Source organism: Pseudomonas sp. NPDC089407 (genome assembly GCF_044900445.1).
GTDB lineage: Bacteria > Pseudomonadota > Gammaproteobacteria > Pseudomonadales > Pseudomonadaceae > Aquipseudomonas.
This window is the reverse complement of sequence record NZ_JBJDNB010000003.1, coordinates 173413-229498: the sequence shown is the minus strand read 5'-3', so window position 1 is coordinate 229498 and position 56086 is coordinate 173413. Positions and strand designations below refer to the sequence as shown.

The 56086-nt window shown below is 63.8% G+C and carries 51 protein-coding genes and 1 tRNA gene (2 of these 52 running past the window's edge); 14 read left to right on the top strand and 38 right to left on the bottom strand.

Annotated features, from left to right (window positions below; all coding sequences use genetic code 11):
- From ACI2KG_RS04330 to ACI2KG_RS04300, 7 genes are all read right to left on the bottom strand, one after another.
- Nucleotides 1-240 carry the 5' portion of a GNAT family N-acetyltransferase gene (locus tag ACI2KG_RS04330; RefSeq protein ID WP_404660921.1) on the bottom strand. 189 nt of this gene lie to the left of the window's left edge, so only the first 240 of its 429 coding nucleotides appear in the window; its start codon is at nucleotides 238-240; its stop codon lies beyond the left edge, outside the window.
- On the bottom strand, nucleotides 233-1399 hold the full coding sequence (locus ACI2KG_RS04325; RefSeq protein WP_400620431.1) for a JmjC domain-containing protein: 1167 nt from the start codon (nucleotides 1397-1399) through the stop codon (nucleotides 233-235). Before ACI2KG_RS04325 ends, ACI2KG_RS04330 begins: the two co-directional genes overlap by 8 nt.
- 81 nt (nucleotides 1400-1480) lie before the next feature.
- Nucleotides 1481-2851, bottom strand: a complete 1371-nt coding sequence (gene purB, locus ACI2KG_RS04320) for an adenylosuccinate lyase (RefSeq protein ID WP_400620434.1) — start codon at nucleotides 2849-2851, stop codon at nucleotides 1481-1483.
- Between the two features lie 243 nt (nucleotides 2852-3094).
- Complete coding sequence (gene hflD / locus ACI2KG_RS04315; protein WP_201204149.1) at nucleotides 3095-3721, bottom strand: high frequency lysogenization protein HflD; 627 nt, start codon at nucleotides 3719-3721, stop codon at nucleotides 3095-3097.
- Nucleotides 3718-4842 carry a tRNA 2-thiouridine(34) synthase MnmA gene (gene mnmA, locus ACI2KG_RS04310; protein WP_404660919.1) on the bottom strand — a complete coding sequence of 375 codons (1125 nt, stop codon included), beginning with the start codon at nucleotides 4840-4842 and terminating at the stop codon, nucleotides 3718-3720. The genes hflD and mnmA overlap by 4 nt, the downstream gene beginning before the upstream one ends.
- Nucleotides 4843-4900: 58 nt before the next feature.
- The gene (locus ACI2KG_RS04305) at nucleotides 4901-5341 is read right to left on the bottom strand and encodes an NUDIX hydrolase (protein WP_404660918.1); all 441 of its coding nucleotides are present in this window, start codon (nucleotides 5339-5341) and stop codon (nucleotides 4901-4903) included.
- A 386-nt stretch (nucleotides 5342-5727) separates the two neighbouring features.
- A complete protein-coding gene (locus ACI2KG_RS04300) occupies nucleotides 5728-7953 on the bottom strand; it encodes an NADP-dependent isocitrate dehydrogenase (protein WP_404660917.1) in 2226 nt (741 codons plus the stop codon).
- 518 nt (nucleotides 7954-8471) lie between these two features.
- Between ACI2KG_RS04300 and icd the strand changes: the two genes are divergently transcribed.
- Nucleotides 8472-9728, top strand: a complete 1257-nt coding sequence (gene icd, locus ACI2KG_RS04295) for an NADP-dependent isocitrate dehydrogenase (protein ID WP_404660916.1) — start codon at nucleotides 8472-8474, stop codon at nucleotides 9726-9728.
- 70 nt (nucleotides 9729-9798) lie between these two features.
- Here icd and cspD read toward each other — a convergent pair whose 3' ends face one another.
- Nucleotides 9799-10053, bottom strand: a complete 255-nt coding sequence (gene cspD / locus ACI2KG_RS04290; RefSeq protein WP_133979070.1) for a cold shock domain-containing protein CspD — start codon at nucleotides 10051-10053, stop codon at nucleotides 9799-9801.
- A 230-nt stretch (nucleotides 10054-10283) separates the two neighbouring features.
- Here cspD and clpS point away from each other — a divergent pair, with 230 nt between their 5' ends.
- Both clpS and clpA read left to right on the top strand, forming a co-directional pair.
- Nucleotides 10284-10646, top strand: a complete 363-nt coding sequence (clpS, locus tag ACI2KG_RS04285) for an ATP-dependent Clp protease adapter ClpS (RefSeq protein ID WP_009683116.1) — start codon at nucleotides 10284-10286, stop codon at nucleotides 10644-10646.
- A 30-nt stretch (nucleotides 10647-10676) separates the two neighbouring features.
- Nucleotides 10677-12947 carry an ATP-dependent Clp protease ATP-binding subunit ClpA gene (gene clpA / locus ACI2KG_RS04280; protein ID WP_404660915.1) on the top strand — a complete coding sequence of 757 codons (2271 nt, stop codon included), beginning with the start codon at nucleotides 10677-10679 and terminating at the stop codon, nucleotides 12945-12947.
- A gap of 168 nt (nucleotides 12948-13115) precedes the next feature.
- Here clpA and infA read toward each other — a convergent pair whose 3' ends face one another.
- The 3 genes from infA to aat form a co-directional block, all read right to left on the bottom strand.
- A complete protein-coding gene (gene infA, locus ACI2KG_RS04275) occupies nucleotides 13116-13334 on the bottom strand; it encodes a translation initiation factor IF-1 (RefSeq protein ID WP_002553999.1) in 219 nt (72 codons plus the stop codon).
- Between the two features lie 102 nt (nucleotides 13335-13436).
- Nucleotides 13437-14144 (bottom strand): arginyltransferase, encoded by a 708-nt coding sequence (locus ACI2KG_RS04270; protein ID WP_404660914.1) that lies wholly within the window; start codon nucleotides 14142-14144, stop codon nucleotides 13437-13439.
- Nucleotides 14145-14201: 57 nt separating this feature from the next.
- Nucleotides 14202-14885 (bottom strand): leucyl/phenylalanyl-tRNA--protein transferase, encoded by a 684-nt coding sequence (gene aat / locus ACI2KG_RS04265; RefSeq protein ID WP_404660913.1) that lies wholly within the window; start codon nucleotides 14883-14885, stop codon nucleotides 14202-14204.
- A 314-nt stretch (nucleotides 14886-15199) separates the two neighbouring features.
- Between aat and ACI2KG_RS04260 the strand changes: the two genes are divergently transcribed.
- The 6 genes from ACI2KG_RS04260 to cysG all read left to right on the top strand — a co-directional run bounded on the left by ACI2KG_RS04260 (nucleotide 15200) and on the right by cysG (nucleotide 22865).
- The gene (locus ACI2KG_RS04260; protein ID WP_404660912.1) at nucleotides 15200-17767 is read left to right on the top strand and encodes a DNA translocase FtsK 4TM domain-containing protein; all 2568 of its coding nucleotides are present in this window, start codon (nucleotides 15200-15202) and stop codon (nucleotides 17765-17767) included.
- 62 nt (nucleotides 17768-17829) lie between these two features.
- On the top strand, nucleotides 17830-18453 hold the full coding sequence (gene lolA / locus ACI2KG_RS04255; protein ID WP_003251209.1) for an outer membrane lipoprotein chaperone LolA: 624 nt from the start codon (nucleotides 17830-17832) through the stop codon (nucleotides 18451-18453).
- A 12-nt stretch (nucleotides 18454-18465) separates the two neighbouring features.
- Nucleotides 18466-19791: a replication-associated recombination protein A gene (locus ACI2KG_RS04250; RefSeq protein WP_201204176.1), complete on the top strand. Its 1326-nt coding sequence runs from the start codon at nucleotides 18466-18468 to the stop codon at nucleotides 19789-19791.
- On the top strand, nucleotides 19788-20162 hold the full coding sequence (gene crcB, locus ACI2KG_RS04245; RefSeq protein WP_016711494.1) for a fluoride efflux transporter CrcB: 375 nt from the start codon (nucleotides 19788-19790) through the stop codon (nucleotides 20160-20162). Before ACI2KG_RS04250 ends, crcB begins: the two co-directional genes overlap by 4 nt.
- A 30-nt stretch (nucleotides 20163-20192) precedes the next feature.
- Entirely contained in the window at nucleotides 20193-21473 is a 1281-nt protein-coding gene (serS, locus tag ACI2KG_RS04240; protein WP_404660911.1) for a serine--tRNA ligase, read from the top strand.
- A complete protein-coding gene (gene cysG, locus ACI2KG_RS04235) occupies nucleotides 21474-22865 on the top strand; it encodes a siroheme synthase CysG (protein WP_404660910.1) in 1392 nt (463 codons plus the stop codon).
- 152 nt (nucleotides 22866-23017) lie between these two features.
- On the opposite strand, the gene ACI2KG_RS04230 is transcribed toward cysG, so the two are convergent.
- The 8 genes from ACI2KG_RS04230 to ACI2KG_RS04195 form a co-directional block, all read right to left on the bottom strand.
- Nucleotides 23018-23977, bottom strand: a complete 960-nt coding sequence (locus ACI2KG_RS04230) for a glutathione S-transferase family protein (protein WP_404660909.1) — start codon at nucleotides 23975-23977, stop codon at nucleotides 23018-23020.
- A gap of 94 nt (nucleotides 23978-24071) precedes the next feature.
- Nucleotides 24072-25073 carry a glycosyl transferase family protein gene (locus ACI2KG_RS04225; protein WP_404660959.1) on the bottom strand — a complete coding sequence of 334 codons (1002 nt, stop codon included), beginning with the start codon at nucleotides 25071-25073 and terminating at the stop codon, nucleotides 24072-24074.
- A gap of 11 nt (nucleotides 25074-25084) precedes the next feature.
- The gene (locus tag ACI2KG_RS04220; protein WP_404660908.1) at nucleotides 25085-25420 is read right to left on the bottom strand and encodes a TusE/DsrC/DsvC family sulfur relay protein; all 336 of its coding nucleotides are present in this window, start codon (nucleotides 25418-25420) and stop codon (nucleotides 25085-25087) included.
- On the bottom strand, nucleotides 25417-25713 hold the full coding sequence (gene tusB / locus ACI2KG_RS04215; RefSeq protein ID WP_201204185.1) for a sulfurtransferase complex subunit TusB: 297 nt from the start codon (nucleotides 25711-25713) through the stop codon (nucleotides 25417-25419). Before tusB ends, ACI2KG_RS04220 begins: the two co-directional genes overlap by 4 nt.
- Nucleotides 25713-26072, bottom strand: a complete 360-nt coding sequence (gene tusC / locus ACI2KG_RS04210; protein ID WP_404660907.1) for a sulfurtransferase complex subunit TusC — start codon at nucleotides 26070-26072, stop codon at nucleotides 25713-25715. The genes tusB and tusC overlap by 1 nt, the downstream gene beginning before the upstream one ends.
- Before the next feature lies 1 nt (nucleotide 26073).
- Nucleotides 26074-26466: a sulfurtransferase complex subunit TusD gene (gene tusD / locus ACI2KG_RS04205; RefSeq protein ID WP_110676046.1), complete on the bottom strand. Its 393-nt coding sequence runs from the start codon at nucleotides 26464-26466 to the stop codon at nucleotides 26074-26076.
- A 326-nt stretch (nucleotides 26467-26792) separates the two neighbouring features.
- Complete coding sequence (locus tag ACI2KG_RS04200) at nucleotides 26793-28172, bottom strand: nucleobase:cation symporter-2 family protein (RefSeq protein ID WP_404660906.1); 1380 nt, start codon at nucleotides 28170-28172, stop codon at nucleotides 26793-26795.
- Between the two features lie 337 nt (nucleotides 28173-28509).
- Nucleotides 28510-29181: a Bax inhibitor-1/YccA family protein gene (locus tag ACI2KG_RS04195; RefSeq protein WP_003251184.1), complete on the bottom strand. Its 672-nt coding sequence runs from the start codon at nucleotides 29179-29181 to the stop codon at nucleotides 28510-28512.
- A 134-nt stretch (nucleotides 29182-29315) separates the two neighbouring features.
- Here ACI2KG_RS04195 and ACI2KG_RS04190 point away from each other — a divergent pair.
- Nucleotides 29316-29403: transfer RNA gene (locus tag ACI2KG_RS04190), tRNA-Ser, on the top strand.
- Between the two features lie 330 nt (nucleotides 29404-29733).
- On the opposite strand, the gene gspD is transcribed toward ACI2KG_RS04190, so the two are convergent.
- The 11 genes from gspD to gspE are packed head-to-tail and all read right to left on the bottom strand — an operon-like array spanning nucleotide 29734 to nucleotide 39548.
- Complete coding sequence (gene gspD / locus ACI2KG_RS04185) at nucleotides 29734-31962, bottom strand: type II secretion system secretin GspD (RefSeq protein ID WP_404660905.1); 2229 nt, start codon at nucleotides 31960-31962, stop codon at nucleotides 29734-29736.
- Nucleotides 31963-31964: 2 nt separating this feature from the next.
- A complete protein-coding gene (locus tag ACI2KG_RS04180; RefSeq protein WP_404660904.1) occupies nucleotides 31965-32477 on the bottom strand; it encodes a hypothetical protein in 513 nt (170 codons plus the stop codon).
- Nucleotides 32474-33088 (bottom strand): type II secretion system protein GspM, encoded by a 615-nt coding sequence (gene gspM, locus ACI2KG_RS04175; protein WP_404660903.1) that lies wholly within the window; start codon nucleotides 33086-33088, stop codon nucleotides 32474-32476. The genes ACI2KG_RS04180 and gspM overlap by 4 nt, the downstream gene beginning before the upstream one ends.
- The gene (locus ACI2KG_RS04170) at nucleotides 33069-34112 is read right to left on the bottom strand and encodes a PilN domain-containing protein (protein ID WP_404660902.1); all 1044 of its coding nucleotides are present in this window, start codon (nucleotides 34110-34112) and stop codon (nucleotides 33069-33071) included. Before ACI2KG_RS04170 ends, gspM begins: the two co-directional genes overlap by 20 nt.
- Nucleotides 34109-34822 (bottom strand): type II secretion system minor pseudopilin GspK, encoded by a 714-nt coding sequence (locus tag ACI2KG_RS04165; RefSeq protein ID WP_404660901.1) that lies wholly within the window; start codon nucleotides 34820-34822, stop codon nucleotides 34109-34111. The genes ACI2KG_RS04170 and ACI2KG_RS04165 overlap by 4 nt, the downstream gene beginning before the upstream one ends.
- Entirely contained in the window at nucleotides 34819-35427 is a 609-nt protein-coding gene (locus ACI2KG_RS04160; RefSeq protein ID WP_404660900.1) for a type II secretion system protein GspJ, read from the bottom strand. The genes ACI2KG_RS04165 and ACI2KG_RS04160 overlap by 4 nt, the downstream gene beginning before the upstream one ends.
- Entirely contained in the window at nucleotides 35424-35786 is a 363-nt protein-coding gene (locus ACI2KG_RS04155; protein ID WP_404660899.1) for a prepilin-type N-terminal cleavage/methylation domain-containing protein, read from the bottom strand. Before ACI2KG_RS04155 ends, ACI2KG_RS04160 begins: the two co-directional genes overlap by 4 nt.
- The gene (locus tag ACI2KG_RS04150) at nucleotides 35783-36223 is read right to left on the bottom strand and encodes a Tfp pilus assembly protein FimT/FimU (RefSeq protein ID WP_404660898.1); all 441 of its coding nucleotides are present in this window, start codon (nucleotides 36221-36223) and stop codon (nucleotides 35783-35785) included. Before ACI2KG_RS04150 ends, ACI2KG_RS04155 begins: the two co-directional genes overlap by 4 nt.
- 2 nt (nucleotides 36224-36225) lie before the next feature.
- Nucleotides 36226-36648: a type II secretion system major pseudopilin GspG gene (gspG, locus tag ACI2KG_RS04145; protein WP_404660897.1), complete on the bottom strand. Its 423-nt coding sequence runs from the start codon at nucleotides 36646-36648 to the stop codon at nucleotides 36226-36228.
- Between the two features lie 10 nt (nucleotides 36649-36658).
- Nucleotides 36659-37858 (bottom strand): type II secretion system F family protein, encoded by a 1200-nt coding sequence (locus ACI2KG_RS04140; RefSeq protein WP_404660896.1) that lies wholly within the window; start codon nucleotides 37856-37858, stop codon nucleotides 36659-36661.
- A gap of 1 nt (nucleotide 37859) precedes the next feature.
- Nucleotides 37860-39548 (bottom strand): type II secretion system ATPase GspE, encoded by a 1689-nt coding sequence (gene gspE / locus ACI2KG_RS04135; RefSeq protein WP_404660895.1) that lies wholly within the window; start codon nucleotides 39546-39548, stop codon nucleotides 37860-37862.
- A 490-nt stretch (nucleotides 39549-40038) separates the two neighbouring features.
- Between gspE and ACI2KG_RS04130 the strand changes: the two genes are divergently transcribed.
- On the top strand, nucleotides 40039-40281 hold the full coding sequence (locus tag ACI2KG_RS04130) for a hypothetical protein (protein WP_404660894.1): 243 nt from the start codon (nucleotides 40039-40041) through the stop codon (nucleotides 40279-40281).
- Nucleotides 40278-42992 (top strand): glycoside hydrolase family 3 C-terminal domain-containing protein, encoded by a 2715-nt coding sequence (locus tag ACI2KG_RS04125; protein WP_404660893.1) that lies wholly within the window; start codon nucleotides 40278-40280, stop codon nucleotides 42990-42992. Before ACI2KG_RS04130 ends, ACI2KG_RS04125 begins: the two co-directional genes overlap by 4 nt.
- A 34-nt stretch (nucleotides 42993-43026) precedes the next feature.
- On the opposite strand, the gene ACI2KG_RS04120 is transcribed toward ACI2KG_RS04125, so the two are convergent.
- From ACI2KG_RS04120 to ACI2KG_RS04105, 4 genes are all read right to left on the bottom strand, one after another.
- Nucleotides 43027-43668, bottom strand: coding sequence for a TetR/AcrR family transcriptional regulator (locus ACI2KG_RS04120; protein WP_404660892.1), 642 nt, complete (start codon nucleotides 43666-43668; stop codon nucleotides 43027-43029).
- Nucleotides 43669-43722: 54 nt separating this feature from the next.
- Entirely contained in the window at nucleotides 43723-45066 is a 1344-nt protein-coding gene (locus tag ACI2KG_RS04115; protein WP_404660891.1) for an MATE family efflux transporter, read from the bottom strand.
- 352 nt (nucleotides 45067-45418) lie between these two features.
- Nucleotides 45419-46060 carry a 3-oxoacid CoA-transferase subunit B gene (locus ACI2KG_RS04110; RefSeq protein ID WP_400620538.1) on the bottom strand — a complete coding sequence of 214 codons (642 nt, stop codon included), beginning with the start codon at nucleotides 46058-46060 and terminating at the stop codon, nucleotides 45419-45421.
- An 8-nt stretch (nucleotides 46061-46068) separates the two neighbouring features.
- Nucleotides 46069-46764, bottom strand: coding sequence for a 3-oxoacid CoA-transferase subunit A (locus tag ACI2KG_RS04105; protein WP_400620541.1), 696 nt, complete (start codon nucleotides 46762-46764; stop codon nucleotides 46069-46071).
- Between the two features lie 297 nt (nucleotides 46765-47061).
- Here ACI2KG_RS04105 and ACI2KG_RS04100 point away from each other — a divergent pair, with 297 nt between their 5' ends.
- Nucleotides 47062-47940 carry a LysR substrate-binding domain-containing protein gene (locus ACI2KG_RS04100; RefSeq protein WP_404660890.1) on the top strand — a complete coding sequence of 293 codons (879 nt, stop codon included), beginning with the start codon at nucleotides 47062-47064 and terminating at the stop codon, nucleotides 47938-47940.
- A 756-nt stretch (nucleotides 47941-48696) separates the two neighbouring features.
- Here ACI2KG_RS04100 and ACI2KG_RS04095 read toward each other — a convergent pair.
- Both ACI2KG_RS04095 and ACI2KG_RS04090 read right to left on the bottom strand, forming a co-directional pair.
- Entirely contained in the window at nucleotides 48697-49914 is a 1218-nt protein-coding gene (locus ACI2KG_RS04095; RefSeq protein ID WP_404660889.1) for an amidohydrolase family protein, read from the bottom strand.
- Between the two features lie 547 nt (nucleotides 49915-50461).
- The gene (locus tag ACI2KG_RS04090) at nucleotides 50462-51424 is read right to left on the bottom strand and encodes an XdhC family protein (protein WP_404660888.1); all 963 of its coding nucleotides are present in this window, start codon (nucleotides 51422-51424) and stop codon (nucleotides 50462-50464) included.
- Between the two features lie 105 nt (nucleotides 51425-51529).
- On the opposite strand from ACI2KG_RS04090, the gene ACI2KG_RS04085 reads away from it, so the two are divergent.
- Nucleotides 51530-52168: a TetR/AcrR family transcriptional regulator gene (locus tag ACI2KG_RS04085; protein ID WP_400620556.1), complete on the top strand. Its 639-nt coding sequence runs from the start codon at nucleotides 51530-51532 to the stop codon at nucleotides 52166-52168.
- A 2-nt stretch (nucleotides 52169-52170) separates the two neighbouring features.
- Here the strand turns inward: ACI2KG_RS04085 and ACI2KG_RS04080 are convergent, their stop codons facing one another.
- Together ACI2KG_RS04080 and ACI2KG_RS04075 are read right to left on the bottom strand one after the other, a co-directional pair.
- Nucleotides 52171-55734, bottom strand: coding sequence for a molybdopterin cofactor-binding domain-containing protein (locus ACI2KG_RS04080; RefSeq protein WP_404660887.1), 3564 nt, complete (start codon nucleotides 55732-55734; stop codon nucleotides 52171-52173).
- A protein-coding gene (locus tag ACI2KG_RS04075) for a (2Fe-2S)-binding protein (RefSeq protein WP_404660886.1) crosses the window boundary here: on the bottom strand, nucleotides 55731-56086 show its 3' portion. 118 nt of this gene lie beyond the right edge of the window; 356 of the gene's 474 nt are visible here — the last part of the coding sequence; its start codon lies off the right edge, out of view — the gene reads right to left on this strand; it ends in the stop codon at nucleotides 55731-55733. Before ACI2KG_RS04075 ends, ACI2KG_RS04080 begins: the two co-directional genes overlap by 4 nt.

Here is a 56086-nt window from a genome sequence, read left to right as displayed (position 1 = left end):
CAGCCCGCGCCAGTCCTTCAGTACCGAGATGCGCCCGATGGTGCCGTCGGCCAGCAGGCGCGCGGTGCCGATCGGGTAGTCGCCTTCCAGGGCCAGGAAGTGCTGGGCTTCGTGGTCTTCCGAGTCGAACTCCAGTTCTGGCGGAATGTGCTGCTCGGCAACGAACACCGCTTCACGAATACGGCGGATGTCGGCGTTGTCCTTGTGCCAGTCGGCGAGGCGAACGCTGATCTTATTCATTGGCAAATCCCAGGCTTCCTTGTTTGACCAGCTGCTGTACCAGCATAAGGCCATCTTCGTCTTGCAGCCAGTCTGCCAGGTTTTCGATGTGCAGGGCGTCGGCCGCGCACACCAGCTTCAGCAGTTCGCGCAGTTTGCCCGGCAGCGGGCAGCTGCGGCCGCTGGCGAACAGCAGCAGGTCGTCTTCGAATTCCGACCAGGCCAGGCGGGCAGCCGGGTTGCGGATCAGGATGGCGCCTTGTTCAAGGGCGTCGATCAGCTCTTCTTCGCTCAGTTCCTCGCCAGCGATCTGCTCCGGGTAGCGCGGCTCGGTCATGAACTGGCCGAACCAGGTCAGCAGCAGGTCCTTGTCGCCCATGTGCTTGTCGAGCAGCGCCTTGAGGCGGTCGAGGGCGTCGTGCTGGATCTGGTGCGGGTCGCTGACCGGCTGGGCGTCGGCGTCGCTGTAGCGCTCTTCGTCGGGCAGGAACTGGCCGAGGAAGTCGGTGAAGTGGGTCAGCACTTCGGCGGCGCTCGGGGCACGGAAGCCGATCGAGTAGGTCAGGCAGTTATCCACGGCCACGCCGTAGTGGGCCAGGCGCGGTGGCAGGTAGAGCATGTCGCCCGGTTCCAGGGTCCATTCTTCGCTCTGCTCGAACTCGGCCAGGATGCGCAGGTCGGCGTGCTCCAGCAGCGGGCTGTCGCTGCTGCACATCTGGCCGACTTTCCAGTTGCGCTGGCCGTCGCCTTGCAGCAGGAACACGTCGTAGTTGTCGAAGTGCGGGCCAACGCTGCCACCCGGGGCGGCAAAGCTGATCATCACATCATCGATGCGCCAGCTTGGCAGGAAGCGGAAGTTTTCCAGCAGCTCGGCCACTTCCGGGACGAACTGGTCGACGGCCTGCACCAGCAGGGTCCAGTCCTTTTCCGGCAATTCGGCGAAGGTGTCTTCGTTGAACGGGCCACGGCGCAGTTCCCACGGGTGGGCGCCGTGCTCCAGCACGATACGCGACTCGACTTCTTCTTCCAGGGCCAGGCCGGCCAGTTCGTCGGGGTCGATCGGGCTGATGAAGTCCGGGAAGGCCTGGCGCACCAGCAGCGGCTTCTTCTGCCAGTAGTCACGCATGAATTCGCGGGCCGAGATGCCGCCGAGCAGCTGCAGTGGAGTATCAGGATTCATGGTCAACCTATTGAAAAAACGTAATTTTCGTCCGGGAATAAAAACGCCCGGCCAGGCCGGGCGTTGTGCGCGACGGTCAGCTTAGATGCGTTTGGCCTGGGCTGCCGCGTTACCGATGTAGGTAGCGGGTGTCAGCAGCTTGAGTTCGGCCTTGGCGTCGGCAGGCATGTCCAGCCCGTCGATGAAGGTCAGCAGCGCTTCAGGGGTGATGCCCTTGCCACGGGTCAGCTCTTTAAGCTTCTCGTAGGGGTTTTCGATGTTGAAGCGGCGCATCACGGTCTGGATCGGCTCGGCCAACACTTCCCAGCAGGCGTCCAGGTCGGCGGCAATGCGGGCCTGGTTGACTTCCAGCTTGCCGATGCCTTTCAGGCTGGCTTCATAGGCGATGACACTGTGGGCAAAGCCCACGCCCAGGTTGCGCAGCACGGTGGAGTCGGTCAGGTCGCGCTGCCAGCGCGAGATCGGCAGCTTGCTGGCCAGGTGCTGGAACAGCGCGTTGGCGATACCCAGGTTGCCTTCGGAGTTTTCGAAGTCGATCGGGTTGACCTTGTGCGGCATGGTCGACGAGCCGATTTCGCCGGCAACGGTCTTCTGCTTGAAGTAGCCCAGCGAGATGTAGCCCCACACATCACGGTCGAAGTCGATCAGGATGGTGTTGAAGCGGGCGATGGCATCGAACAGCTCGGCGATGTAGTCGTGCGGCTCGATCTGGGTGGTGTACGGGTTGAACTGCAGGCCCAGTTCGTCCTCGATGAAGGCGCGGGCGTTTTCTTCCCAGTCGATCTGCGAGTAGGCCGACAGGTGGGCATTGTAGTTGCCCACGGCGCCGTTGATCTTGCCCAGCAGCGGTACGGCAGCAACCTGGGCGATCTGGCGCTCCAGGCGGTACACGACGTTGGCCAGTTCTTTGCCCAGGGTGGTCGGCGAAGCCGGCTGGCCGTGGGTGCGCGACAGCATTGGCACGTCGGCGTGGGCGTGGGCCAGGGCGCGGATGGCGTCGGCGATCTGGCGCATCAGCGGCAGCAGCACGTCGTCACGGCCAGCGCGCAGCATCAGGGCGTGGGACAGGTTGTTGATGTCCTCGCTGGTGCAGGCGAAGTGGATGAATTCGCTGACCTTGGCCAGCTCAGGCAGCTGGGCGGCCTGCTCCTTGAGGAGGTATTCGATCGCCTTGACGTCGTGGTTGGTGGTGCGCTCGATTTCCTTGACGCGCTCGGCGTGCTCCACCTTGAAATCGGTGGCCAGGTTGTCCAGCAGGGCGGTGGCTTCGGCGGAGAACGCCGGCACTTCGCCGATCTGCGGGTGGGCGGCCAGGCGCTGCAGCCAGCGTACTTCGACCAGGGCGCGGAAACGGATCAGGCCGAATTCGCTGAAGATGGGGCGCAAGGCCTGGGTTTTGCCGGCATAACGGCCGTCTACAGGGGAAACCGCAGTGAGCGAAGAAAGCTGCATGGGGTGTTCTCGGACAGTCAGGCTTTTGGAAGGGCGCATATCATACATGAAATTTGCGCCCGGGTCGGGTGGCTGACCAAAGGTCGGGCCTAAAAAGCATGTCGCGGTGCCTGTGTAGGAGCGGCCTTGTGTCGCGAAAGGGCTGCGCAGCAGCCCCAAAATCTCAGTCACAGCACCAATTGCCGGGGCCGCTTTGCGGCCCATCGCGACGCAAGGCCGCTCCTACACGGGGTGGCGTCGTCTTCAGGAAGGCGAACGCATCATGTCGTACAGTTCGTTAAGCAACTTGCGGCGGCTGAATACCAGCTGCCAGCGGTGCCCGCCCAGCTGGCGCCACAGGCGCGCGGCGCGGATGCCGGCCAGTAGCAGGGCGCGGATCTTCGAGGCGTTGCTAGCCTGCTGCAGGAAACGCATGTCGCCGTGCACCTGGATGCGCTGGCGCAAGGTGCTGAGGGTGTCCTGGTACAAGGCTCCACTGGAAGCGATGACGTTTTCATGAACCAGGCCGAAATGCTCGGCCTGCGACTGGATCTGCGGCAAACGGTTGCCGATGGTGTCGAGCAGGTCGCCGCGCTTGTTCAGCTGGCGTTCCAGGCCCAGCATCGACAGGGCATAGCGCAGCGGCTCGCGCTGCAGGCTGCTGGGGTCGCGCTCCAGCGCGCCCGCCAGCGCGCGGTAGCCGTCACGCAGGTTCAGGTCGTCACCGCCGAACACCTCCAGGGTGTCCTTGGGGTCGCGCACCAGCAGGCTGCCGAGCATGCAGCCGATGTCGGCCTCGCCGGCCTGGCCGGTACGGGCGATGCGGTCGACCAGTACGGCGGCCTGAAATACGCCGCCCAGGGCAATCAATTGCTCCTGCAGGTTGCTCATGCGCGCGGGCTCCACGGCTCGGCGGCTTCGATCACACCGCCGCCCAGGCACACCTCGCCGTCATAGAACACCACCGACTGGCCCGGGGTAACGGCGCGCTGCGGCTCGTCGAACACGGCGCGGTAGCCGCTTTCGGTCCGCTCCAGGGTGCACTGCTGGTCGCTCTGGCGGTAGCGCACCTTGGCGGTGAGCTGGCGCGGGCTGCTGAGGTCGACCGGGTTGACCCAGAAGATGTCCGAAGCCAGCAGGGCGCGGGAGAACAGCCACGGGTGTTCGTTGCCCTGGCCAACCACCAGCACGTTGCGGGTCAGGTCCTTGTGCAGCACGTACCACGGCTCGTCGCCGGCGTCTTTCAGGCCGCCAATACCCAGGCCCTGGCGCTGGCCGATGGTGTGGTACATCAAGCCGTGGTGGCGGCCGATCACTTCACCTTCGGTGGTTTCGATGTTGCCTGGCTGGGCAGGCAGGTATTGCTTGAGGAAGTCGCTGAAGCGGCGTTCACCAATGAAGCAGATACCGGTGGAATCCTTTTTCTTGGCGGTGGCCAGGCCGTGCTTTTCGGCGATGGCGCGGACTTCGGGCTTTTCCAGTTCGCCAACCGGGAACAGTGTACGGGCGATTTCCTTGCCGCCGACGGCGTGCAGGAAGTAGCTCTGGTCCTTGTTCGGGTCCAGGCCCTTGAGCAGTTCGGTGAGCGCGCCGGTGTCACGACGGCGCACATAATGGCCGGTGGCGATCAGGTCGGCACCCAGCGACAGGGCGTAGTCGAGGAACGCCTTGAACTTGATTTCGCGGTTGCAGAGGATGTCCGGGTTGGGCGTGCGACCGGCCTTGTACTCTTCCAGGAAGTGCTCGAACACGTTGTCCCAGTATTCGGCGGCGAAGTTGGCGGTGTGCAGCTTGATGCCGATGCGGTCGCACACGGCCTGGGCGTCGGCCAGGTCTTCACGGGCGGTGCAGTATTCGGTGCCGTCGTCTTCTTCCCAGTTCTTCATGAACAGCCCTTCCACCTGGTAGCCCTGCTCGATAAGCAGAAGGGCGGAGACGGAAGAGTCCACGCCGCCGGACATGCCGACGATGACGCGGGTCTTGGCGGGGTCTTTGAGTGCTGGGCTGGTCATGGGTACCGGTGTGTATCAAGGGGAAAAACGCCAATTCTATCAAACCCGCAGCGCCGCGTCAGTCGCGCAGCAGGTCAAGGCTGTGCAGCGGGCCTTGCAGGTAGTCGTCGAGGCAGCGGGGCACCAGCTCGCTGCGCCAGCGGGTGGGGTCGGCCAGCAGTTCTTCGCGGGTGAGCCACACGGCGCGGACGATGTCGCTGTCCAGGGCCAGGTCGGCATGGTGGCGCACGGGGCGGGCGGCGAAGCAGATGCGCTGGTAGGTCACGCCGTTGCTGGGGGCGGTGTACAGGTAGATGCCGACTACGCCGGTAAGCTCGACTTCCCAGGCGGTTTCTTCGAGGGTTTCGCGCAGGGCGGCCTGGGGCAGGGTTTCGTTCGGTTCGAGGTGGCCGGCGGGCTGGTTGAAGACGTGCTGGTTGGCTTTGAATTCTTCGACGAAGAGGAATTTGCCGTCGTGTTCGACGATGGTGGCGACGGTGATGCGGGGTTGCCAGGTCATTTGCGGTGTCCTTTCAGATTGCCGGGGCCGCTGTGCGGCCCATCGCCGGCAAGCCAGCTCCCACAGGTACGGTGCAAGGCCTGAGGCATTCACAGTACCTGTGGGAGCTGGCTTGCCGGCGATGGGCTGCACAGCAGCCCCATTCTCAGTTCTACAGGTACTGCACAAGGCTCAAGGGTTGCACATTGGCTGTGGGAGCTGGCTTGCCGGCGATGGGCTGCACAGCAGCCCCATTCTCAGTTCTACAGGTACTGCACAAGGCTCAAGGGTTGCACATTGGCTGTGGGAGCTGGCTTGCCGGCGATGGGCTGCACAGCAGCCCCAATGTCCAGAAAGCACAAACCCCGGTGCGTGGCCGGGGTTTGGGCTGTTACTTCAAGCGAACCTTACAGGGCAGCAATGGCGCTGTTCAGGGTCTGGCTTGGGCGCATCACTTTGGCGGTCAGCTCGGCATCCGGGGCGTAGTAGCCGCCGATGTCAGCTGGCTTGCCCTGAACGGCGTTGAGCTCGGCGACGATGGTCTCCTCGTTCTCGGTCAGGGTTTTGGCCAGTGGGGCGAAGCGTGCCTGCAGGGCAGCGTCGTCGTTCTGCGCAGCCAGCGCCTGGGCCCAATACAGGGTCAGGTAGAAGTGGCTACCGCGGTTGTCGATACCACCGACTTTGCGCGACGGCGACTTGTTGGTGTCGAGGAACTTGCCGGTGGCCTGGTCCAGGGTGTTGGCCAGAACCTTGGCACGCGGGTTGGCGTAGGTGTTGCCCAGGTGCTCCAGGGAAGCGGCCAGCGCCAGGAATTCACCCAGCGAGTCCCAACGCAGGAAGTTCTCTTCAACCAGCTGCTGCACGTGCTTCGGTGCCGAACCGCCGGCGCCGGTTTCGAACAGGCCACCGCCGTTCATCAGCGGCACGATCGACAGCATCTTGGCGCTGGTGCCCAGTTCCATGATCGGGAACAGGTCGGTCAGGTAGTCGCGCAGCACGTTGCCGGTCACCGAGATGGTGTCCTTGCCTTCACGGATGCGGGCCAGGGAGAACTTGATGGCGTCAACCGGGGCCAGTACACGGATGTCCAGGCCAGCGGTGTCGTGGTCCTTCAGGTACTTCTGTACTTTTTCGATCATCACGCCGTCGTGGGCGCGGGCCGGGTCCAGCCAGAACACCGCAGGGGTGTTGCTCAGGCGGGCACGGTTGACGGCCAGCTTGACCCAGTCCTGGATCGGCGCGTCTTTGGTCTGGCACATGCGGAAGATGTCACCGGCTTCGACGTTCTGCTCCAGTACGACGTTGCCCTTCCCGTCGACCACGCGCACTACGCCGTCGGCCTTGATCTGGAAGGTCTTGTCGTGGGAACCGTACTCTTCGGCCTTTTGTGCCATCAGGCCAACGTTCGGTACGCTGCCCATGGTGGTCGGGTCGAAGGCGCCGTTGACCTTGCAGTCTTCGATGGTGGCCTGGTAGATACCGGCGTAGCAACGGTCCGGGATCACGGCCTTGGCGTCTTGCAGTTCGCCAGCGGTGTTCCACATTTTGCCTGAGTCACGGATCATGGCCGGCATCGAGGCGTCGACGATCACGTCGCTCGGCACGTGCAGGTTGGTGATGCCTTTGTCGGAGTTGACCATGGCCAGGGCTGGGCGCTGAGCGTACAGGGCCTGGATGTCGGCTTCGATCTCGGCCTGCTTGTCAGCTGGCAGGTCCTTGATGCGGGCGTACAGGTCGCCGATACCGTTGTTGGCGTTGAAGCCAACTTCGGCCAGCGCAGCGGCGTGCTTGGCCAGCACGTCGTTGTAGAACTCTTCGACGATGACGCCGAACATGATCGGGTCGGAGACCTTCATCATGGTGGCTTTCAGGTGCACCGACAGCAGCACGCCGGCGGCCTTGGCATCGGCGATCTGCTCGGCGATGAAGGCTTTCAGGGCTTTGCGGCTCATGGTCGCGCAGTCGATGATTTCGGCGGCTTTGACCGCGGTCTTTTCTTTCAAGACGGTGGTGTTGCCGTCTTTGCCGACCAGCTCGATGCGCAGGCTGTCGTCAGCTTCGATCAGTGCGGCTTTCTCGCTGCCGTAGAAGTCGCCCTGGGTCATGTGGGCAACGTGCGACTTGGAGTCGGCGGCCCAGGCGCCCATCTTGTGCGGGTGCTTGCGGGCGTAGTTCTTGACCGACAGCGGCGCGCGGCGGTCGGAGTTGCCTTCGCGCAGCACCGGGTTCACGGCGGAACCCTTGATGCGGTCGTAGCGGGCACGGGATTCTTTTTCTTCCGCGGTGGCCGGCTCGTCGGCGTAGTCAGGGATGTTGAAGCCCTTGCCTTGCAGCTCCTTGATCGCGGCCTTGAGCTGCGGTACCGAGGCGCTGATGTTCGGCAGCTTGATGATGTTGGCTTCAGGGGTGGTAGCCAGCTGGCCCAGCTCCGCCAGGTGATCGCCTACTTGCTTCTCTGCGCCCAGTTGCTCCGGGAAGGCGGCAAGGATACGGCCAGCCAGGGAGATGTCGCGAGTTTCGACGGCGATGTCAGCCGAAGCGGTGAAAGCTTCGACGATCGGCAGCAGCGAGTAGGTGGCGAGGGCGGGGGCTTCGTCGGTGAAGGTATAGATGATCTTGGAACGGGTGGGCATGCGGGTTAACTCTCTGTGTGCTGAGCGTGCTCGAGTCTCGTGGTGCGCAGGGTAGGCGCATCGCCCTGGCAACGCCATGAGCGGAAAGTCGAGAGGCTGCGAGCGGTGATGGTGGATGCATCAGTCGAGCGTCAAGTGCTGAGCTGCGGTAACAGGCCAGGCTTTTCGGCCATTCATGGCCTAGGGCGGTCCGCATTTTCCTGGGATTCGCCCCGATGACCCTTCGGTCGCGGCGGAGTATACCAAACCATTCGGGCTAATCAGCAAGGCCAAGTGATATCGGCCCATTTATAAGACCAAAGACTAAGCGGCAATGTGGCGTAATGCCGCAGCTGCAAGCTGCAAGAGCCCTTGCTTCGTGGGTTGTGCTCGGCGGGGTTGTTGAGCGGGCGCGGATGGTGGGCGCGCGGTGATCAGCTTGCAACTTGACGCTTGAAGCTTGCAGCTGCGAAAAGCTGGTTTAGGCTCATTGCAGCGCATGATGTCCAAACCACACCCGACAGCGGAGTAGTGCAAGCATGGGATACCAGAAAATCAAGGTTCCGACCGACGGCACCAAGATCACCGTCAATGCAGACCATTCGCTCAACGTTCCTGAAAACCCCATCATTCCTTATATCGAAGGCGACGGGATTGGCGTCGATGTCTCGCCGGTAATGATCAAAGTGGTCGATGCCGCCGTGCAGAAGGCCTACGGCGGCAAGCGCAAGATCGCCTGGATGGAGGTGTATGCCGGCGAGAAGGCCACCCAAGTGTATGACCAGGACACCTGGCTGCCGCAAGAGACCCTGGATGCGGTGAAAGACTACGTGGTGTCGATCAAAGGCCCGCTGACCACCCCGGTGGGAGGGGGTATCCGTTCGCTCAACGTGGCCTTGCGCCAGCAACTGGACCTGTATGTGTGTCTGCGCCCGGTGCTGTGGTTTCAGGGCGTGCCGAGCCCGGTGAAAAAGCCCGGCGACGTCGACATGGTGATCTTCCGTGAAAACTCCGAGGACATTTATGCCGGCATCGAGTGGAAGGCCGGGTCGCCCGAGGCGAACAAAGTGATCAAGTTCCTCAAGGAGGAAATGGGCGTCACCAAGATCCGCTTCGACCAGGATTGCGGCATTGGCGTCAAGCCGGTATCGAAAGAGGGCACCCAGCGGCTGGTGCGCAAGGCGCTGCAGTATGTGGTGGATAACGATCGCGAGTCGCTGACCCTGGTGCACAAGGGCAACATCATGAAGTTCACCGAGGGCGCCTTCAAAGACTGGGGCTACGAAATCGCCCGGGATGAGTTCGGCGCCGAACTGCTCGATGGCGGCCCGTGGATGAAGTTCAAGAACCCCAAAACCGGGCGCGAAGTCATCGTCAAGGACGCCATCGCTGACGCCATGCTGCAACAGATTCTGCTGCGCCCGGCCGAGTACGACGTGATCGCCACCCTCAACCTCAACGGTGACTACCTGTCCGACGCCCTGGCGGCGGAGGTGGGCGGCATCGGCATTGCCCCGGGCGCCAACCTGTCCGACACGGTGGCCATGTTCGAAGCCACCCACGGCACCGCGCCCAAGTATGCCGGGCAGGACAAGGTCAACCCGGGCTCGGTGATCCTCTCGGCAGAAATGATGCTGCGGCACATGGGCTGGACCGAGGCGGCCGACCTGATCATCAAGGGCACCAACGGCGCGATTGCCGCAAAGACCGTGACCTACGACTTCGAGCGGCTGATGGACGGCGCTACGCTGGTGGGTAGCTCAGGCTTTGGCGATGCGATGATCAAGCATATGTAAGCCAATAGAAAACCGGCCGCTTCCTGTAAAGAAGCGGCCGGTTTCTTCGTATACCGGCAGAAAGCAGGGATCACGCATTAGCGGTCGTGGATGAGTTCGGTACTCCCGTTGAAGCGCTGGCGGTGACGCCCTTGATTTCAACCGCATGCAGGCCCTTTGGGCCCTGGATGATGTTGAAAGTCACGGGTTGTCCGGCTTTCAGCGTCTTGTAGCCGTCCATCTGGATCGCCGAATAGTGGGCGAACAGATCTTCGGTTCCGCCGTCTTCATTGATGAATCCATAGCCCTTGGCATTGTTGAACCACTTGACTTTACCGCTTGCCATCCCTATGTCCCTCTGCAAAGGACTCCATCACTGGAGTATCATCCACTTCATCCGCATACGAACCTTGCGAAAAAATCTGGTTGACTGCGCGGATCTTTATCGACCACGGTGGGTTCTTATTGGTTGTAACACCGTTTTGCCGATAGTCAAGGTCATGCAGCGGCTGCACCAATCGCCGTTTGCAGGGTCAACCCACAACCTTAACCTGTCGATGTGATGAAATTCTTTCCATGCATGCACACAGTCAGATTCGACTAACATTCAATCAGGATCGTCCTCAATCCAACGAGGACGATGGCTCCGGTCTGGCGGTTCAGGAAGCCAAGCCGATCCTGCAGGCGCCACCGATGTACAAGGTGGTTTTGTTCAACGATGACTACACGCCGATGGATTTCGTCGTCGAAGTGCTCGAGACGTTCTTCAGTCTGAACCGCGAGCTGGCGACCAAGATCATGCTGACCGTCCATACAGAAGGGCGGGCAGTGTGCGGATTGTTTACCCGTGACATCGCCGAAACAAAGGCTATGCAGGTCAACCAATACGCCAGGGAAAGCCAGCATCCGCTACTCTGTGAAATCGAGAAGGACGGTTAATCGCCGACCACTTGGGTATGAGGTGAAGCTATGTTAAACCGCGAGCTCGAAGTCACCCTCAATCTTGCCTTCAAGGAGGCCCGTTCGAAGCGTCATGAGTTCATGACCGTCGAACATCTGCTGCTGGCACTCCTTGACAATGAGGCTGCCGCGACCGTTCTGCGCGCCTGTGGCGCCAATCTCGACAAGCTCAAGCATGACCTGCAAGAGTTCATCGATTCCACCACGCCGCTGATTCCTGTCAACGACGAAGACCGTGAAACCCAGCCAACTCTGGGCTTCCAGCGCGTGCTGCAGCGTGCCGTGTTCCACGTGCAAAGCTCTGGCAAGCGCGAAGTCACCGGGGCCAATGTGCTGGTGGCGATCTTCAGCGAACAGGAAAGCCAGGCCGTGTTCCTGCTCAAGCAGCAGAGCGTGGCCCGCATCGACGTGGTCAACTACATCGCTCACGGTATCTCCAAGGTGCCTGGGCATGGTTCGCAGTCTGAAAGCGAACAGGACATGCAGGACGAAGAGGGGGGCGAAACCTCCTCTTCAAGCAACCCGCTGGACGCCTATGCCAGCAACCTGAACGAGCTGGCCCGTGCCGGCCGTATCGACCCGCTGGTCGGTCGCGAGCAGGAAGTGGAGCGCGTCGCGCAAATCCTCGCCCGTCGCCGCAAGAACAACCCGTTGCTGGTGGGTGAAGCGGGCGTGGGCAAGACCGCCATTGCCGAAGGCCTGGCCAAACGCATCGTCGACGGCCAGGTGCCTGACCTGTTGGCGCAAAGCGTGGTCTACTCGCTCGACCTCGGCGCGCTGCTGGCCGGGACCAAGTACCGCGGCGACTTCGAGAAGCGCTTCAAGGCGCTGCTCGGCGAGCTGCGCAAGCGCCCGCAGGCCATTCTGTTCATCGACGAGATCCACACCATCATCGGTGCCGGTGCGGCGTCGGGCGGGGTGATGGACGCCTCCAACCTGCTCAAGCCGCTGCTGTCGTCGGGTGAAATCCGTTGCATCGGCTCGACCACCTTCCAGGAGTTCCGTGGCATCTTCGAGAAAGACCGTGCCTTGGCACGGCGCTTCCAGAAGGTGGACGTCAGCGAGCCGTCGGTGGAAGACACTGTGGGCATCCTGCGCGGCCTGAAGGGGCGCTTCGAAAGCCACCACAACATCGAGTACAGCGACGAGGCCCTGCGCGCCGCCGCCGAACTCGCCTCGCGTTACATCAATGACCGGCACATGCCGGACAAGGCCATCGATGTGATCGACGAAGCTGGCGCCTACCAGCGCCTGCAACCGGAGGCCAACCGCGTCAAGCGTATCGACGTGCCGCAGGTCGAGGACATCGTTGCCAAGATCGCGCGGATACCGCCGAAGCACGTCAGCAGCTCCGACAAGGAACTGCTGCGCAACCTGGAGCGCGACCTGAAGCTGACCGTGTTCGGTCAGGACCAGGCCATCGACTCGCTGTCCACGGCCATCAAACTGTCGCGTGCCGGCCTCAAGGCGCCCGACAAGCCGGTCGGGTCGTTCCTGTTCGCCGGCCCGACCGGCGTCGGCAAGACCGAAGCGGCGCGGCAGCTGGCCAAGGCGCTGGGCGTGGAGCTGGTGCGTTTCGACATGTCCGAGTACATGGAGCGCCACACCGTGTCGCGCCTGATCGGTGCCCCGCCGGGTTATGTCGGTTTCGACCAGGGTGGCTTGCTGACCGAAGCGATCACCAAGCAACCGCACTGCGTGCTGCTGCTCGATGAAATCGAGAAGGCCCACCCGGAAGTCTTCAACCTGCTGCTGCAGGTGATGGACCACGGTACCCTGACCGACAACAACGGGCGCAAAGCTGACTTCCGTAACGTGATCCTGATCATGACCACCAACGCCGGGGCAGAAACCGCGGCGCGGGCCTCGATCGGCTTCACCCATCAGGACCACGCGTCCGATGCCATGGAAGTGATCCGCAAGAGCTTCACGCCGGAGTTCCGCAACCGCCTGGATACCATTATCCAGTTTGGCCGCCTGAGCACCGAAACCATCAAGAGCATCGTCGACAAGTTCCTTATCGAACTGCAGGCGCAGCTGGAAGATAAGCGGGTGCTGCTGGAAGTCAGTGATGACGCCCGCGGCTGGCTGGCGGCGTCGGGTTACGACGTGCAGATGGGGGCGCGGCCGATGGCGCGGCTGATCCAGGACAAGATCAAACGGCCGTTGGCCGAGGAGATCCTGTTTGGTGAGCTGGCCGAGCATGGCGGCGTGGTGCATGTCGACTTGCGCGATGGCGAACTGGTGTTCGACTTCGAGACTACTGCAGAGGTGGCGTAATATTGGGGCCGCTTTGCGGCCCATCGCCGGCAAGCCAGCTCCCACAGGGGGGTGTGAGCGCTGACTTGTGGGCGCTGGCTTGCCGGCGATGGGCTGCAAGGCAGCCTCCTATGATCTTGCAGGCACAAAAAAGCCCGGCACATGGCCGGGCTTTTTCATGGCTGGAGCTTAGCGCGCACGGTAAGTGATGCGGCCCTTGCTCAGGTCGTACGGCGTCAGCTCGACGCGGACCTTGTCGCCAGTGAGAATACGAATGTAGTTCTTGCGCATCTTTCCGGAGATATGCGCGGTTACGACGTGCCCGTTTTCCAACTCCACGCGGAACATGGTGTTGGGCAGGGTGTCGACGACAGTACCTTCCATTTCGAAGCTGTCTTCTTTCGACATGCAGTTGAGCCCTCGGTATCCAGTGTAGGCCCGACGCATAACCGCACCGGGCAAAAAAGTGGCGTGGATTATGCCCGAAAACTGTGTGTCAAGCCAATGCTTTCAGTTGAGGGTGACCCAGCGCTGGTTTATCAACAACTCGATAGGCCGATACTGGGTCTTGTAGTTCATTTTCTTGCAGTTCTTGATCCAGTAGCCCAGGTAAACCGCCTCCAGGTCCTGGCGCAGGGCTTCGGTGATCTGCCAGAGAATGGCAAAGCGGCCCAGGCTGCGGCGCTCTTCGTGGGGCTCGTAGAAGGTGTACACCGCCGACAGGCCGTTGGGCAGCAGGTCGCACACTGCCACCGCCAGCAGGCGGCCTTCCAGGCGAAACTCGTAGAACCAGCAGAATGGCAGGTCGCGCACCAGGAAGGTGGAAAACTGATCGCGGCTGGGCGGGTACATGTCACCGTCGGCGTGGCGCGTTTCGATATAGCGCCGGTACAGCTCGAAGTACTCCTCCTTGAACGCCGGGCGCGCAGCGGTCACGGTCAGGTCGGCGTTGCGCTTGAGAATGCGCCGCTGCTGGCGGTTGGGGATGAAGCGCGCAGCGGGGATGCGCGCCGGCACGCAGGCATTGCAGTTCTGGCAGTGCGGGCGATACAGGTGGTCGCCACTGCGGCGAAAGCCCATTTCCGACAGGTCGGCGTACACGTTCACGTCCATCGGCTGGCTGGGGTCGAGGAACAGTGTGGTCGCCTGCTCGTCAGGCAGGTAGCTGCAGGAGTGGGGTTGAGTGGCATAGAACTTCAACCGCGCCAACTCTGTCATGATCAACCCCCATCGGTGAGACTTTGTTTTAAGTGTAAGCCAGCTCTGGCAAACCGCCTAGGCAACCACCCATGTAGCGCTGTTAGGTTGGTCGAGGTGGCGGGCCAGGTAACCCGCGAACTCGGCGCGGCTGATCGCATGCGCGCCCAGGCTGTGCAGGTGGTTGGTCGGCATCTGGCAGTCGATCAGCACAAAACCGGCCTGGCGCAGGTGCTCGACCAGGGTCACGAAGCCGACCTTCGAGGCGTTGTCGGCACGGCTGAACATCGATTCGCCGAAGAACAGCTGGCCCATGGCTAGCCCATACAGGCCGCCGACCAGCTCGCCGTCCTGGCGGACTTCCACCGAGTGGGCGATACCGCGCCGGTGCAGTGCGCAGTAGGCGTTGCGCATGGTGTCGGTGATCCAGGTGCCGTCGGCGTAATCGCGTGGCGCCGCGCAGGCGGCGATCACCGCCGGGAAGTCGCTGTCGAAGCTGACCTGGTAGCGGCCCTGGCGCATCAGCTTGGCCAGCGAGCGTGACACGTGCAGTTGGCCAGGCAGCAGCACGGTGCGCGGGTCGGGTGACCACCACAGGATCGGCTGGCCGTCCTGGTACCACGGGAAGCAGCCATGGCGGTAGGCCTGCACCAGGCGCTCGGGGCTCAGGTCGCCGCCGGCGGCCAGCAGGCCGTTGGGATCGTGCAGGGCCTTTTCCAGGGGGGGGAAGGTCAGCGAGTCGCGGGTCAGCCAGGTGAGCATGGTCTATCGTGCGGTGGGGGAGGGGAGAGGTCAGCATGGCTTGCGCGCATGGCAGGGTCAATCGTTGTGGCTTCTTCGCGGGTAAACCCGCTCCCACAGGCAATCAAAATAGGCAATTTCCTACACATTCATGAAACCACAGGCACCATCCGCTACATTTGCGGTCACACCTGTGCAAAAACACAGCATAAGCCTTTGTCACAGAAGGCAATGCATGCTCAAATTGCAGTCATACGAAAGTCGCCTCCACTCAAGCGCCTTACGGCGTGCCGTCATGGCAGTGGGCGGGCAGTAATGTTAAAAGTAGTGGTTCATTGGCCGCACCGCCGGCCGATCACTATTGGACGCGCAGCACGCGCAGGAATAGACGCGTTTTGAAGAAATCCACCGCAACCCCAGCTCCCTTGCCCGTGCCCCTGTGGCGGCAGCAGCTGCACTATCGCCTCAAGGAAGGTGCGTTGATCGCAGTCGGCGCCCTGTGCCTGTACTTGTGGATGGCGCTGCTGACCTACGACACGTCCGACCCGGGCTTCAGCCACACCGCGACCGTCGACCAGGTGCAGAACGCCGCCGGGCGTGCCGGCGCCTACTTTGCCGACATCCTGTTCATGGTGCTGGGCTACTTCGCCTATATCTTCCCGCTGTTGCTGGCGGTGAAGACCTGGCAGATCTTCCGCCAGCGCCACCAGCCATGGGACTGGAGCGGCTGGCTGTTCTCCTGGCGGCTGATCGGCCTGGTGTTCCTGGTGCTGTCGGGCGCTGCGCTGGCGCATATCCACTTCCACCCCCCGGCCAGCCTGCCGTTCTCCGCCGGTGGCGCGCTGGGTGAAAGCCTGGGCGACCTGGCGCGCAACCTGCTGAACGTGCAGGGCAGCACCTTGATGTTCATTGCCTTGTTCCTGTTCGGCCTGACCGTGTTCACCGACCTGTCGTGGTTCAAGGTGATGGACCTGACCGGCAAGATTACCCTCGACCTGTTCGAACTGGTGCAGGGCGCGGCCAACCGCTGGTGGGAAGCCCGCAACGAGCGCAAGCGCCTCGAGGCACAGCTGCGCGAGGATGAGCCGGTGGTCAAGGCTGCACCCATGGCCGCCGAGAAGCGCGAGCCGGCCAAGCCGGCGTTGCGCGAGCGTATTTTCAAGCGTGAAGAGGCGCCGGCCCCGGTGGCTGAACCCCGTGAGCCAACCCTCGGCCGCGAGCCTGTGGTGCCGCCGCGCGAGCCAACCCTCGCCCGTGAACCGGTCGTGCCACGCGAAACAGCGGTGGCCCGTGTGCAGCCTGCTACCCCGATGATCGTGCCGCCGGTTGCCGACAAGGCGCCAGAGCCGAGCAAGCGGGTGATGAAAGAGAAACAGGCGCCGTTGTTCATCGACAGCGCCGTGGAAGGCACCTTGCCGTCGATTTCCATCCTCGACCCGGCCGAGCAGAAAAAGATCGAGTACTCGCCAGAGTCCCTGGCCGGTGTCGGCCAACTGCTGGAAATCAAGCTCAAGGAATTCGGTGTGGAAGTGACGGTGGACTCGATCCACCCGGGCCCGGTGATTACCCGTTACGAAATCCAGCCGGCCGCTGGCGTCAAGGTCAGCCGCATCGCCAACCTGGCCAAGGACCTGGCACGCTCCCTGGCGGTAACCAGCGTGCGCGTGGTCGAAGTCATCCCCGGCAAGACCACCGTGGGTATCGAGATCCCCAACGAGAACCGGCAGATGGTGCGGTTCTCCGAAGTGTTGTCGTCGCCGCAGTTCGATGAATCCAAGTCGCCCGTCGCCCTGGCCCTGGGCCACGATATCGGCGGCAAGCCGGTCATCACCGACCTGGCCAAGATGCCTCACCTGCTGGTGGCCGGTACCACCGGTTCCGGTAAGTCGGTAGGTGTCAACGCCATGATCTTGTCGATCCTGTTCAAGTCCGGCCCGGAAGACGCGCGGCTGATCATGATCGACCCGAAAATGCTCGAACTGTCGATCTACGAAGGCATCCCGCACTTGCTGTGCCCGGTGGTCACCGACATGAAGGACGCCGCCAACGCACTGCGCTGGAGCGTGGCCGAGATGGAGCGGCGCTACAAGCTGATGGCGGCCATGGGGGTGCGTAACCTGGCCGGCTTCAACCGCAAAATCAAGGATGCCGAAGAAGCCGGCGAGATCATTCACGACCCGCTGTACCGTCGCGAAAGCATGGATGATGAGCCGCCGGCGCTGAAAACCCTGCCGACCATCGTGGTGATTGTCGACGAATTTGCCGACATGATGATGATCGTCGGCAAGAAGGTCGAAGAGCTGATCGCCCGTATCGCGCAGAAGGCGCGGGCGGCCGGTATTCACCTGATCCTCGCCACCCAACGCCCGTCGGTAGACGTGATCACCGGCCTGATCAAGGCCAACATCCCGACCCGCATGGCCTTCCAGGTATCCAGCAAGATCGACTCACGGACCATCATCGATCAGGGTGGCGCCGAGCAGCTGCTGGGCCATGGCGACATGCTGTACATGCCGCCCGGCACCAGCCTGCCGATCCGCGTGCACGGCGCGTTCGTCTCCGACGACGAAGTGCACCGCACGGTTGAGGCGTGGAAGCTGCGCGGCGCCCCGGATTACAACGACGACATCCTCAACGGCGTCGAAGAGGCCGGCAGCGGCTTTGATGGCGGCGGCGGTGGTGGCGATGGTGACGATGCCGAAACCGACGCACTGTATGATGAAGCAGTGCAGTTCGTGCTTGAAAGCCGCCGTGCTTCCATTTCTGCCGTGCAACGCAAGCTGAAGATCGGCTACAACCGCGCTGCGCGGATGATCGAGTCGATGGAAATGGCCGGCGTTGTGACCCCGATGAACAGCAACGGCTCGCGGGAAGTGATTGCCCCGGGCGGCCCGCGCGACTGATGAACACCCTGCCGGGCGCCAACGGTGGCGCCCGGCCTTTTCAATGCTCAATGAGGATTCCCATGCGCGCGATTCGCATGCTGTTGGTTTCTGCCCTGACCCTGGGCTCGGTTACCGCTTATGCCGGTGAGCAAGACGTACAACGCCTGACCCAGTTGCTGGAAAAGTCGCAGACCATCGAGGCCAACTTCTCCCAGCTGACCTTGGGTGCCGACGGCACCAGCCTGCAGGAAACCTCGGGCAAGATGACCGTCAAGCGCCCGGGCCTGTTCTACTGGCACACCGATGCGCCACAGGAGCAGGTGGTAGTGTCGGACGGCAAGAACGTCACCCTGTGGGACCCGGACCTGGAACAGGCCACCATCAAGAAGCTCGACGTGCGCCTGAACCAGACCCCGGCGCTGCTGCTGTCCGGTGATGTGTCGAAGATCAGCCAGAGCTTCGACATTGCCTCGAAGGAGCAGGGCGAAGTAATGGACTTCACCCTCAAGCCGAAAACCAAGGACACCCTGTTCGACTCGCTGCGCGTGTCGTTCCGCAAAGGCCTGATCAATGACATGCAGCTGATCGACAGCGTCGGCCAGCGCACCAACATCCTGTTCAACGGCGTCAAGGCCAACCAGGCGGTGCCGGACAGCAAGTTCAAGTTCGACATCCCCAAGGGTGCGGACGTGATCAAGGAGTAACCAGAGCCCGTCATGGACCTGTTTCGAAGCGAACCCGTCGCCCAGCCCCTGGCCGCCCGCCTGCGCCCGTCCAACCTGGACGAATACGTCGGTCAGGAGCACCTGCTGGCGCGCGGCAAACCGCTGCGCGAGGCACTGGAGCAGGGTGCGCTGCATTCGATGATCTTCTGGGGCCCGCCCGGGGTGGGCAAGACCACCCTGGCGCGGCTGCTGGCGCAGTTCTGTGATGCGCACTTCGAAACCGTGTCGGCGGTGCTGGCCGGGGTCAAGGAGATTCGCCAGGCGGTCGAGGTGGCCAAGCAACAGGCTGGCCAGTATGGCCGCCGCACCATCCTGTTCGTCGATGAAGTACACCGCTTCAACAAGTCGCAGCAGGACGCCTTTTTGCCCTACGTGGAAGACGGCACGCTCCTGTTCATCGGCGCCACCACCGAAAACCCGTCCTTCGAGCTGAACAACGCGCTGCTGTCGCGGGCACGGGTGTACGTACTCAAGAGCCTCGACGAGCCTGCGCTGCGCAAGCTGGTCAACCGCGCGCTCAGCGAAGAGCGTGGCCTGGGCAAGCGCAACCTGCGGGTCGGCGATGAAGCCTTCAAGATGCTGATGGCCGCCGCCGACGGTGACGGCCGGCGCATGCTCAACTTCCTCGAAAACGCCTCGGACCTGGCCGAAGACGGCAGCGAGATCGACGTCGAGATGCTGCAAAGCCTGCTCGGCGACAGCCGCCGCCGTTTCGACAAGGGCGGTGAGGCGTTCTACGACCAGATTTCCGCGCTGCACAAGTCGGTGCGCGGCTCCAATCCCGATGGCGCCTTGTACTGGTTCGCGCGCATGCTCGATGGCGGCTGCGACCCGCTGTACATAGCCCGGCGTGTGGTGCGCATGGCCAGCGAAGACATCGGCAACGCCGACCCGCGCGCGCTCAGCCTGTGCCTGGCGGCGTGGGATGTGCAGGAGCGCCTGGGTAGCCCCGAGGGCGAGCTGGCGGTGGCCCAGGCCATCACCTACCTGGCCTGCGCGCCGAAGAGCAACGCGGTGTACATGGGGTTCAAGACCGCCCTGCGCGAAGCCGCCGAGCATGGCTCGCTGGAAGTGCCGCTGCATCTGCGCAATGCGCCGACCAAACTGATGAAACAACTGGGCTACGGCGACGAGTACCGCTATGCCCACGACGAACCCGACGCCTATGCCGCCGGTGAAGACTATTTCCCCGATCAGCTTGAGCCGCGCCAGTACTACCAGCCGGTGCCGCGAGGCCTGGAACTGAAGATTGGCGAGAAGCTGCGCCACCTGGCCGAGCTCGACCGCAACAGCCCCCGCCAGCGGAGAAAACCGTGATTGCATTGATTGCCGCCGTCAGCGCTGGCGGTATCGCCGGCACCTTGTTGCGCTTTGCGACCGCCAACTGGGTCGCGGCGCACTGGCCACGGCACTTCTATGCCGGTACGCTGGCGGTCAACCTGGTTGGCTGCCTGCTGATCGGCCTGCTCTATGGCCTGTTCTTGCACAAGCCTCTGGCGCCCGTCGAGTTGCGCGCCGGCCTGATTGTCGGCTTCCTTGGCGGCCTGACAACCTTTTCCTCCTTCTCGCTCGATACCGTGCGCCTGATGGAAAGCGGGCAAGTGCCCCTGGCCTTGGGCTATACCAGTATCAGCGTGGTGGGCGGGCTGCTTGCAACCTGGGCCGGCCTGTCCCTGACCCGATTCTGAACCAACACCAACACATAACGAGAGAACGATATGCTCGATTCCAAACTGTTACGCGGCCAACTTCAGGAAGTGGCGGAACGCCTGGCCTCCCGTGGCTTCAGCCTGGATGTCGCGCGCATCGAATCACTGGAAGAGCGCCGCAAGGCGGTGCAGACCCGCACCGAACAACTGCAGGCCGAGCGTAATGCCCGTTCCAAGTCCATCGGCCAGGCCAAGGCCAAGGGCGAAGACATCGCGCCGCTGATGGCCGACGTCGAGCGCATGGCTAACGAACTGGCTGCCGGCAAGGCCGAACTGGACGAGATCCAGGCCGAGCTGGACGGCATCCTGCTGACCATCCCCAACCTGCCGGACGCCAGCGTACCGGTCGGTGCCAGCGAAGACGACAACGTCGAAGTGCGCCGCTGGGGTACGCCTAAAGCGTTCGACTTTGACATCAAGGACCACGTTGCCCTTGGCGAAGTCAGCGGTGGCCTGGATTTCGAAGCCGCGGCCAAGCTGTCTGGCGCGCGCTTTGCCGTGCTGCGTGGGCCGATCGCCCGCCTGCACCGCGCCCTGGCGCAGTTCATGATCAACCTGCACACCGGCGAGCACGGCTACGAGGAGCACTACACCCCGTACCTGGTGCAGGCCCCGGCCCTGCAGGGCACCGGCCAGTTGCCGAAGTTCGAGGAGGACCTGTTCAAGATCACCCGCGAAGGCGAGGCTGACTTCTACCTGATCCCGACTGCCGAAGTGTCGCTGACCAACCTGGTGGCCGGGGAAATCCTCGATGCCAAGCAGTTGCCGCTGAAACTGGTTGCCCACACCCCGTGCTTCCGCAGCGAAGCCGGTGCTTCTGGCCGTGACACCCGCGGCATGATCCGCCAGCACCAGTTCGACAAGGTCGAGATGGTGCAGGTGGTCGAGCCGGCCAAGTCGATGGAAGCCCTGGAAGGCCTGACCGCCAACGCCGAGCGCGTGCTGCAGCTGCTGGAGCTGCCGTACCGCGTACTGGCCCTGTGCACTGGCGACATGGGCTTTGGCGCGGTGAAAACCTACGACCTGGAAGTGTGGGTGCCGAGCCAGGACAAGTACCGCGAGATCAGCTCGTGCTCCAACTGCGGCGACTTCCAGGCGCGCCGCATGCAGGCCCGCTGGCGCAACCCGGAAACCGGCAAGCCAGAGCTGGTACACACCCTGAACGGCTCCGGCCTGGCGGTAGGCCGTACCCTGGTTGCCGTGCTGGAGAACTACCAGCAGGCCGACGGTTCGATCCGGGTGCCAGAAGTGCTGAAGCCGTACATGGGCGGCGTCGAGGTCATCCGCTAAATGGATTACCTGCCGCTGTTCCACAAGCTCCAGGGCGGCCGCGTGCTGGTCGTCGGCGGCGGTGAGATCGCCCTGCGCAAGGCGCGCCTGCTGGCCGATGCCGGCGGCCTGCTGCGCGTGGTGGCGCCGGACGTTGACGGCCAGTTGGCCGCCTTGGCCAGGGAAGGTGGCGGTGAGGTGCTGGTGCGTGGCTATCAGGCCGCCGACCTGGTCGGTTGCCGGCTGGTGATCGCGGCGACCGACGACCCTGGGCTGAACGCCCAGGTGTCGGCCGATGCGCAGGCGCTCAGCCTGCCGGTCAACGTGGTGGATGCGCCGGCCTTGTGCACGGTGATCTTCCCGGCGATCGTCGACCGTTCACCGTTGGTGATTGCGGTGTCCAGCGGCGGCGACGCCCCGGTCCTGGCGCGCTTGATTCGCGCCAAGCTGGAAGCCTGGATCCCGTCCGCCTACGGCGAGCTGGCCGGGCTGGCAGCGCGCTTTCGGCACAAGGTGAAAACCTTGTACCCGGACGTCAACCAGCGCCGCGGCTTCTGGGAAACCGTGTTCCAGGGGCCGATTGCCGAGCGCCAACTGGCCGGGCAGGGCGCCGAAGCCGAACGCCTGTTGCAGGCGATGGTCGACGGCGCGCCGGTGCAGCAGGGGGGTGAGGTGTATCTGGTAGGTGCGGGGCCGGGCGATCCGGACTTGCTGACCTTCCGTGCCTTGCGCCTGATGCAGCAGGCCGATGTGGTGCTGTACGACCGCCTGGTGGCGCCGACGATCATCGACATGTGCCGGCGTGATGCCGAACGCATCTACGTAGGCAAGCGCCGCGCTGACCATGCCGTGCCGCAGGACCAGATCAACCGCCTGCTGGTCGACCTCGCTCAGCAAGGCAAGCGCGTGCTGCGCCTGAAGGGCGGTGACCCGTTCATCTTCGGCCGGGGTGGCGAAGAGATCGAAGAGCTGGCCGAGCATGGCATTCCGTTCCAGGTGGTGCCGGGCATTACCGCGGCCAGTGGCTGTTCCGCCTATGGCGGGATTCCGCTGACCCACCGCGATTATGCGCAGTCGGTTCGCTTCGTCACCGGCCACCTGAAGGATGGCACCAGCAACCTGCCGTGGAATGACCTGGTGGCGCCGGCGCAGACGTTGGTGTTCTACATGGGGTTGGTGGGTTTGCCGACCATTTGTGCCGAGCTGATTCGCTATGGGCGCGCAGCCAGTACTCCGGCGGCCTTGGTGCAGCAGGGTACTACGCGTAACCAGCGGGTGTTCACCGGTACCCTGGCGGATTTGCCAGAGCTGGTGGCCCAGCATGAAGTGCATGCGCCAACCCTGGTGATTGTCGGGGAAGTGGTGCAACTGCGCGACAAGCTGGCCTGGTTTGAAGGTTCGCAGAACAGCTGAAATCGTTGGGGGCCGCTTTGCGGCCCTTTCCGACCGGTCCGGCGCCCCGGCAAGGCCGCTCCTACATAGAGATCGCGCTTGCCGAGGTATTGCGCGGTCCCTTGTAGGAGCGGCCTTGTGTCGCGATGGGCTGCAAAGCAGCCCCAACGATCTCAACCCTGCCAAATCCCCTTACCCACCAACCGCTCCCGATCATGCGGCTGGTTGAAGTCCTGCAAAGGTCCCTTAGGCACGATCCCATTCGGGTTGATGGTCTTATGGCTCATGTAATAGTGCTTCTGGATATGCTCCATCTCCACAGTCCCCGCCACCCCCGGCCACTGATACAGCTCACGCAACCAGTTCGACAGGTTGTGGTAATCGCTCAGGCGCCGCAGGTTGCACTTGAAGTGCCCGTGATACACCGCATCGAAGCGCACCAAGGTGGTGAACAGGCGCACATCGGCCTCGGTCAGGTATTCACCCGCCAGGTAGCGATTACGGCCTAGCAAGTCTTCCAGATAATCCAGCTCGTTGAACACTTCATCGAACGCTGCTTCATAAGCGTCTTGCGTGGTAGCAAAGCCCGCCCGGTACACGCCGTTGTTCACCGCCGGATAAATACGCTCGTTCAGCGCTTCGATGGTCGGGCGCAGCGGCTCTGGGTAAAGGTCAAGCGTATTGCCGGTCAGCTCGTTGAACGCGCTGTTGAAGATGCGGATGATCTCCGACGACTCATTATTGACGATGCGCTTCTCTTTCTTGTCCCACAGCACCGGTACAGTCACGCGGCCGGTGTAGTGCGGGTCGTCCTGGGTGTAGCGCTGGTGCAGGAACTGCAGGCCATCGAGGTGATCGCCGCTGGAGCCTTGCTGCGGGTCGAAGGTCCAGCCATGGTCCTGCATCAGCCAGCTGACCACCGATACATCGATCAACGGTTCCAGGCCTTTGAGGGCGCGCAAGATAAGGGTGCGGTGGGCCCATGGACAGGCCAGCGACACATACAGGTGGTAGCGGCCGGCTTCAGGTGCGGGCAACTGGTTGCGGCGCTGGGCGTTTTCGCGTTTGAACGTGCCGTCCTTGCCGTTTTCATACCACTGGTCATGCCAGCGGCCGTCGATCAAAAGGCCCATGGTGAGCTCCAGAAACAAAGTTGTTTGTCGTTGGAGCCCAGTCTAGGCCAAATCGTTCGAACAAATAGCGCAAAGATCGGGGTGGTATGATCGGTTAAACCGATTGGTTTCGGGTATTCCAATAGCCTTGCGCGGTCGCGAACGCCTGCTCACGGTCCTGCCCCAGGCCGCGCAGCGCCAACGCCATGGTGGCAAACAAGGCCTTCTCGCCGTAGCTGTCTTCCACTTCGCCACGCCAGAACGCCAGCAAGTGCTCGGGTTGCAGGCTAGGCGGTTTGACATGGCGGCGTTCGCTCAGCGCCGGCCATTCCTCATCCCATGCTTCCCCTGCGGTGGTGCCGTAGAGGTGGCTGATGACATCCGGGTTGACCTCGATCTCGCCGCCATCGCCCTTGATCACCACGGCATGGTCGCCGAGCAGGCGGCTGGCCTCGCGGTGTACTGCCTGGTAACCCGGGTGGAAGATGCTCTGCAGGCCACAGCGCGCGCCCAGCGGGTTGAGCACCCGGGCCAGCGAGTGGATCGGTGAGCGCAGGCCCAAGGTGTTGCGCAGGTCGATCATGCGCTGCAGTTGCGGCGCCCAGTCGTGCAGCGGGAAGAACGCCAAGTGCTGCTGGTCCAGCGCATTGCCGACCGCAGCCCAGTCGCGGCATAGCGGGATCTGCAACAGGTCGAGCAACTGCTCGGTGTACAGGCGCCCGGCCGTGTGTGCGCCGCCGCCGTGCATCAGGATGCGCACGCCATTGCCAGCCAGGCACTTGGCGGCAAGCAGGTACCAGGGCAGGTGGCGCTTCTTGCCGGCGTAGGTTGGCCAGTCGAGGTCCACGGCAATGCGCGGCGCCTGCAGGTGGGTGCGCAGGGCCTCGGTGAAGCCTGCCAGCTCTTCGGCGCTTTCTTCCTTGTGCCGCAGCAACATCAGGAAGGCACCGAGCTGGGTGTCCTCGACCTTGCCTTCCAGCAGCAAGGTCATGGCTGCGCGCGCTTCTTCGCGGGTCAGGCCACGCGCGCCGCGCTTGCCTTTGCCAAGAATGCGCACGAATTCGGCGAACGGGTGTTCGGCCGGGGTTTCCAGGGTAAGCGGGCGAGCTTCATTCAAGGGTGGCTGGGTCATATGCAATTGGTCGGCTTGGGCAGGCCCGCCAGCTTAGCGGCAAGTTTGGCGGGGGTGCCATTGAACAGGCGGTTCAGGTGCGGGCTGTTGCCCTTGTCCGGGCCCAGCTTCAGGGCGGTGTACTTGATCAGCGGGCGGGTGGCCGGGGACAGCTGGTACTCCTGGTAGAACTGGCGCAGCAGTTCGAGGATTTCCCAGTGGTCCGCCGTCAGCGCTAAGCCCTCGCGCTCGGCCAGGGCCTCGGCGGCGGCGTGGGACCAGTCTTCTAGGTCGACCAGAAAGCCGTCCTTGTCCAGGGCGATCGCCTGATCGTCAACGGTGAGGGTATTCATAGCCAGCTGTTAACCTTGTCGTAATGCAGCGACAGCTCAACGAACCCGGCGTAGTCCACGGCCTTGGCCAGGTCGTTGCCGACCGCGCGGGCTTGCAGGTCTTCGTCCAGGGCGAACAGGCGCTGGGCCAGGCTGGCGGCTTGCAGTTGGCGGTACGCTTCGCTGCCGCTGCGCAGGGCGTACACCGCATCACCACACAGCAGCAGGGCGTCATCCGCGCCAAGCAAGCGCAGGCAGCTGGCCAGGCGCTCGTCGCCGAACGGGGAGTGGGCAATTACGTGCAGGGTCGTCATCAGAGCGTTACCACCTGGTCGAAACGGGCGATCAGTGCGGTCAGTGCCGCGTCATCCAGCACTTGAACCGGCAACGCCAGGCTGTCGGCGGCCAGGCCACGGCGGAAAAGGCTGTGGTTGCAGGCGAACAGTTCCTCGACGCCGAACATCGGCAGCGCCTGCAGGTTGGCGGCCAAATTCTTCTGTTGCACGGCGCTAGGTTGCTGGTCTGGGGCGAGCTGGAACACCCCATCGTCGAGGAACAGCATGCCCAGCGGCAGGTCGAACGCGCCGCCGGCCAGGGCGATGTCCAGCGCTTCGCGGGCCGATGGGCCGTTCCACGGCGCCTGACGGCTGATGATCAATAAGGATTTGGCCATTTCAGTCGCCTCCAAAGCAGACAAGGCGATCGGCCACTTGCGCGGCCTCATGCAGTTGCCCCAGGCCGGACAGCTCCCACGGCTTGGGCAGGTTTACGGCGGGGCGCTGGTAACGGTTGGCCTCGGCCTCATCGAGCACGCCACGGCGCAGGGCGGCAGCGATGCACACCACGGCGTCCAGCTGGTGGGTCTCGATAAAGGCACGCCACTGCGCGGCCACGTCCACTTCATCCTGGGGCGCGACCACATTGGCCGAGGCACTGTGCACCCCGTCCTGATAGAAAAACAGCCGGGCAATCTCATGCCCGCCGGCCAGCACCGCCTCGGCATAGCGCAAGGCGCGTCGCGAGGAGGGCGCATGGGCCGGGGAGAACACCGCGATAGCGAATTTCATGGGTCACTCATGCAAAGGAATACCGCCATGATAAAGCAAAAAAGCCCGCGCCCGCTTGTGCATGCGGGCGCGGGCTTCTATTGAGCTGTCAAGCTGGCGCGGTCCCTTGTAGGAGCGGCCTTGTGTCGCGATCGGGGCGCGTAGCGGCCCCAGGTTTTCAGCTTCGCAGCAGCAATTGCCGGGGCCGCCTTGCGGCCTAATCGCGACACAAGGCCGCTCCTACAGGGATAGCGCAATGCCTGAAGTTCACACGGTCGGTGTAGGAGCTGGCTTGCCTGCGATGGGCCGCATAGCGGCCCCATGTCCCTACCAGAAGAAAATAGCCCTCAAGCCTGCGCCTTACCCTCCGGCAAGAACCAGTTCAGCACCAGCGCACAAATCCCCCCGGTAGCCACCCCCGACTCCAGCACATTGCGAATCGCCGCCGGCATATGCGCCAGGAACTCCGGCACCTGCGCCACCCCCAGGCCCAAGGCCAGGGAAACAGAGATAATCAGCAAAGCCCGACGATCCAGCCGAGTACTGGCCAGAATATTGATCCCCGAAGCCGCAACCGCGCCAAACATGACCATGGCCGCACCACCCAGCACCGGCTCCGGCACCGCCTGAATCACCCCGGCAACACTCGGGAACAGCCCCAGCAGCACCAGCATCACGGCAATCCACATACCAATGTGTCGGCTGGCGATACCGGTCAGCTGAATCACCCCGTTGTTCTGCGCAAAGATCGAGCTCGGGAAGGTGTTGAACAAGCCCGCCAACAGTGAGTTGGCGCCGTTGACCAGCACGCCACCCTTGATCCGCTGCATCCACACCGGGCCTTCGACGGGCTGGCGCGACACCTTGCTGGTGGCGGTCACGTCACCAATGGCTTCCAGCGACGTCACCAGGTAGATCACCAGCATCGGAATGAACAGCGCCCACGAGAAGCTCAGGCCGAAGTGCAGCGGCGTCGGCACCTGGAACAGCGCGGCTTCATGCATGCCGGTGAAGTCCAGGCGGCCCATGTAACCCGCCAGCGCATAGCCGACCGCCAAGGCAATGACGATGGCACAGCTGCGCATCCACACCACCGGAATACGGTTGAGGATCACGATAATAGCCAGCACCACACCCGACAACAGCAGGTTGTCGCCATTGGCGAAGGTGCCATTGGCCATGGCGCCAAAACCGCCACCCATGCTGATCAGGCCAACCTTGATCAGGGTCAGGCCGATCATCAGCACAACGATGCCGGTCACCAGCGGGGTGATCAGGCGTTTGACGAAGGGCAGGATGCGCGACACGCCCATTTCGACGAACGAGCCGGCGATCACCACACCAAAGATGGCCGCCATCACGCCCTCAACCGGCGTGCCTTGCTTGACCATCAGCGCACCGCCGGCAATCAGCGGCCCGACAAAGTTGAAGCTGGTGCCCTGCACAATCAGCAGCCCGGCGCCAAACGGCCCGAAGCGTTTGCATTGCACAAAGGTGGCGATGCCCGAGATCACCAGCGACATGGAAACGATCAGGTTGGTGTCCCGTGCCGAAACGCCCAGCGCCTGGCAGATCAGCAGGCCAGGGGTAACGATTGGCACAATGATCGCCAGCAGGTGCTGCAGGGCAGCCAGCAGGCCGATCAACAGCCGAGGCTTGTCCTCAAGGCCAAGCACCAATTCATTGGCAGGCGCCGCCGCGCCTGGGCTGTGTTCGTGTGAGCTCATTGCTGAAAGCTGCCCCGGTAGAAAAAGGAGCGCATTCTACGGGGTGATGGCAGATAGGGGTAGAGAAAAGCACGATAGCGGCACGATCGACGACCATTTGCCTTATTTTTTGACTTTTAAGTCAGTGTTTAGGGGTGTGGTTGTCAAGGGGGCTGACAGGTGCCTGGCTAGGGTTTTGAGGTGGGGCGGAAATCGAGCGCCGCCCGCGCGGCGCATCGCGGGCGGCGCTCGGTCTCACAGGCGCTGCCCCCCTCAAGGCGAACACCCCGCAACTCCACCCCATTTCCAACACCCACAAAAAAGCCCGCCGAAGCGGGCTTTCTCACATACCAGTCAATCAGTCATCACGACCCATGATGCCAAACAGCTGCAGCAAGCTGACAAACAGGTTGTAGATCGACACATACAGGCTGATGGTCGCCATGATGTAGTTGCGCTCGCCACCATGAATGATCGCGCTGGTCTGGAACAGGATGCACACCGACGAGAACAGCACGAAGCCCGCGCTGATCGCCAGTTGCAGGCCGCTGATCTGGAAGAAGAAGCTGGCCACGACCGCACCCAGCAGAACAAAGAAGCCAGCAGTGATGAAGCCACTGAGGAAGCTCATGTCCTTTCGGGTAATCAGTACGTAAGCCGACAGACCACCAAACACCAGCGCCGTCATGGCAAACGCCGAGCTGACCACTTCAGCGCCACCGGCCATACCCAGGTAACGGTTGAGGATCGGGCCGAGGATGAAGCCCATAAAGCCGGTGAGGGCAAAGGTAGACACCAGGCCCCAGGCCGAATCACGCAGTTTGTTGGTAAGGAAGAACAGCCCGTAGAAGCCGATCAGCACCACGAACACGTTCGGGTAGCCAACGCGCATCTGCTGGGCAACGAAGGCCATGACACCGCTGAAGGCGAGGGTAAGTGCCAGCAGGCTGTACGTGTTGCGCAGGACCTTGCTGATCTCCTGCTGCTCGACCTGCTGGCCGTGGTGTACGGCGTAATCCTGTTCGCGCATGGCGACACTCCTTGGGTAAACCTGTGGTTTCGAACGTTCAGATGCTAGGAGTCTATCAGAGCTCCTGCAACCCGCGACACAGAGAGTTTGACAGCGTGTTTCATTACGGTATGATGGCGGCCGCAAAACAAGCTGGAAGCGTGGCCGAGTGGTTTAAGGCAACGGTCTTGAAAACCGTCGATGGGCAACTATCCTAGAGTTCGAATCTCTACGCTTCCGCCATATTTATAACGAAAAAGCCCGTCCTAGACGGGTTTTTTCGTTTTTGAGGTACACCAGTCCCCCTTCTGTTCGTCTATTTTTAGGTCGGCTTTCTGTGGTGCTGTGCGGACAGTGGTACACATGCTGACCTAAAGCCCCAAGCCCACCTGACTTGAGATTAAGCAGCAGGGGAAGGGCAAGATCGGCACGGTACGGCTAAGCCTGATGGTTCATTAGGCAGCTACCGAGCATTCCTTGCCTGGTAGCTGACTTAGTGGTGTGGCGTGTTGTGAGGCCAGCTTTCCCAAAGCTCCCACCCCCACGCAGCGTGAGCCGTTGGCGGTGTGATCACTATTTTTCAGTTATCTGCCTTTTAAGCAGTTGCATCTGCTGGCGATAGTCCGTTGTGACTTGGCGTGCCTGCTCAGGGTTGTTTACCACCTTGGGGGTGATCAGCACGATCAGCTCGGTACGGTCGCGGCTCTTGGAGCTACTGCCAAACAGCCAGCCCAGCCCGGGAATGCGCGACAGCCCTGGCACGCGGGTGTCCGATTGGGTGTTGTCCTGTTTGATCAGGCCGCCAAGCAGCACCGTCTGGCCGCTTTGCACCGCCACCTGGGTCGATACCGCGCGGCTGGAGATACGTGGGTTGGGCTGGGTGGTGGTGACTGCGCTGTCATCGGCGTCGCTGACCTGCTGCTGGATGTCCATGTACACCAGACCACCGGGGTTGATGCGCGGCACCACGTCGAGAATGACCCCGGTCTGCACGTATTCCACGCTGCTCAGGGTGGTGTCGGAGTTGCTGGTGTTGACGGTGGTCTGGCTGATAGGGATGTTGTCGCCGACCTGGATTTGCGCCTGCTGGTTGTTCAGTACCACCAGCGAAGGCGCCGACAGCACCTGGGTCAGGCCGCGGGTTTCCAGGGCGCGCAAGGCGACCTGCAGGTTGTTGCTGACGAACGAGTAGAACATCGAGCTGCTGCCCAGCGCCACGCCACCGGCGCCCAAGGCCCCTTGGCTGCCGCTTTCGTTGGCCACGGTGGTGCTGGAGGAGTTGCCTGCCAGGCGGCCCAGGTACCACTGCACGCCTTGGTCGAGGTCACCGGTGAGCTTGACTTCGAGAATGCGGGTTTCGATCTGCACCTGCAGCGGTGGGCTGTCGAGGCGTTTGATCGCGGCTTCGATCTCCTTCCATTGCGCCGGACGGGTACGCACCAACAACTGGTTGCTACTTTTTTGCGCAGTGATGCGCACGGATTCTTCCAGGCTCTTGGCATTGCCTTCGCCCGCTTCGTTGGACGCGCTGCCCGTTTCGCCCTCGCTGCCTTGTTCTGAAGGCTCGTCGTAGGCTTCGCTCTGCTCATCCTCGGTCTGGTCCGCCCGTGCGGTCATGCCGCTGCTGTTCAGGCCTTGGCTGCCGGTGCCGTTCAGTGAGGTCAGGCTGGTGGTCTTCAGCCCCGGTGCTACCTTGGCCGGCGTGTCGTCGCTGACCTTGCCCGAGCCGTAGATCTGGCGCAGGTAGCGCGCCAAGTCGGCAGCCTTTATGTTGCGTACGTCATAGACGAACAGCTGCGGCTCATTGCCGCCGCCTTCGTCGATGGTGCGGATCCAGTCGCCAACCTCCTGCAGGTATTGTGGCTGCGACGAGATGGCGACGATAGAGTTGGTGCGCTCATTGGGCATGAACTTGACCATATCCGACAATGGCATGCCGCTGTCCGGGCCGAACAGCTTTTGCAATTGCGGCATCAGCTCGGCCACCGAGGCGCGCTGCAGGCCGTACACACCGATCGACATGCCCTTGAGCCAGTCGACGTCGAAGGTGTCGATGGTGTCCTGGTAGTTGGCCAGCTCCTCCGGGGTGCCGGCCAGGCTGATGACGTTGCGCGCGGGGTCCACCAGCAGGAAGGCATTGTCACGCACGAACGGTTGCAGCAACTTCTGCATTTCGCTGGCGCCGATATAGCGCAGGTTGTACAGGCGCGCAGCCAGGCCGCCGGGGGGCTGCGCCACGGCGATTTCCGGGACCAACTTGCCGGCGACGGCCTTGTCCGCAGGGAGGATCACGTACCGATCGCCCTGGCGGATCATGGCGTTGTCGGTCCAGGACAGCAGGGTTTCCAGAATCGATAGGGCCTGCTTCTTGTTCACCGGTTTGGAGGTGGAGAAGCTGACGCTACCTTTTACGCCCTGGCTGATGCTGTAGTTCTCATGCAACAGGTCGCCCATCACGCTGTTGATCACCGCCTCGATCGGCTGGTCGGTGAAGTTGAAGACGATATCACCCTGTTCGCTGGCGGCAGGGGCTGCCGGCCGGCTGGCAGTGCGGGTGAAGCGCTGGTTGCCCTGGATGATTTGCCGAGTAGGCGCGGCGCTCGCCGCTGGCGCACGCGGCGTATCGTCCGGTTGGCTCGCTGGGGCGGGGGCACCGGCACCGTCGAGGGCTTGCTCCAGCAGCGCCGGGTCACCGTGCAGGTCTTGCCGGGGCAGGGCGCAGCCGGCGAGTGTGACGGCGACACCCAGGCTCAACAAGGGCGCCCGCAGTGCAAGGAGGGGGAAACGAGGGGAAAGCGGCATGGTCATGGTGTCGTCGCAGGCGGAAGAGTGATGGCGGGAGCGGTGGAGGGCGGTGGCAGGCGCAGCAACGGCATGCTGAGCGTGTGGCTTTGCCCGGCGCGGGTGAAGGTGGCGCTGGTGGCGCCGAGCTGGCTCAGGGTCCAGCCACTGGCCAGGGTGCTGCCCAGGGTAACCTTGGTCGCCGGCTGGCGGCCTTCGCGCAGGTAGGCGAAGCGGTTTTCGCCGTCGAGCAACACGCCACTCAGGGTCATCCTGGCCAGGGCCGGAGCCTCTCCCAGAGGGCTTTGGGCATCGGGCTGGCGGCCTGGGCTGAACAGCGGGTGATGCCACACGGCTGCCAGCTGTGCCTTGGCGGGCTCGACCAGGTGCACGGGCGGCTTGGCAGCTGCGTTGCTCGCGTGTGCTTGCGGTTCCAGCCAGTGCGGCTGGGCGGGCGTTGCGAACAGCCAGGCAGCGCCAGCCAGCAGCGTGACGTTGGCAGTCAGCAGAGCCAGGCGCAGGGTCTGTGCCTTCATGGCCGGCCTCCTTGACCGGTTGCCTGCAGGTAACCGCGAATCAGCAGGTGCACTTCCAGGCGCCCGGCCGGGCCTTGTGCTGGGGCGGAGCTGCCGCGGCGGATGCTCAGCTGGTCGATAAACAGGCTCGGCTGGCCGTATTCCAAGGCGTGCAGCAGCGCGGTCAGCGGTTCGATGGCGCAGGCCAAGGTCAGGCTGACCTTGACCGGCCGATACGGCTCGGCCAGGGTCTCATCGCTTTCGGCAGGGGCAATCGGCATGCGCTGGGTCACCTCGCAGCCGGCGCCGGTCGAGGCTTGGCGGCGTACCTGCTCCACGGCGTACTGCATGAGGTCGGCCGCCACGGCATTGGGGTCGTCACCTGGTAGCAGGCTGCTGCGTTGCGCTGGGTCGTTACGGGCCTGCTTGAGGCGCGCTTCCAGCTGCGGCTGCTGAAGCATCAGGCTGGCATAGCGGCGTTGCTGTTCACGCAGGGTCTGCGCCTGCTCGTCGAGGTCGCGCAGCGGGGCCAGCAACAGGCTGTCGACGAACAGGTACCAGCCGGCCCCGAGCAGCACGCCGAGCACGCCCAGCGCGATGATCTTGCGTTCCCTAGGGTTGAGCGGGCGCATGAGGCACCTCCCGCTTGAGCTGGGCGCTGATCGAAAATCGCTCCTGACCGGTAGCCTTGTCTGGCAGGATCACACCCTGAAACTGGGCTTGCTCCAGGGTCTCACAGGCTTTGAGCTGGGCGATCATGGCGCTGCTGCGCGCGCTCTGCCCGGAGAACGTCACCTCGCCGGCCTCATGGACCTCCAGCTGCTCGACCCAGGTGTCATCGCCCAGGCAGGCGCTGAGGTCTGCCAGCAGCGCCGTCACGGTGGGCTGGGCGGCCTTGCGATTGGCCAGGTACGTGGCGGCGCCGACGCTGCTGTCGAGGGCCTGGCGCAGTTGTTCGATGTGCTGTACGGCCTGGCGCTGGCTGGCGACCTCCTGCTGCATGGCCGTCACCAGCCCTTGGCGCTGGTCGATGAATACGCCGGCCAAGAGCAAGCAGCAGGCCGCCAGACCCAGGCATAAGCCTTGATCGAGGCGGGACGGGCGGGCCAGACCGGTATCGCTGCCGGCCGGCAGCAGGTCTAGGCTCAGGCGCTGGCCATCGCTGCCCTGAACGTCGATGGCCAGCAGCGGCAGGCTGCGTTCACGGCACGCCGCGAGCAGGGCTTCAAGGCGCTGGCGGGCGATGGCCACCAGCTCGACCTCGGCGTTCGGTGGCTGCTGGCGCAACACGCGGGCGACGAAGTGCACCTGCTCGGCGGTATAAGGGGTGTACTTGTCAATCTCGTAGCTCAACACTTCCCGTAGGTTGCGGGTGGCGGCCAGCGGCAGGCTGATGCGCTGCGCCAGCACTTGCCGGGGATCGAGCACGAGCACGGCGGGATAGCCAGGTTGAAGGTCGGCTGGCAACGGCCAGCCCACCTGCTGCGGCGCAGCGCGCTGGCCGAGGCGTTCGGCCACGGCGGCCGGCAACAGCCCGGTCAGCTCCGTGCGCCAGGCTAGCAGCCAGCGCCTGGCGAGGCTCTGCTGCCAACCTGCGGCGCAGGCGTGCCGGTAGCCGGCGAGCGCTGCCGTGCAGCGATTCGCCAGAGGCGTCATTCCTGCCACCGCAATACGCGATAGGGTTTGCCGCCGGCGTAACCCGGCAGCAGGACGAAGGTGGCCTGTACATGCGCGGCAAAGCCGCCCGCCAGGGTCGCCTCGCTGAAGACGTTGAGGATTTGCCCGGCGTCGGCGACCTGGCCGTTGCCTGGGCGCAGGCCGAGCGCGTGGGCCAGTTGCGGCACGACCAGGCTTGGATCGGGCTCGGCCGTGCCGGACCACACGGTTATCGACGGCAGCGCGCGCTGGTACAGCGCATAGTCCATGCCGGGCAGTTGGCGAAATTCTTCGAGCATTCGCAGGGGTACCTTGTTGCGCCTCGTCCTTAAAGCGTGGGTGATGGTTTTGGCCCGCCCGCTGCTGGCACCACTGGCACGTAGCAGCCGTTCAAGCGATGCGACCGGGGCCGCGTTGAGGTCGAGCTTGCCGCGTTCGCTGCTCACCCTGATGCGCAGAATGCTGCCGGCGAAGTGCTCGACATGCAGCAGGCCATCGGGCCGCCAGCGCTGGGTATCGCGGCTTAGCAGGTTGGTCACGGCAAGCTCCAGGCCCGCCTGGGCGGCCAGCGCGGCCTGGGCCTGCTGGCCTTGCCAGTGGGCCCGGCGCTGTTGCAATTGCACGGCCACGGCCAGGCTACCGAGCAGCACGCTCAGCAGCCCGATCACCCACAACGCCAGCAGCAGCGCGGCACCGCGCTGGCGCTTCACGGCCGCCCTCCGTCGCCGGACAGGTCCAGCACCAGGTTCACCTGCAAGGTGGGCCAGGCCTGCTGGCCGCCGTACAGGCGCAGGTCGACCCGTACCGCTCGCGGCACCCGCTCAGGCCAGGGCCATTGCGCCAGCCAGCCAGTCGCCTTGCCCAGCGGGGTGTAGCCGCGGTACTGCAAGCTCAGCGCTTCGACGCCATCCAGCAGCCGCTGTGGCTCGCCCCAGGCTTGCAACTGACGGCCATCGAGCTTGGCCATTTGCATTTCCAGATGCTGGCCGCGCACCCGCAGGCGCTGGCGATACAGCCCGCCGCCTACCGAGCTTGGCAGGGGCGCATAAAACAGCACGCTGTCAGCGGCGCCTTCGAAGGCGCTGGTGTGCTGGCCTTCGGCCGTGCGCCCGGTCAGCGGCAGCACCTGGCTCAAGGACTGGCGCAAAAAGCGCTGTGCAGCGCGGCGTTCGTCCAGGTTGTCGCTGTAGCGCTGGGCCTTGGCCACGGCACGGGTCGAGGCCACCAGGGCGCTGCCGACCAGGCCCAGCAACAGGCCCAGCAAGGTGATCACCACCAGTATCTCCAGCAGCGTGAAGCCGGCCTGGCGCTTCATTGTCCGGTCCCTGAGGTGCGGGCGCGCAAGGTACTGTAGTGCGAGGCGTGACGGCCTTCACCCAGTGTCAGGTCGAGCCGGTACAGGAGGACGCGCCCTGGCGCTGCTGTGGCCTGGCTCACCTGCAGTGTCCACGGCAGGCCTTGCCAGCGACCCTGCTGCTGACCGGGTTCGAGCGTGCCTAGGTCGAAGTCGTCGATCAGCGAGCGTGCGGCACTGTTGTGTCGGTCGGCACGCGCCACCTGTTGCAGCGAGCGCCCGCTCTGGGCAAAGGCGCCGAGCAGGATCGATGCGGCGATCACCAGCAGGGCGATGGCGGCAAGCATTTCCAGCAGGGTGAAGCCATGCTGGCGTTTCATGGCAGTGCCTTCAGCGTGACGCGGCCTGTCAGCCAGCCGATATCGATGCGCCAGTGCCGCTTGCCACGGGCAATCTGGATGTTGCCGCCGCTGGCTGCGCCATCAGGGTAGAACTCGAATGCGGCGTCCAGGCCTTCGGCAGTGTTCAGGCGTACGGTGAAATCTTCAGGCCAGCGTGCGGGTGCATGCCCGGCCATCAAGACCTGGCGCTGCGGCAGGTCGAAGCGGGCACGCACCGGCAGGCCACTGCCGATGGCCTGCATGCGTGCACTGCGCAGGGCGCTGACCATGTTCGAAAGCGCACTCCGTTCTTGGGCGCTGTGCAGGCCGCGGCCGACGCCGACCACTAAAATTGATGTGGCCACGCTCACCAGCACGATCACCAGCAACAGTTCTAACAGCGTAAAACCACGCTGGTGGCGCCGCAGCGTGCCCATGGTTACTGCCAGTTGCCCAGGTCGGCCTTGTAGCCTTCGCCACCGGGGGCGCCGTCCTGGCCCAGGAAGATAAGGTCGAAGCTGCCGTGCTTGCCCGGGTAGCGGTAGGCAAACGCATGGCCGAACGGGTCGAGCAGGTCGGACGGTTTGGCGTAGGGGCCAGCCCACTGGCTGGCGTTGGCCGGCTTGTGCAGCAGTTGGTCGAGCGTGGCCGGCGGGGCGCCGACGTCCAGCGCGTAGCTGTCGACCTTCATGCTCAGGCTGGCCAGTTGCGCCTTGCCGGCGCCGTACTTGCCCTTGTCGACGTTGCCGCCGACCTGACGCACGACAATGGTCGCGACGATGCCCAGCAGGACGATGACGGCGAGCATTTCGAGCAGGGTGAAGCCCGCCTGGCGGGCGGTGGATCGTGAGCGGGAGCGCATGGGTGGTTTCCTAGATTGTGCTGGTGAGGCTCATGAGCGGCAGCATGATGGCGAGCATGATCGCTGCCACCAGTACCGCCATGACAATGGTCAGGGTCGGCACCAGGGCCGCCAGCAGGCGGTCGATGGTGCGCTTGCTCTCGATGTCGTAGACATCGGCGACCTTGAGCAACATGGCGCCGAGGCTGGCGGACTGCTCGCCGACCTCGATCATCTGCAGGGCGAGGTCCGGCAGCAGCGGGCCTGCAGACAGTGCGTGGGGCAGGCTATCGCCGTAGCGGACCGCCTCGGCGACCTGGCCGACGTGTTCGCGCAGCGCATGGTTTGCGCTGACATCGCGGCCGATCGACAGCGCGGCGAGCAGGGTGACGCTGTTGCTCAGCAAGGTGCCGAGGGTGCGTGCCAGGCGTGCGGTTTCCAGTTTCTGCAACAACGGGCCGAGCAGGCGGCTGCACCATAGCCGGCGGTCCTGGGCGATGCGCCGTTGCGGGTTGCGGCGTGCCGCGAGCAGCAGCCAGCACATTGCGACCAGTGCGCCCAGGCTGATCAGCCCCCAGGCGTTGACGAAGTCGCCCAATGCCAGGATGGCCCGGGTCACCCAGGGGATCGGTACGCCCAGGTCCTGGAAAATCGGTACGAACTGCGGGACCACGTAGGCCAACAGCAAGCCCAGCGAGCCGATCACGCCAACCACCAGGAACGCCGGGTAGATCAGCGCGTTGAGCACTTCGGCGCGCAGCGTGTGGCTGCGCTCCAGGTAGCTGGCCAGCTGCGCCAGGGTGGTTTCCAGCACGCCACCGGCTTCACCGGCACGCACCAGGCTGGTGTAGAACGCGTTGAAGGTGGCCGGGTGTTCCTCAAGGGCCAGGGACAGTGGCTGGCCGGCTTTGACCTGGTCACGCACGCGTTCGAGCAAGGCCTTTGCCGCCGGCTTGCGCAGGTTCTTGAGCAGGGTGGCCAGGGCCTTGTCCAGCGGCTGGCCGGCACTGATCAGGGTGGTGAGCTGCTGGGTGAAGCTGATCAGCTCTGCAGGTTTCAGCACGCTGCGTTGGATGCCGACGCGCAGCAGGCGGCCGCCTGGCTTGAGGCTGAGCACGAGCAGGCCGCGCTGGTGCAACTGACGCGCGGCCAGCGCTTGATCGGCGGCCTGGACTTCACCGCGCTGCTTGCGGCCTTCGTTGTCCAGCGCGCTGTAGGCATAGACCGGCATGTCAGTCGCCACCTGTGACGCGCAGCACTTCTTCCAGCGAAGTGATGCCGGCCAGGGCCTGGCACAGGCCTTCTTCGTAGAGCGTGACCAGACCTTTGTCGCGCGCCGCTGCCTCGAGGCTGGCGGCGTCGCTCTGGCGCATCAGCAGGTTGCGCAGGTCGTCGTCCATCACCAGCAGTTCGGTGATCGCGCTGCGGCCATGGTAGCCGCCGCCCGGGCTTTGCTCGTCGGGGCGGTACAGCAGGATGGGCCGCTGCTCGGTGTAACGCTGCAGCTGATGGCGCTCCACCAGTTCCGCCGGCGCTTCGAAGGCGATGCGGGTGCGCGGGTCGAGGCGGCGTACCAGGCGTTGGGCGAGGATACCTTGCAGCGTCGAGGCCAGCAGGTAGCTTTCGACGCCCATGTCGAGCAGGCGGGTGATACTCGCCGATGCGCTGTTGGTGTGCAGCGACGACAATACCAGGTGGCCGGTGAGCGATGACTGGATGGCGATGCTGCAGGTTTCGAGGTCGCGCATCTCACCGATCATGATCACGTCCGGGTCCTGGCGTACTATCGAGCGCAGGGCGGTGGCGAAGCCCAGGCCGATTGCGGGTTTGACCTGGATCTGGTTGATGCCGGTGAGCTGATACTCGACCGGGTCTTCAACGGTGATGATCTTGCGTTCGGCACTGTTCAGCCCGGACAGCGCGGTGTACAGCGTGGTGGTCTTGCCCGAGCCGGTCGGGCCGGTGACCAGGAAAATCCCGTGCGGGCGTGCCAGCAACTGTTCGACGCGGCGCAAGACGGGGCCACTGATGCCGAGGCTGGCGAAGTCGAAGCTGACGGTCTGCCGGTCGAGCAGGCGCATCACCACCGACTCGCCGAAGCTGGTGGGCACGGTCGATACCCGCAGGTCGAGCTCGCGGCCCTGCATGCGCAGCATGATCCGGCCATCCTGGGGCAGGCGGCGCTCGGCGATGTCCAGGCGGGCCATGATCTTCAGGCGCGAGATGATCGCCGCAGCATAGCCACTGGGCGGCGCCTCGCCCTCCAGCAGTACGCCATCGACGCGGTAGCGCACTTTCAGCTGGTTTTCGAAGGGCTCGACGTGAATGTCCGAGGCGCGCAGGTCGACGGCATGCTGCAGCATCAGGTTGACCATGCGCACCACGGGTGCTTCGGACGCCATGTCCTTGAGGTGCTCGATGTCGCCTTCGCTGACGCTGTCGTCGTCCAACGCCTCTACCAGTGCGCCCATGGCTGAACGGCCGGCGCCGTAGGCCTGTTCGATCAACCCGGCAACCTGTTCGGCAGTGGCGATGATCGGCTCGACGGCCTTGTCGGCGTGATAGGCCAGCGCCGACAAGGCGTAGGCAGAAAGCGGAACGGCAGCCGCCACGCGCAGATGGCTGGGGTTTTCGCTCAGGGTGACGACGCCATGGTGGCGGGCGAACCGTTCGGTGACGCCAGGCGCTGCTTCGACGGTTTCGTCAGTCAGGCGTGGGGCGCCGAGCAAGTGGGCGAAAGCGGCCGCCATCTGCCCGTCCTTGACGGCGCCGAGGCGCAACAGCGTATGCAGTTTTTCATCTTCGCAAATACCTTGTGCAACGCCCAGCCGAACCGCACGCTGTATATCAGCCGGTTGCAGTGCGCCTGCACTTAGCAGCCACTCACATATAGTGTCGGCGGTAGGGATTTCCAAGTTCATGCTGATGGCTTTATGCAATGTGCTGGCTATATAGCGGCATTTAGTTAGTTGCTTGTTTAAAGGTGGCCGGAGAATACGTCGTTGTCCTTTACGGCGCAATAGAGTCCATATCGAGATAAATTTCCGCAGTTTGGTCGGGACTTTTTCAGCGGCGACGGAAGCTTACCAGATCACTAAACCTAGCTGCAACTAGGTTTAATGATAGACTGAAAAATGCTTTAAATGTGATAAAAAAGACCGAAAACGGTTGAGTTTGTACATTTTTGCGCAATTAAAACTATAAAAAATTGTCCTATGTATCGTTTGGCGTGTATTAAAAAATGCCCACTTTCCGGTTTTAGCCGACTTTTACATCACTATTTAGCGCCTGCTTCGATTGAAGACCTGCCGTGACTTGAACTTTTTCTCGTAATGCCCAGACTTACGCCCGCTGCATGCCTGGGCCCGGGCCATGTTGTTCATTTCAAACCTTTTAATCGAGAACTATTCGATGAATAGACTATTGCTGTCACTCGCCTGTTCGGCGCTGCTGGCCACGCATATCAATGCTTTTGCCGACACTTCGACTGCCAGCCAACAGGCGACCACCCAGAGCGCGCGCGAACAGCTCGATGCCCAGCGCGAACGCATCACCGGCGTCGACCGGGTCGGCCAGGAGGTCGCAGCTTCCAACGCGATGCTTGACGCCCCCGTCGATACCAGCGACGCCCCGACCCAGGTCAGCCAGCCATGAGCCGTACAAGGAATCGCCGCGTGAACACTCTGAAACACACCCTGGGCCTGAGCCTGCTCGCGCTAGGCGTGATCCAGGCATCCAGCGCCCAGGCCGCAGCACCGGTTACTGGCAACGAAGTCGAGGCGCGCGTCAGCTCAATCCTCGACAACATGAACACCTCGGAGAAGATTAACTTCACCCGGGTCAATGACGGCCACATGATCCCGTCGCTGCTCAAGTGGGGCATCCAGGGCACTGTGGCCTACGACTCGTCGATGGGTGTGCACGTCAACAACGCCACCTTCGGCGCCCAGTACCCCTCACAGTCGGCACTGGCGGCGAGTTGGAGCATCAACCGGGCGAAGGAATTCGGCCTGGCCATCGCCTACGAAACGCGTATCTCCGGCGGCCAGCAGATGCTCTCGCCAGGGGTCAACCTGTACCGCACGCCGTACAACGGCCGGGCTGCCGAATACCTCAGCGGCGAAGACCCGTTCCTCGGCGCCGTGCTGGCACCGGCCGTGGTCAACGGCATCCAGGCCCAAGGTATCCAGGCCAGCGGCAAGCACTACGTGGCCAACGAGCAGGAAGCCAACCGCCAGGCCGTCAATGTCGTCGCCGACGAGCGCACCCTGCGCGAACTGTACCTGCCGGGCTTCGAGTCGATGGTCAAGAACGCCAACGTTGCCTCGATCATGTGTGGCTTCAACAAGGTCAATGGCGACTACGCCTGCGAAAACCACCACCTGATCACCGAGGTGCTCAAGGGGGAGTGGGGCTACCAAGGCATGGTGATCAGCGACTTCAACGCTATTCATGACCCGTTCAAAGGCGCCTGGGCCGGCACCGACATCGACATGCCGTCGGGCCTGCAGTTCACCGAAGCCAACCTGCTGCCGTACCTGTGGAGCGGCCAGCTGACCCAGAACGTGATCGACGACAAGGTCAAGCGCAACCTGCGTGGCATCGTCAGCTACGACCTGCAGGAGCACATGAACAGCGCGCAGACCCTTGAACACACCGAGTACGGCCAGCGCGCCTCGCTGAACCTCGCGCGTGAGTCCATCGTGCTGCTGCGCAACGCCGACACCGCTGCCGGCAAGCCGCTGCTACCCCTGGCGCGCACGGCCAAGGTTGCGGTGATCGGTGACTGGGCCGCCCAGGCACCGGCTTCGCCGTTTGGCACGGCCAACTCGCCGCCCAACAGCTACGTGACTGAACTCAGTGGCTTGCAGCAGTTGGCCTCGAGCAGCAGCAACGTCACCTACCTGTCGGCGCTGAGCCTGAACCCGAAAGCGTCGGTGTGGTACCAGCCGAGCAGCGGCAAGGGCAAGATCAGCAATGCCGGGGTCAAAGCCGAGTACTTCGACAACGCCACCTTGAGCGGCTCGCCTTTGCTCACCCGAGTCGAGCCCGGGGTCAACCTGAACTGGACCACCAGCACCAACGAGACCGACAACGGCTCTACCGCCGTGAGTGGCTTCAGCCCGACAGCCGGCGCGTTCTCTGCACGCTTCACCGCGACCATCAAGCCGACCATTTCCGGCAAGCACGTGTTCAAGGTGCGCGCCGATGGCCCGTACAAGGTGTGGGTCAATGACAAGCTGGTAGTAGAGAGCGACGGCGTGCCGTACTCCTCGGATGTGGTCAATGCCCTGGTCACTTCGGGCCAGAGCGCAACACTGGTGGCCGGCAAGTCATACACCGTCAAGCTCGAATACCGCCGCGTGCAAGGCAACTTCACCCCGGCACTGGGCGGCCTGGCTGGCGTACAGATGAGCTGGGCGTCGCTGCGTCCGCCAGAGGACCTGGCGCAATACGATGCAGTGGTGGTCGCCGCCGGCACCAACTACGAGAACGAGGGCGAAGGCTCCGACCACGGCTACGACCTGCCAGACCAGCAGGCCGACCTGATCAAGTTCGTCAGCAAAGCCAACCCGAACACCGTCGTGGTCATGCACGGCGGCGGCGTCGCCAATATGCAGCCCTGGGCCAACAAGGTGGGCGCCACGCTGCACGCCTGGTTCCCAGGCCAGCAGGGTGGCCAGGCGCTGGCCGAGATCCTGTACGGCAAGGTCAACCCGTCGGGCAAACTGCCGGTTACCATCGACAAGCGGATCGAGAACAACCCGAGCTATGCCTCGTACCCGGACCCGGCAGCCTATCGCGGTGACGATGCGTTGACCGAGATCGAGTACAGCGAGGGCTTGTACCTGGGTTACCGTGGCTACGACAAGAACCACGCCAAACCCCTGTACCCGTTTGGCTTTGGTTTGTCGTACACCACTTTCGACTACTCGGACCTGAAACTGTCGAGCAACGTGATGACGCCGGGCAATACCATCAATGCCCAGTTCACCCTGACCAACAGCGGAGACAAGGCCGGCTTCGAAGTCGCCCAGCTGTACATCCAGCCGATCGACCCGCAGGTCGACCGCCCGAAGAAGGAGCTCAAGGGCTTTACCAAAGTCTATCTGCAGCCCGGTGAAAGCAAGACCGTAAGCCTGCCGATCGACTCGCGCTCGCTGGCGTACTTCGTGCAGAACAGCGATAGCTGGGATGTCGATGCCGGCAAGTTCAAGGTCTGGGTCGGCCCGGACTCCGAGCACTTGACCCTGCAGCGTACCTTGCTGACACTGATCCCGCAGCACCTGACCACCCGCGACAGCAACCCGCTGCCAGCACCGCTGCGTGCCGCCGTGCAGGTCAGCGCCTCGCAAGCCTACTGATGCCGGTGCGCTGGCTCAGGGACGGGCCGGCCGTTCAGGCGCGGATGGCGTCTGCCAGGCGTTGCAGGTAGGCGTCGAACGTCGCGCCGACATCGACCTGCTCAGGGGCCCGCAGCCATTGGATCTGCAAGCCGTCCATGACGGCGAAGATCTCCGTGGCCAAGGCCTTCACATCAACGTTAGCGCGCACTTGCCCATGCTCCACCAGCGTTGTCAGGTGCGCCTGGGCGTGGGCGTGGGTGAGCTCGAACTTCTCCAGGTACCAGGGCCATGCCGGGTGCTGTTCCGACAGGCTCTCGACACTGATCATCATCGCTGCCTGGCATTCCGGCAGGCTCTGCACGCTGAACCCCATGCTCTTACGCACGAAGGCCAGGAAGCTGTCCAGCGTTGGCGCGAGCTCAAGCGTGGCGAACTGCTCGGTGACCCGCTGGTCTCGGCGATCGATCAACGCCCGTAACAACGAGACCTTGTTAGGAAAGTGGTGCAGCAGGCCGACCGTGGTGATGCCGGCCAATTCGGCCACATCGCGCATGGACGCCGCACCATAACCATCCTTGGCAAACACCAAGGTTGCGGCATCCAGCAGCGCAGCGCGGCGCATTTCTCCCTTGGGCGCGCGGCGGCGTTTGGTTGCCGGCGCGTCGGCCGTTTCGGTGTGATCCTGTTCTGACATAAACCCACTGTGAGCTGTGTTGAGGGTGTGCGGGCCGCTGATTATGGCAAACATCTACTGTTCATGCGCTCGGTACGTGCGCCGGCGGTTGATGGCGACGGCGGTAGCGATCGAAATCAGTGCGACCAGCGCGTTGCCGCACCACAGTCCGAGCATCACACCGCTGGCTCCAAAGGCCTGAGCACCTGCCCAGACGAAAGGCACGCTACCCAGGGTGGCGCGCAGCCAGGCATAGCCCGGCACCCACCAGACCTGCCCACGGCTGATGAACAATGAAATCGCGACGAAATCCAGGCCGATCAGCAACCAGAAACCGGGGCCGAAGCGGCAGAGTTGTTCGACCAGGTGCTGCCCGGGCCCGGTCAGCCCGAACAGCGGTCCCAACCACGCAGACACCAGCAGCAACAGTGCCCAGACCGCCAGGCCATGGCCCAGCACCAGCTTGCAGGCGCTGCGCAGTGTCGCCTGCACGCGCATGCCATCGCCGGCGCCCAGGTTCTGCGCAAGGATCGGTACCAGCGCACCCGGCAAGGCGAAATATAGGCAGTAGACAATCTGCAGGATGCGGTCCATCAGCGCCATGCCGGCCATGACCGAAATGCCGAACGTGGCCAGTTGCGCCATGGTGTAGGCGAGGGCCAGCGGCATGGCCAGGCTGCCAAGGGTGAAGGGCAGGGCGATGCGATTGATTCTGCCGCCGAACAGGCGTAGCAGGCGCCAGCGGACCTTGCTGGTCAGCCCCACATGCCGGTGCAGTTGCTGGAGGCCGAGCAGTGCGCCCAAGGCGGCGGCAATCAGGCAAGACAGGCCGGCGCCCCACAACTTGAGCCCAAACACGAAGATAAGCAGCGGGTCGACGACGGCCAGGCACAGGGCCGCCGCCAGTACCACTGCCAGTGCCCGGCCGCTATGCCCGCAGGCACGCAGCGCCTGGGCCGCAGCCTGGGTGATGGTCGTCAGGGGCGAGGCGAGCAAGGTCATGGCGATGAACTGGCGGGCAATGGCGGAGGTCGGGGCATTGGCTCCGAGCAACCCGGCAAAAAAGTCCAGGTAGCGCCACAGGATGAGCGACACCACGGCCGCAGCCAGAGTCGCCATTATCAGCATGTGGGTGATCAGCGCCGGTAACGCGGCACAGGCCCCTTGGCCCACGCGGCGCGAAATCATCGTACCGGCGGCGACGATGATGCCGGCCACCAGGCTGCCGTTGAAGAACGTCAGGGTCTTGGCGATGCCGACGGCGGCCACCAGCGCTTCGTCATGCAGCAAGGCGACATAGGTGAGCGTGAGGATATCCGTGAGGAACACTGCAAGCAGGGCGATGGCGCTGGTCGATGACATCACCAGGAGATGGTGCGCGATGGGGCCGCGGGTAAAGCTAGTGGTCGGGGTTTTCATGACATGCCGCAAGGTCCGCGGTCCGGGGTGTCAGTATCGCGCAATTGGACGCAAAGGTTGGAGCTGCATTGTATAGTGCAAACAAGGGATCAAGCGCTAAAGCTGACCGTCTTCGGCAAAGGAAATAGGCTTCTCCACTACCTGATGTGACCAGCATCTGAGGGAGCGCGTTTGCTTTGAGGTGTTGAGCAAGACGGGGAGGCCAGCTGGCCTGCAATGCCTTCAAAGCATGCACGGGGACTGTGCGGTCTTGTGTTGCGATAGGGCTGCGGAGCAGCCCTGGGGGATTCAGCCCTACAAGAAGTCCGCCCGGGCCAGCTGACTAATGCAAGTAGCGGCCCAGCGGCACCGATCACTTGATTAGCGGTACACCACTCAGCTTCTGCAGCTCTTCAAAGTCGATATCCGCACAAATCTCGACCACTTTCAGCCCTTCAGCCGTCACTTCCAGCACGGCCAAGTCGGTGTAGATCCGGCTGACGCAACCAATCCCGGTCAGCGGGTAGGTGCACTCGGGCACCAGCTTGCTTTCGCCGGTCTTGGTCAGGTGGTCCATCATCACGAACACCTGGCGCGCGCCAGTGGCCAGGTCCATCGCGCCGCCTACGGCAGGGATCGAACCCTCGGCGCCGGTGTGCCAGTTGGCCAGGTCGCCTTTTACCGACACCTGGAAGGCGCCGAGTACGGCGATGTCCAGGTGGCCGCCGCGCATCATCGAGAACGAGTCGGCGTGGTGGAAGAAGGCGCCACCGGTCAGCAGGGTCACGTGCTGCTTGCCGGCGTTGATCAGGTCATCGTCTTCTTCGCCCGGGGCCGGGCTTGGGCCCATGCCCAGCAGGCCGTTTTCGCTGTGCAGGAACACTTCCTTGTCGCCAAGGTAGTTGGCCACCAGGGTCGGGGCGCCAATGCCCAGGTTCACGTACGCGCCTTCCTGGATGTCTGCGGCCACGCGCTGGGCCATCTCGGTGCGGGAGAGCTTTTTGGTGATGGTCATGGCAGGCCTCAGACAGCTTTGGCAAGCGAAGAAGCGCCAGCGCCGCTAACGGCGACCACGCGCTGGACGAAAATACCCGGGGTGATGATGTGTTCCGGGTCCAGTTCACCGAGTTCGACAACCTGGTCGACCTGGGCGATGGCGGTCTTGGCGGCCATGGCCATGATCGGGCCGAAGTTGCGCGCGGCCTTGCGGTAGGTCAGGTTGCCCCAACGGTCGCCCTTGTGCGCCTTGATCAGGGCGAAGTCGGCGTGCAGCGGCATTTCCAGTACGTACTGGCGGCCGTCGATTTCGCGGGTTTCCTTGCCTTCGGCCAGCAGGGTGCCGTAACCGGTCGGCGAGAAGAACGCGCCAATGCCGGAACCTGCGGCGCGAATGCGCTCGGCCAGGTTGCCTTGCGGTACCACCTCAAGCTCGATCTTGCCGGCGCGGTACAGTTCATCGAACACGTACGAGTCGGACTGGCGCGGGAACGAGCAGATCACCTTGCGCACGCTGCCTGCCATGAGCAGGGCGGCCAGGCCGATCTCGCCGTTGCCGGCATTGTTGCTGATGATGGTCAGGTCACGGGCACCGGTGGCGATCAGGCCGTCGATCAGCTCGGACGGCATGCCGGCAGTGCCGAAGCCACCGACCATGATGGTCGATCCGTCGGTGATCCCTTCCACCGCGCTGGCGATGGACTCAAACGTTTTATTGATCAAGGCGAGCTCCTGGTTGTTCCTGGAGTTGTGGTTGTCGGGCTGGCCGGAGCGCGTGAAGCGGTGGGGCCCGTCAGCACTTGAAATGGCTTGCTGACTTTCGCTATAGCGTGCCGCAAGATAGGGCAACAGTAGAGAGGGTTTGGCTGAATTTGTGCGATTATCGAACTGTTGTGCGATGTACGAGCAGTTTGGCGGGCCTGTGCGCGGCTACAAAGCGCTGCCGGCAAAAGGGCAATGGGTCTGCATCGCCGCTTGAGGCATCATGTCCCCAGCCCTGTCTGATCGCTGAATCGTCCGATGCCCGAATCCATCAAACCCAACCGCGCCATCTATGACCTGGAGATGCTCCGCACCGTGGTCATGGTGGCCGATTGCGGCAGTTTCACCGCCGCCGCCGCGCGCCTGCACTCCACCCAGTCCACGGTCAGCCAAAAGGTACGCCGGTTGGAGGAAATGGTCGGCCACCAGTTGCTCGACCGCAGTAACCGCGAGGTGCACCCGACCGATGCCGGGGAAACCCTGCTGGGTTATGCGCGGCACCTGCTGGCGGTGAGCAGCCAGCTGACCGAGGCCATGTCGGGCGGGGTGACGGTGACCGTGCGTATTGGCCTGCCGGACGATTTTGTCGCGGGCAAGACGATGCAGGCCCTGGCAGCGTTCAACCGGCGCAATCCGACGGTGAAGCTGGAGATTACCGGCGGCTTGAGCCGGGACCTGATGAGCACTTACGACCGTGGCGAGTTGGACCTGGTATTGATCAAGCAGCGCCGGCATAGCCGCGAGGCCAATGCCTGCCAGCCGGAGCGTATCGAGTGGATCGACAGTGCGCAGTACCCTTGTTTCGTCCAGGACCCGATCCCGCTGGTGACCTTTCCACCGCGCGGGTTGTACCGCGATGACATGCTTGCTGCAGTCGAGGCGATGGGGCGCAGTTGGCGCATTGCGTTTACCAGTTCGAGCCTGGCGGGGATCCAGGAAGCAGTGGCCAATGGGCTGGGGGTCAGCCTGTTGCCGTCGCGGGTGGTGACGGGCGGGCATCGGGTGCTGGGGGCGGAGCAGGGGTTCAAGCCGATCAAGGTGTTTGAGGCGGCGATCTTTCATCGGCCTACAGCGGACCCGATGGTGATGGAGTTGGCGCAGGTTCTGATCGGGATTTTGCGTAGCGAGGCGGAGTAGGCGTTGGCTGGCACGGGCTGCGCCCGTGTTCGCGGCTAAAGCCGCTCCCAGAGGGGAGTGCGCTGGCGTCGGGTTCGCAATCCTCGCAGGAGCGGCTTTAGCCGCTCCCACAGGTGAGTGCGCTGGTGTCTGGTTTTCGCAATCCTTGTAGGGGCGGCTTTAGCCGCTCTCACTGGGGAATGCACTGGCGTCGGGTTCTCGCAATCCTTGTAGGGGCGGCTTTAGCCGCTCTCACTGGGGAATGCACTGGCGTCGGGTTCTCACAATCCTTGTAGGAGCGGCTTTAGCCGCGAACACCGGCAACGCCGGTGCCATGCACCGCGCCGCCTGCTTCGCGGGCATGCCCTAATGCCGGTCAGTTAAGAAAAGACAGGGTGTTCTCCATGCTTTTAGCAGCGCCTATTCGATCGCGCGCCGCCCGCGCGGCGCTTCGCGGCACAAGGCCGCTCCCACATCTGTTTCGGGCCAGTTACTCCTGCCACCTGCGCACTCGCACCCTGGGTGCATGGCTGGGGATTGATGAAGAGCAGCGGCAATGCCGATGTCGAAGGGAACAAACAGGGCGGCCCGAGGTGATCTCACAGGAAAGACTGGCCTGAAACAGATGTGGGAGCGGCCTTGTGCCGCGAAGCGCCGCGCGGGCGGCGCTCGATCTAACAGGCAACCAAAATCCCCAGGCAAACACCCGTCAGCCCTTGTCGCCTAACTGACTGGCATTAGGGCATGCCCGCTCCCACAATAGATCGCGTCAGCCCTTCAGCGGCGAAGCTCGGTCGCAAACTGCGCAGCCTGCAACTGCAACTGCGCAGGCCTGCCCCAGAACGCACCGTGGCGCACGATCACCCGCTCATGAATGGCCGCCGCCACCGCCGCGGCCGCGTTCGGTGCCTTGAACAGTAGGAAGCTGGCTTCGTTACCCACCTTTAAACCATAGTCCTGCTTGCCCATCACCCCGGCGCTGGCCTCGGTCGCCATCTCCAGCGCCACCCATAGCTCCTCGTCGGTGTTGAAGCCCGAGCGGTAGCTGATCAGCATCGCCCGCTGCAGCATGTCGCCATTGCCATAAGGCCACCAGGCATCCTGAATGTTGTCGTTGCCGGTGAACACCCGCACACCACCGGCCCGCAGGCGCAGCACGGGTGGGAAGGCGTGGTCGCCGGGGGCATTGGTCATGATCGAGATGCCGGCACCGGCCAGCACTTCGGCGGTGCGGTCGACCACTGCGTCGGCTACATCGCCCAGGCCATAGGCATGGCTGACCGCGACCAGGCCTTGCATGCCCAGCGCGTGGGTGCGCGCAGCAATGCGCTCAAGCTGGGCGATGCAGATGTCGCCAGGCTCATGCAGGTGGATATCGACTTTCACGCCATGCCGGTCAGCGAGGCCGAACACGATGTCGAGCTGGGCGTCGGCGTCACCATCCAGCGTCGTAGGGTCGATGCCGCCGACCACCTGTACGCCTTCGCGGATGGCTGCTTCCATGACGTCGGCGGTGCCGGGGCAGGTCACTACGCCGGCCTGGGGGAAGGCCACCAGCTCGATGTCGAGCAGGCCTTTCCATTTGTCGCGGGCCTCGAGTATGGCGCGCAGGTTGGTAAGGCCGGTGCTGGCGTCCACGTCCACATGGCAGCGCATGGCCAGGGTGCCGTACGAAGCGGCCTGGCGCATCAGTGCATCAGCACGTTCGACGATGGGCGGGGCGCTGGCGAGTTCGCGTTTTTCCACGGCCAGGCGCTCGCGCAGGCTGGCGACAGGCTGGTGCGGCCGCCAACGGTCACCGACGAAGCTCTTGTCCAGGTGGATGTGGCCGTCGACGAAGCCTGGCAAAACCAGCAGGCCTTCCAGGTCGATGGTCTCGCGGGCCGGGGTGCTGGCGCGTTGCGGGCCGATGTGGGTAATGCGGCCGTTGCTGACGGCAATGTGCAGGGGCAGGCCATCGGTGTCGATGGCATTGATGAACTCACGGTCGTTCATGATCGGGCCTTTTCTACTCAGGCTTAAGTGATGTACCACGGTAGGGCGGATGCGCGCCTGTCTCCAATTAATTATCAGGATCGGGTGCAGTGCGTTTCTGGATGCAGGCAGCGGGTGGGCTTGGAGGTGTTTGGCGGTGGTGGTTTGGCGCCTATGAGCTCGAGCGCCGCGCGGGCGGCGCTCGATATCTGCTCCACCACAAAACCCAAGCCATTTACCTGCCAGCCCTCACCCCATCCCCCCACAACCGAACCCCAGCATTAAAAATGCTCGCCGCACAAAGCGGCACGGCACCGCGTTGAGCGCGTTCGGCCTGTGGTATCTGCTGATCTGCGGCGCCAGCCTGGTGCTGCCACGGCGCCCGGCGGCGGCGTTGGCCAGCGGCGAGGGCTCACCCGCGAACAATGCGGCGCGGTATAGGGCACCGGCTGCGCCGGTGTTCGCGGCTAAAGCCGCTCCTACAAGTACAGCGGGAGTCTGTAGCCGGCACAATACCTGTGGGAGCGGGTTCACCCGCGAAACAGGCAGCGCGTTGGGTTACTGACCATTACAACGCATCCCGCGCCTTGCCCCGGTACACCCGCAACACATCCGCCATCACCGCCAGCGCAATCTCCGCGGGCGACTTGCTGCCCAGGTCCAACCCGATGGGCATGTGCAGCCGCCCGATCTGTTGGTCGCTCAACCCGCCAATTCGCTGCAGCCGTTCGGCACGCCGTGCCGATGTCGCGGCCGAGCCCATGGCGCCAATGTAGAACGCTGGCGTATGCACCGCCTCCATCAGCGCCAGGTCATCGATTTTCGGGTCATGGGTCAGCGCCACCACGGCGGTGGCCGCATGGCAACCGCCCGCCGCGATGAATAACGAGGGCAACACCCGGTGCATCTGCGCGCCCTGTATCTGCACATGCGCCATCTCTTCTCGCGGGTCGCAGGCAATAACCTCGCAGCCCAGCGTACGCGCAATGTCGGCGCAGGCTTCGGCAACCGGTGACAGCCCGGCCAGCACCAGGCGCAGGGCAGGGCCGATGCCGATATGCACGGCATCCTCATCCATGCGCACGGCCGCACTGTTGTCGCCGTGCACCGTAAAGTCTCCCGCCGGCAAGGCGACTTTGCGCGTGACACGCTGCTGCCCCAATAACGCCCCGCGCATGGCCTGCAGATGCGCCAGCCAGGCACCTTGCGCCGGCCGCCGTTCCACCAGCACCACCAGCACGCCGCCGCAGGGCAGGCGCAAACGCCGGCTCTGTTCCTGGCCATCGCCATACCGCACCACCTGCGCCGGCTGGCTGAACGCGCCGTGCGCCAGGCTGGCCAGGAATTCCTCTTCGACGCAGCCGCCGGACAGTGAGCCGACCCATTCCTGCGCGCTGCGGCACGCCAGCATGGCGCCAGGTGAGCGGGGCGCCGAGCCATAGCTGGACAGCACCGTGCACAGCCAAACCGTATCGCCGGCGCGGGCCCATTGCAGGGCATGGTCGATCACCTGCAGGTCGAGATGCTGCATGTTCCGCTCCCTCGCTCATACTGTCTGTGCCCAACCGAAAAAGCCGCGCAATGGCCCATCGTCTGTGGCAGTGTGGGTTATCTGGCCAGCCCCACAGGGACCGACATGCAAACGCGTAAAACCGGTATTCGTGCCCAACAGGCCGACCGCACCCGGGACAACATTCTCAAGGCCGCGGTAAAGGTCTTCAGCAAGGAAGGCTTCACCGGTGGGCGCGTCGAGCAGATCTCCACCCTGGCCAAGTCCAACGACCGGATGATCTATTACTACTTCGGCAACAAGGAAAAGCTGTTCATCAGTGTGCTGGAGCACATCTACGCCAGCTTCAACCAGGCCGAAGCCAGGCTGCGGCTCGACCTCACCGACCCCGAGCAGGCCCTGCGCGAGCTGGTGGCGTTTATCTGGGACTACTACGTGCGCCACCCCGAATTCGTCACCATCCTGGCCACCGAAAACCTTCACCAGGGCCAGCACGCGCGCAAGTCGCAAAACCTCAAGGCGTTGTCTGGCGAGGCGGTTGGCGTGCTGCGGCCGATCATCGAGGCGGGCCAGGCCAAGGGCCTGTTCCGCGACGACATCGACATCACCCACGCCTACCTGATGATCGCCTCGCTCTGCTACTTCTATAACTCCAACCGCCATACGCTCAGCTCGTTCCTTGCCGTGGACCTGGCCGACAAGCAGGCCAAGGCCGACTGGCTGGTCTTCATCAGCGACCTCGCCCTGCGCGGCCTGCGCCGCTGACCTCAATGGCTGCCGGGGTTGGCGCGCACCTGCGCGGCCTTGGCGGCCAGCCCTTGCCAGGCCGGCTTGTCAGCGGCAAAGCGCTGGCGCAGGTAGGCCGCCAGGTCGGCTACCTGGCGGTCCGACAGGCTGCCCTTGAAGCCGGGCATGTAACCCAGGTCGCGGGTTGCCGGGGTCGGTATGCCGTGAAGCACTACCCGTAGCAGGTTGTCTGGCAGGTCGCTGTGAACGTTGCTGTTGACTGCCATCGACGGGCTGACGCCAAACAGCTTCGGCCCCAGGCCATCGCTGTGGCAGGCCATGCACGCGCCTTTGAATACCCGCTCGCCGTTGCTCAGCGACACTTGCGTGTCTGCCTGAGGCGCAGCTTTGGCGGTTTGCGCCTGTGGCTCGCCATCGAGTGAGCTGAGGTAGTGGGCGATGGCGCGCACGTCGCTTTTCGGCAGCGTGGCCAGTTCGCTGACCACCGGGCCCATGGGGCCGGCCGCCACGCCGTGCTTCTCGGAAAAGCCGGTGCTCAGGTAGCTGAACAGTTCGTCTTCGCTCCATGGCGTAGACGCCTTGCCCAAGGCATTCAGGGCCGGGGCTTCCCAGCCATCGACCATGCCGCCAGCCAGGTAGCTGCTGCCGGCTTTTTCTGCGCCCATCAGGTTGCGCGGCGAATGGCAGGCGGTGCAATGGCCCAGGCCATCGACCAGGTAAGCGCCGCGGTTCCACTGTTCGCTGCGCTGCGGGTTTGGCTGGTATTCGCCGCGTTGCAGAAACAGCGCGTTCCAGCCGGCCATCAACGGCCGCTGGTTGAACGGGAAGCGCATCTGGTTGGCGGGCGCTTCCTGGCGCACCGGGGTTTGCGACATCAGGTAGGCATACAGCGCCTGCATGTCGGCGTCGTTGATGTTGCGAAACGAGGTGTAGGGAAAGGCCGGGTACAGGTGTCGGCCATCACGGCTGACGCCTTCGCGCATGGCCCGCTCGAAGGCGGCGAACGACCAGCGGCCGATGCCGGTTTCCGGGTCGGGGGTGATGTTGGTGCTGTACAGCGTGCCGAACGGCGTGTCCATCGCCAGCCCGCCGACATTCACCTTGCCGCCGCTGACCGTATGGCACACGGCGCAGTCGCCGGCCGCCGCTACCTGGCGCCCGCGTTCAAGCATCGCGGCGCTCCAGCTGCCGGCACCTGGTGGGGTCACCGGGGCGATTTCGGCGCGCCAGGGCAGGGCAGTGGCAAGCATGCCCAAGGCTGCGCCGAACACCCCGGCCAGCCCGCCGAACCACCACCGGGAGCGCTTGCTTGCCGGTGGTGCCGATGCCGCTGCACCAGGCCCCTGGCCATCGCCACCGAGGGCGGCGCGCACCCGTTCGGCGGTAATCGGCAGCTCGCGAAAACGAATGCCGGTGGCGTCGAAAATGGCGTTGGCGATGGCTGCTGCACTGGGTACCGAGGCGGACTCGCCACTGCCCATCGGGGGTTCGTGCTGGCGCGGCTGCATCATCACGTCGATGGCGGGCAGCTCGGGGAAGGTCAGGATCGGGTAGCCGCCCCATTCCTTGCTGGCCACGGTCGACGCTTCGAAGCTGACCTGTTCCTTCAGTACCCGGCTGGTGGACTGGATGACGTTGCCGTGAATCTGGTGGCGCACGCCCTCGGGGTTGACCATCATCCCGGCATCATGGCCGACCACCACGCGGGTGACGGCGACTTCACCGGTACGCCGGTCCACCGCCACATCGGCTACCCACGCCGCCCAGGCCGCGCCGAAACCGGGGAACTTGCTGTGGATGTAACGCGCGTAAGCAAAGCCGCGACCGCGCAGCACATCACCTTCGGCTTGTGCCTGCATGGGTTGGGTATGAGGCTGCCAGCCGGCGCGTTCGGCGGTGGCTTTGACCAAGTCGATGGCGCGCGGGTCGGACAGGTGCTTGAGGCGATATTCGACCGGGTCGACACCGGCCGCAAAGGCCAGCTCATCGATGTACGATTCGTGGGCAAAGCTGTTGGGCATGGCCGACACGCCGCGCATCCACGAAGCGCGCACCAGCGGCGTCATGTCGTTGATGGTGACGCGCATGTGTTCGTAGTCATACGGCGGGATTGAGGTGCGGTCGCCCATTTCGAACAGTGCCGGCACCGGCTCCACGGCGCCTGTCAACAGCAGGGCCAGGGTAGGCGCGCCGTTGGACGGGTAGCTGGTCTGGAAGTCGTAGGCGGCCACGCTGCCATCGGCATTCAGGCCGCCGTCGATCTCCATCAGTTGTGCAGTGCCCTTGGGTTCCCACACGTGTTCTTGCTCACGGGTCAGTTGCACCCGCACCGGGCGCTGCACGGCACGCGACAGCAGCACCGCATCGGCGCACACATCATCGGCGCAGTTGCGGCCATAGCAACCGGCAGCCTCCATGCGGATAATCTCAATGCGCTCTTCGCCACACGCCAGTAGCCAGGCCAGGTCGGCGCGCAGCAGGTGCGGGTTTTGCGTGCCGGACCACACGCGGATCTGCCCTGGGGTGAAGTCGGCCAGCGCGCACGACGGGCCGATCGAGGCATGCAGCTGGTACGGCCACAGGTAGCTGCGGCTAAGGCGCTGGCTGGCATTGGCGATGCCGGCGTCGACATCGCCCTGGTCCAGCACGGTACGCTGCACCCGCGGGTTGTCGCGGATGGCCTGGGCGACATCGCTCAGGTCGGGCAGCTTGCCGGTAAAGGGCTTCCAGCTGATTTTCAGCTCATGGGCCGCGCGGATCGCTTGCTCCTCGCGCTCGGCCACCACGCCAACGAAGTCGCGGATCACCACCACGGCCACCACGCCGGGCACATGGGCGATGGAGCTCTCATCTACCGCCAGCAGGCTGTTGCCGACGAAGTCGCCGCTGTCGTGGCCGGCGTAGGGCGGGCGGATGACCCGGCCATGCAGCATGTCGGGCAGGCGCATGTCGTGCACGTAGGTCAGTTCACCGGTGGCCTTGCCGGGGATGTCCACGCGGGCGGTGCTGCGCCCGACCAGGCGGTAGTCTTCGATGGCTTTCAGCGGCGCGTCGTCGGCAATGTGCAGCTGGTGGTTTTTGCCGCGTACCAGTTCGGCAAAGCTCAGTGTGCTGCCATTACTGGCGATAACCGTGCCGTCTTCAATGCGCAGCGCCTCGGGCTCGCCGCCAAGGCGTTGCGCCGCCTGTTGCAACAGATGGCGGCGCGCCGTGGCCGCTGCCTTGCGCAGCGGTACGGCGGAAATCTGCAAGGTGGCACTGGCAATGGTCGCGCCCTGATTGGGTGCCCGCTCGGTGTCGCCCAGCACCATGTGCACCTGGTCCATGCGCAGGTCCAGTTCTTCGGCGACGATCTGCGCCAGCGAGGTGCGGATGCCGGTGCCCAGGTCGACGTGGCCATTGAACGCGTAGACCATACCGTCGTCGCTGACCGCGATGAACAGCGCCAGCTCGCGGTCCTTTACCACGGGTGTCACGCCCTTGGCCACCGGGCCGGAGGGCGGGGTAATCTGGTCAACGATCAGCAGCACGCCGGTCTTGGCCAGCAGCTGGTTGCGGCTGGGCACCTGTTGCGAGTGGTTCATGCTTTTCTCCGGGTCTCGGCGGCGCGGCGCACGGCGCGCAGGATTTCGACGTGGGTACCGCAGCGGCACAGGTTGCCGGACAGTTCGTTGCGGATCTGTTCGTCGCTGGGCTCGGGGATGCGGTCGAGCAGGGCCTTGGCAGTCATGATCATGCCGTTCATGCAGTAGCCGCACTGGGCTGCCTGTTCGTCGATGAACGCCTGTTGCACCGGGTGCGGCGTGGCCTTGCAGCCCAGCCCCTCGAGGGTGGTGATGTCGCGCCCGGCGGCGCCGGCCAGGGGGATGACGCAGGAGCGGGCGGCGACGCCGTCGATGATCACCGTGCACGCCCCGCACTCGCCCAGGCCGCAGC

Bases quoted from the DNA above. Each gene is read 5' to 3' on its own strand.
- ACI2KG_RS04200 (WP_404660906.1), bottom strand. From the start codon at position 28,172: ATGAGCTCACACGAACACAGCCCAGGCGCGGCGGCGCCTGCCAATGAA.
- ACI2KG_RS04305 (WP_404660918.1), bottom strand. From the start codon at position 5,341: ATGACCTGGCAACCCCGCATCACCGTCGCCACCATCGTCGAACACGAC.
- ACI2KG_RS04180 (WP_404660904.1), bottom strand. From the start codon at position 32,477: ATGAAGGCACAGACCCTGCGCCTGGCTCTGCTGACTGCCAACGTCACG.
- serS (WP_404660911.1), top strand. From the start codon at position 20,193: ATGCTCGATTCCAAACTGTTACGCGGCCAACTTCAGGAAGTGGCGGAA.
- ACI2KG_RS04130 (WP_404660894.1), top strand. From the start codon at position 40,039: ATGAATAGACTATTGCTGTCACTCGCCTGTTCGGCGCTGCTGGCCACG.
- clpS (WP_009683116.1), top strand. From the start codon at position 10,284: ATGCATGCACACAGTCAGATTCGACTAACATTCAATCAGGATCGTCCT.
- cysG (WP_404660910.1), top strand. From the start codon at position 21,474: ATGGATTACCTGCCGCTGTTCCACAAGCTCCAGGGCGGCCGCGTGCTG.
- hflD (WP_201204149.1), bottom strand. From the start codon at position 3,721: ATGAGCAACCTGCAGGAGCAATTGATTGCCCTGGGCGGCGTATTTCAG.
- gspM (WP_404660903.1), bottom strand. From the start codon at position 33,088: ATGCGCCCGCTCAACCCTAGGGAACGCAAGATCATCGCGCTGGGCGTG.
- icd (WP_404660916.1), top strand. From the start codon at position 8,472: ATGGGATACCAGAAAATCAAGGTTCCGACCGACGGCACCAAGATCACC.
- ACI2KG_RS04095 (WP_404660889.1), bottom strand. From the start codon at position 49,914: ATGAACGACCGTGAGTTCATCAATGCCATCGACACCGATGGCCTGCCC.
- cspD (WP_133979070.1), bottom strand. From the start codon at position 10,053: ATGGCAAGCGGTAAAGTCAAGTGGTTCAACAATGCCAAGGGCTATGGA.
- ACI2KG_RS04125 (WP_404660893.1), top strand. From the start codon at position 40,278: ATGAGCCGTACAAGGAATCGCCGCGTGAACACTCTGAAACACACCCTG.
- gspD (WP_404660905.1), bottom strand. From the start codon at position 31,962: ATGCCGCTTTCCCCTCGTTTCCCCCTCCTTGCACTGCGGGCGCCCTTG.
- ACI2KG_RS04085 (WP_400620556.1), top strand. From the start codon at position 51,530: ATGCAAACGCGTAAAACCGGTATTCGTGCCCAACAGGCCGACCGCACC.
- ACI2KG_RS04115 (WP_404660891.1), bottom strand. From the start codon at position 45,066: ATGAAAACCCCGACCACTAGCTTTACCCGCGGCCCCATCGCGCACCAT.
- ACI2KG_RS04220 (WP_404660908.1), bottom strand. From the start codon at position 25,420: ATGAATACCCTCACCGTTGACGATCAGGCGATCGCCCTGGACAAGGAC.
- ACI2KG_RS04140 (WP_404660896.1), bottom strand. From the start codon at position 37,858: ATGCCGGTCTATGCCTACAGCGCGCTGGACAACGAAGGCCGCAAGCAG.
- tusD (WP_110676046.1), bottom strand. From the start codon at position 26,466: ATGAAATTCGCTATCGCGGTGTTCTCCCCGGCCCATGCGCCCTCCTCG.
- ACI2KG_RS04160 (WP_404660900.1), bottom strand. From the start codon at position 35,427: ATGAAGCGCCAGGCCGGCTTCACGCTGCTGGAGATACTGGTGGTGATC.
- ACI2KG_RS04080 (WP_404660887.1), bottom strand. From the start codon at position 55,734: ATGAACCACTCGCAACAGGTGCCCAGCCGCAACCAGCTGCTGGCCAAG.
- mnmA (WP_404660919.1), bottom strand. From the start codon at position 4,842: ATGACCAGCCCAGCACTCAAAGACCCCGCCAAGACCCGCGTCATCGTC.
- aat (WP_404660913.1), bottom strand. From the start codon at position 14,885: ATGCTCACCTGGCTGACCCGCGACTCGCTGACCTTCCCCCCCCTGGAA.
- tusB (WP_201204185.1), bottom strand. From the start codon at position 25,713: ATGACGACCCTGCACGTAATTGCCCACTCCCCGTTCGGCGACGAGCGC.
- ACI2KG_RS04170 (WP_404660902.1), bottom strand. From the start codon at position 34,112: ATGACGCCTCTGGCGAATCGCTGCACGGCAGCGCTCGCCGGCTACCGG.
- ACI2KG_RS04100 (WP_404660890.1), top strand. From the start codon at position 47,062: ATGCCCGAATCCATCAAACCCAACCGCGCCATCTATGACCTGGAGATG.
- ACI2KG_RS04325 (WP_400620431.1), bottom strand. From the start codon at position 1,399: ATGAATCCTGATACTCCACTGCAGCTGCTCGGCGGCATCTCGGCCCGC.
- clpA (WP_404660915.1), top strand. From the start codon at position 10,677: ATGTTAAACCGCGAGCTCGAAGTCACCCTCAATCTTGCCTTCAAGGAG.
- ACI2KG_RS04110 (WP_400620538.1), bottom strand. From the start codon at position 46,060: ATGACCATCACCAAAAAGCTCTCCCGCACCGAGATGGCCCAGCGCGTG.
- ACI2KG_RS04230 (WP_404660909.1), bottom strand. From the start codon at position 23,977: ATGGGCCTTTTGATCGACGGCCGCTGGCATGACCAGTGGTATGAAAAC.
- purB (WP_400620434.1), bottom strand. From the start codon at position 2,851: ATGCAGCTTTCTTCGCTCACTGCGGTTTCCCCTGTAGACGGCCGTTAT.
- tusC (WP_404660907.1), bottom strand. From the start codon at position 26,072: ATGGCCAAATCCTTATTGATCATCAGCCGTCAGGCGCCGTGGAACGGC.
- ACI2KG_RS04300 (WP_404660917.1), bottom strand. From the start codon at position 7,953: ATGCCCACCCGTTCCAAGATCATCTATACCTTCACCGACGAAGCCCCC.
- ACI2KG_RS04155 (WP_404660899.1), bottom strand. From the start codon at position 35,786: ATGAAACGCCAGCATGGCTTCACCCTGCTGGAAATGCTTGCCGCCATC.
- gspG (WP_404660897.1), bottom strand. From the start codon at position 36,648: ATGCGCTCCCGCTCACGATCCACCGCCCGCCAGGCGGGCTTCACCCTG.
- ACI2KG_RS04270 (WP_404660914.1), bottom strand. From the start codon at position 14,144: ATGACAGAGTTGGCGCGGTTGAAGTTCTATGCCACTCAACCCCACTCC.
- ACI2KG_RS04150 (WP_404660898.1), bottom strand. From the start codon at position 36,223: ATGGGCACGCTGCGGCGCCACCAGCGTGGTTTTACGCTGTTAGAACTG.
- ACI2KG_RS04090 (WP_404660888.1), bottom strand. From the start codon at position 51,424: ATGCAGCATCTCGACCTGCAGGTGATCGACCATGCCCTGCAATGGGCC.
- ACI2KG_RS04120 (WP_404660892.1), bottom strand. From the start codon at position 43,668: ATGTCAGAACAGGATCACACCGAAACGGCCGACGCGCCGGCAACCAAA.
- ACI2KG_RS04250 (WP_201204176.1), top strand. From the start codon at position 18,466: ATGGACCTGTTTCGAAGCGAACCCGTCGCCCAGCCCCTGGCCGCCCGC.
- gspE (WP_404660895.1), bottom strand. From the start codon at position 39,548: ATGAACTTGGAAATCCCTACCGCCGACACTATATGTGAGTGGCTGCTA.
- lolA (WP_003251209.1), top strand. From the start codon at position 17,830: ATGCGCGCGATTCGCATGCTGTTGGTTTCTGCCCTGACCCTGGGCTCG.
- infA (WP_002553999.1), bottom strand. From the start codon at position 13,334: ATGTCGAAAGAAGACAGCTTCGAAATGGAAGGTACTGTCGTCGACACC.
- ACI2KG_RS04195 (WP_003251184.1), bottom strand. From the start codon at position 29,181: ATGCGCGAACAGGATTACGCCGTACACCACGGCCAGCAGGTCGAGCAG.